This window comes from Pseudonocardia sediminis (genome assembly GCF_004217185.1).
In the GTDB taxonomy this organism is placed as follows: Bacteria; Actinomycetota; Actinomycetes; order Mycobacteriales; family Pseudonocardiaceae; genus Pseudonocardia; species Pseudonocardia sediminis.
The window spans coordinates 1,854,683-1,911,431 of sequence record NZ_SHKL01000001.1 but is presented as its reverse complement, the minus strand read 5'-3'; the positions used below and the strand labels follow the sequence as shown (position 1 = coordinate 1,911,431).

The window sequence follows — 56,749 nt, the reverse complement described above, 5'->3', positions numbered from 1 at the left end:
GCTTCCTGCGGCGCGCGGGGCGCCGCCTACTGCGGGTGGTGGGGCCGGTCCGGGGCGGTCAGGCCGGACAGGCCGCGCTGGTGACGCGCAGGAGATCCACGTGACGACGGCAGCGCCCGTGGAAGGAGGCGCGGTCGACGGACGGCACGCGCACCGCGTTTCCGTTCATCGATCCCCCCATCGGTCCCGGCGTGAGCACCCGCACCCGCGGGATGCGGGGGGTTGCTGCGGCGTCGACGAGCCAGGTCTCTCGGCCGCTCTGGATGGTGCGCACCCGTGATCGGGTACTGACACGACTCTAGGTAGCCACTCCCGTCGCCTGTCAACACTTCCGATGAAGAACGTGATGCGCGACGCCCCGGCCCCACGCACTTGACATCGGCGATCACGCGCTCGTAACTTCACCGCCAGGTCATGAGCGCCAGCGTCAAGCCCCGGCTCGCTGGCCGGCAACCCTCCTCCGCGGTGGGGTGCTCCGGGTGAGGACCGGGCCGGCGCGACACCCGCGTGCGGCAAGCGCGGACCCGTCGGCACGTCTGAGGGTCCTGATCGACCCGAGGAACCGCCATGTCCCACGCCCTTGCCACCGCCCCCGCCGCGACCGCCGTGGACCTTCCCTCCGTCGTCGGAGCCGACCTGCAGGTCCCGCTCGTCGACGGCCGCTGCGTGCGCTACGCCAACCTCGACGTCGCCGCGAGCGCGCCCGCCCTGCAGGCCGTCGCCGACGAGGTGAACGCCCTGCTTCCCTGGTACGCGAGCGTCCACCGCGGCGCCGGCTACGCCTCCCAGGTGTGCACCCGCGTGCTGGAGGCGGCCCGGACGACCGTCGCGGAGTTCGTCGGCGCCCGCCCGGGCGACGTCACGGTGTTCACCCGCCACACCACGGACTCGTTGAACCTGCTCGCCTCCTGCGTCCCCGGCCCGGTGCTGACCCTCGACGTGGAGCACCACGCGAACCTGCTGCCCTGGCAGTCCCGGCCCGGTTCGCGGGTGATCGCGGCCCGCGCCGGCGTCGACGCGACGCTCGCCGCCGTCGACGACGCGCTGGCCCGCGGCTCCTTCGCGCTGCTCGCCGTCACCGGTGCCTCCAACGTCACCGGCGAGACGCTCCCGATCGCGCAGGTCGTCGACATCGCCCACGCCTACGGCACCCGCGTCGTCGTCGACGCCGCGCAGACCGCACCGCACCGCCGCATCGACCTCGCCGCCTGGGGCGCGGACTACGTGGCCCTGTCCGGGCACAAGCTCTACGCGCCCTACGGCACGGGCGCCCTCGTCGGGCGCCGGGACTGGCTCGACGAGGCCGCGCCGCACCTGGCCGGCGGCGGTGCCGTCGCCCACGTCGGCATCCACGGGACGACCGCCGAGGCCGCGTGGGCGCCCGCTCCGCACCGGCACGAGGCCGGCACCCCGAACGTCCTCGGCGCCGCCGCGCTCGCGGCGGCCTGCCGGACCCTCGCACCCCTGCTGGACGAGGTCGCCCCCGCCCACGAACGCGCCCTGCTCACCCGCCTCACCGACGGGCTCGACGCGATCGACGGCGTCACGTCGCTGCGCATCTGGAACGACTCCCCGGACCGGGTGGCGGTCGCGAGCTTCGTCGTCGACGGCGTCCCGGCCGGGCTGGTCGCGGCGTACCTGTCGGCCGAGCACGGGATCGGGGTCCGGGACGGCCGCTTCTGCGCGCACCCGCTGCTGGCCCGGCTCGCCGACGGCGGGGACGGGGCCGGCGACGGGAACGCCGTGCGCGCCAGCCTCGGCCTGGGCAGCACCGCCGAGGACGTCGACCGTCTCCTCTCCGCCCTGACCGCGCTCGTCGCCGAGGGGCCCCGCTGGGACTACGCCGTCGTCGACGGCCGGTGGGCGCCGACCCCGGACCCGCGCGACGCCGACCCGCTCGGCCTGGCCGGTCCGGTGGGTACGCAACGCTGCGGCGCAGCGTGATCGACCCCACGAGGGTTGACTCACAGCGCTCGCCTGCACAGGATCAACGGATGCCCGGCGCCCGGAACCTGACGTGCCGTCGTCACGTCGACCTCATGAGGACCGCGGGCTACACCTGTCGTTGACGCCCGCCGTCCGGATCCTGCCGACGGCGACCCCTCCCCCGTCCGATCCCGCGGGAGTCGTGTGTCCGACCCGGGTCACGTCTGCCCGCACGTCCGAGGAGCCTCCATGTCCAGCGCCACCCTGTCCGCTTCCGGTCCGCGAACCGGCTCGCTCGACCTGGAGCCGCTCGGCCCCGGCTTCGGCGCGCTCGTGCACGGCCTCGACCTGGCCACCGCCGACGACACGGTCGTCGCCGACGTGCGTGCCGCGCTCACGGCGCACAAGGTGCTGTTCTTCCGCGGCCAGACCCTCGACCCGGACGCGCAGGTGCGCCTGGGCAACCGGCTCGGGGAGCTGACGGCGTCGCATCCGGTCGTCCCCGGCATCGACGACGCGCACACCGAGATCTACGCCCTCGACAGCGCCGACGACGGCTTCTCCGACGTCTGGCACACCGACGTCACGTTCATGAAGCGCCCGCCGCTGGGCTCGATCCTGCGCGCGGTCACGTTGCCGCCCTCGGGGGGCGACACGAACTGGGCCGACCTGGAGCTCGCCTACGCCTCGCTCTCCCCCGCCGTGCAACGCCTGGCCGACGAGCTCTCCGCCGAGCACGACGGCTTCCGCGACTTCGGCGAGCGCCTCCTGCAGCGCCAGCAGGGCCAGGGCAGCGAGTGGGAGGGCGAGACGGTCACCATGCTGGAGCCGGTCGTGCACCCCGTGGTCCGGGTGCACCCGGAGACCGGCCGCAAGTCGCTGTTCGTGAACCCGGGCTTCACCACCCGCATCGTCGGGGTGTCGGACGCGGAGAGCCGGTACCTGCTGGACCTGTTCTACGCCCACCTCACCAAGCCCGAACACATCGTCCGGCACCGGTGGGCCGAGGGCGACGTCGCGATGTGGGACAACCGCTCGACGGCGCACTACGCGAACCGCGACTACGGCGACGCGCGGCGCGTGATGCACCGCGTAACGCTGCGCGGGGACGGTCCCCTCGGCGTCGAGGTGCTGCGCACCACCGACTTCGGACAGTAGGTTCACCCGATGAAACCACCCCTCCGCACCGTGCGCCTGGTCCTCGCGCTGGTGCTGGCCGTCGCGACGCTGGCCGCGTGCGGCGCGTCCGGCGCGAACGACAGCGTCACCGTCCGGGCCGCACAGTTCCCGTGGAGCGCGGCGAAGCTGACCAACGCCATCCTCGCCGAGGTCGTCGCCGGCCACCCCGGGCTCGGAGTGGGCGAGTTCAAGACCATCCAGGTGGGCCCGGCGACGGCGTGGGCCGGGGCCCAGCGCGGCGACGTCGACCTGCTCTCCGAGGTCGCTATGCCGAACCAGAAGAAGCTCGCGGCCAAGGCCGCGGAGAAGATCGAGATGGTCCACCAGACCTACGGCGGCGCCGAGCAGGGCTGGTACGTGCCGACCTACGCGACGGCGCCGGGCCAGCCGCTGGCCGGCCTGAAGAGCGTCACCCAGCTCAACGACTACGCGGCGGCGCTGGACGGCAAGCTGATCGACTCCGACCCCAGCTTCCTGACCACCGAGCAGAACACGAAGCGTCTCGCCGGCTACAAGCTCAACCTGGAGCAGGTGTCGTCCAGCGAGGCCGCGCAGCTCGCCGAGCTGCGCCGGGCCTACGAGCGGCGCTCGCCGATCCTGGTCTACCTCTACCACCCGCACTACGTGTTCGAAGAGTTCGAGATGACCAAGCTCGACGAACCGACGCCGGCGAAGGACGGCTGCTTCGACACCGGTGACGGCGCCTGCGCCATGCCGGACTACGCGGCCTGGACCGCCGCCAGCAAGGAACTCCAGACATCGGCCCCGCGGTTCGTCTCGATGCTGCAGCGCTTCGAGCTGCCGGTGCCCGACGTCGAGCAGATGTTGAAGCGGGTCGACCTGGACAACGAGGACGTCGAGGAGGTGGCCCGCGACTACGTCGCCCGCCACCCCGAGCTCGTCCGCAAGTGGGTAGGGGCAGCGGCATGAGCACGGTCGACGAGAAGACGGCGACGAACGGGTCGTCGGGCGCCGTGAGGGCGCAGGCCCAGGGTGAGGCGCAGACCCCGATGATCCGGGTCGACCACCTGACGAAGGTGTTCGGCTCCGGGTCCGGCGCCGACGAGGCCGTCAAGCTGGCCGGTGAGGGGGTCGGCCGCAAGGAGATCCAGTCCCGCACCGGCGCGACGCTGGCCGTGAGCGACGTGTCGTTCGACATCGCGCCCGGCGAGCTGTTCGTGATCATGGGCCTCTCCGGGTCCGGCAAGTCCACGCTGGTCCGGCTGCTCAACCGGTTGATCGAGCCCACCTCGGGAACGATCGACGTGGACGGCCGCGACCTCGGCTCGCTCGGCGACGCCGACCTGCGCACGCTGCGCAACGAGCGCATGAGCATGGTGTTCCAGCACTTCGCCCTGCTCCCGCACCGCACCGTCGCGCAGAACGCCGAGTACGGGCTGCAGATCCGCGGGGTCGGCGCCGCCGAACGCCGCAGGACCGCGCAGTGGGCGCTGGAGCAGGTCGGCCTCGGTGACCGTGCCGACGCCTACCCCGGCCAGCTCTCCGGCGGCATGCAGCAGCGCGTCGGGCTGGCCCGCGCGCTGGCCAGCGACACCGACGTCCTGCTGATGGACGAGCCGTACTCCGCGCTGGACCCGTTGATCCGCCGCGACATGCAGAAGCTGCTGGTCCGGCTGCAGCGCGAGCTGCGCAAGACGATCGTGTTCATCACCCACGACCTCAACGAGGCGATGCTCCTCGGCGACCGGATCCTGCTGCTCAAGGACGGCCGCCTGGTCCAGGTCGGCACCGGCCCGGAGATCCTGGCCTCGCCCGCCGACGACTACGTCGCCGAGTTCGTCTCCGACGTCGACCGCAGCCGCGTGCTGACGGCCACCGACGTCATCCGCGAGCCGCGGATCACCGTGACGCTCGACGAGAAGCCCGCCGACGTGCTCGTCCGGCTCGGCAAGGCCGAGGCGACCGGCGCCTACGTCGTCGACGACGAGCATCGGATCCTCGGCGTGGTCCGCGACGACTGGCTGGGCCACGCGGCGAGCACCGGGGTCACGAGCATCGACCGCTCCGCGCTGGTCGAGGAGTACCGCACGACCGAGCCGGACCGTCCGCTGATCGACCTGCTGCACGCGGTCGGGCGCAACCCCGTGCCGCTCGCGGTCGTCGACGACGGTCGCCTGACCGGCGTCGTCCCGCGCGGCGCCGTCCTCGCCGCGCTGTCCACGCACTCCGACGCCAAGGACGCCCTGTCCGCGTCCACCCACGACCGGAACGGGAACGGCTGATGCCCAGGTTCGAGCTCGGAAGCTACGTCGAGGCGTTCGTCCTCTGGCTGCTGCAGGTCGCCGGTGGCCTGCTCGACGGCATCGGTGCCGTCGTCACCGTCGTCGTGGACGGCCTCACCGCCGTGTTCACCGGCCCGCCGTGGTGGGTGTGGCTGGTGATCCTGGTCGTGGTCGCGCTGCTCGTGCGCGGCGCGGGGTTCGCCGTGTTCACCCTCGTCGGGTTCGCGCTGGTCTCCTCGTTCGACCTGTGGCAGGAGACCATGGAGACCCTGGGCCTGGTGCTGGTCGCGGCGCTGATCGCGACCGCGATCGGTGTGCCGCTGGGCATCTGGGCGGCGCGGAGCAAGGCCGTCGGCACCGCGCTGCGGCCGCTGCTGGACCTGATGCAGACCACGCCGGTGTTCGTCTACCTGATCCCGGCGGTGTTCTTCTTCGGCATCGGCGTGGTCCCCGGCGTCGTCGCGACGACGATCTTCTCCATCCCGCCGGCGGTGCGCCTGACCGAGCTGGGCATCCGCGGCGTCGACCCGGAGGTGGTGGAGGCCGCGCACGCGTTCGGTGCGCACCCCCGCCAGATCCTGCGCGAGGTGCAGCTGCCTATGGCGCTGCCGTCGATCATGGCCGGCATCAACCAGGTGATCATGCTGGCGCTGTCGATGGTCGTCGTCGCCGGGCTGGCCGGGGCCGAGGGCCTCGGGTCGGTCGTGGTGAGCGCGGTGACCAACCTCGACATCGCGGGCGGGTTCGAGGGCGGCCTCGCCGTCGTCATCGTGGCGATCTTCCTCGACCGCTTCACCTCGGCCCTGGCCGACCGCCCGGACTCGAGCCTGCTCTCGAAGCTGCGCAAGCGCCGGGGTGCCGCCGCCCCGGCCGCCGCGCCCACCGAGGCTCCGGCGCGCTCCACCGACACCGCCGCGGTGCCGGTCGCGGGATGAGCACCGGCGGTCCCCTCCTCGTGCGGGGCGCCACACCCTCGCCGTCGACGAACCCCGGCCTCGACGACGGCGTCCACCCCGTCTTCGGCGAGGTCCGTGTCGAGGTGACCCCGGACGGCCCGGCCCCGGCCGAGAGGTGCCGGCAGCTCCACGCCGCGGTCGACGAGCACTGCCCGGTGCTCGACCTGTTCCGCAACACCACCCCGGTCACCACCGAGCTGGCCGTCTCCGGCTGAGCCGGACCCGGTCGGCGGCGCGCCGCCCGTTCCGCGCACGACGGGCCCGCCCCGCCCCGGTGATCAGCGGTTCGGATGCGATGGGCGACATCCCCGTCGCAGATCACGGCCGAAGCTCTGATCACCCCGGTGAGGGTCGGGCCGGTTCGGGCCCACGGTCCCGGTGATCGGCGCTCCGGCGGTGATTCACGACATCCCCGTCGCGGATCACCGCCGAGGATCTGATCACCCGGAGTTCACGCCGCCCGGGCGAGCGCGTCCCGTACGCGGGACACGGTCTCGGCCGGCTCGTCCATCACGTCGTGCCAGGTGAAGCGCAGCAGGACCCAACCCGCTGCCATGAGGTCGTTGCCCTTGCGACGGTCGGCCCGGAACCGGGCGGTGTCGGTGTGCCAGGCCCAGCCGTCGACCTCCACGGCGAGCCGGGCGTCGGGGAAGGCCAGGTCGATCTGCCGGTCGCCGAACGGGTGGCCGAGGACGAAGCCGGTGATCCCCGCCCGCCGGAGCAGGTCCGCCAACCGGCGCTCGATCGCGGAGTCCGCCCGATCGGCCGCCGCCACCAGCAGCATCCCGGCCCGGCGCATGCCGTGGGCGCCCGCCGACCGGCAGTACGCACGGTGCAGACCGTCGATGCCGACGCGCCTGCGCTGCAACGCCCGGTCGAGGAACGCCGGCCCGTCCGCGATCACCGCCGCGGTCTCCAGAACCGTCAGGTCGATGCCGGTGAGGCCGATCCCGTCGCACCGGACCCGGTCCTCGGGTGCGATGTCCCGGCGCCGTAACCGGACACCGGGCGTCGCGACCCGGGTGGCCCTCCGCGGAACGGTCAGCCCGACCCGTGGCGGCGCATGGTCGAGCAGACCGTGCCAGAACGCCGCCGCGGTCCCGCTGACCAGGGACGCCGGACCTCCCCACAACCACGCCGCCCGGACCAGGGCCCGGTCGGTCAGCGGGTGCCCGCCGGCCAGGGACACCCCGGGCAGCAGGTCCATCCACTCCCCCGCGGCCACCCGTCGCTGCAGCGTCCGCACCGACACCCCGCACTCCCGGGCCTGGGACCGGGCGATCACGCCGTCCTGACGCAGGAGCAGCTTCTCGATCGACACCGCCGGATCGTGGCCCCTGGTGTGTCCGCAGCGGGCCGGATCGGCGCGAACCGTTCGCGAACGACCACGTGATCAGCGGATCGGCGGCGATCGACGACACAGCTGTCGCGTATCGCGTCCGAGCCGCCGATCATGGCGGCGCCCACCCGTGCCCGTCCGCACGCCGGACCGGCGGGTCGGCCGTGCGGAGCACTCTGTCCGGACATCGGAGCTCCCCTCCCGACGGCTGGACGCGCCCTTGCCCGACCCGTCGTCACGTGATCGGCTGAGGTGGTGACGACGAGTCCGAGGCGGTACCTGCCGCCCGACCCGCACGGGCGGGTCACCGCGACCCCGGGGGACCGTCTGACCCGGCGTCGTCACGTCGACCTGGTCCGGATCGCCGGCTACGTCTGTCGCTGACCCGGTCCACCGCCCCCGGACGCCCGTCCGCGCGGCACCCGGGCCGGCCGCGAGTCCGCCCCGCCGTCCCACGGCACGGCTCGACCGAGCCGTCCCCGGCTGTCCGATGCAGCCGAGATCATCGGCGAACCGGACCCCTCGACCCACCCGCCCGGTTCGGAGCCACCGCGGGCCGGGTTCACCCCCGGACCCGGACGAGCGGCACACCACCCACGTGGTGACGTCCGAAGGCTCCACGTCCGGGGACCCACCCCTGTTCGTCCACCGTGACCGTCCGTCCCGAGAGGTAGATCATCATGGCCATCCGGCCCAAGGAGTCCGTCGTCCCGTTCGTCGTGCACGGCGAGGGCACCGGCGTCGCCCAGAAGCTCACCGCTGCCGGCGACGCCGGGCACGTCTTCCACGCCGACGCCTTCCCGGCGTTCGGCGGCGCGGACGCTGCACCCAGCCCGCTGTTCTACGCCCTCGGCTCGCTGACCTCGTGCAACCAGGTCACCGCCGCGCTCGTGGCGAAGGACCTCGGCATCACGCTCGGCGCCTGGACGTTCGACATCCAGGGTGACCTCGACACCGCCGTCCTCGTGGGCGGCGCCGACGGGAACGCGAACTTCGACCGCGTCGAGGTCCGCGCGACCGTCGAGACCGACGCCGACGAGGCGCAGTTCGAGCGGTTCGTCTCCGAGACCGCGCGCCGCTGCCCGGTGACGCAGCTCTTCCAGCGCAGCGGCCTGGAGTTCGTCAACGACTGGACCCGCGTCCCGCTGACGGCGGACGCCTCCGCCTGACCCGCGACCCCACGGCCGGTGGGCCGCGCCGCCCGCACGGGCGGGCGCGGTCCCCCGGCGATCCCGCGCGCAGCGCCACCTCGGGCGCGGCGGACGGGTTCGACGTGGGGACACGGTCCGAGTCGTCTCAGCGGCGGGCGCCGGACCGCCGTTCCGCCGACTTCGCCTCGTACATCCGCTGGTCGGCCTCGTGCAGAAGATCCTCGGGGTTGCCGTCGCGGGGATGCAGGTGCGCCGACGTGCTCACCCCGACCGCGGCGCTCAGCGCGATGCGGTGCCCGCCGATCTCGAACGGCTGCGACGTCGCGGTGCGCAGACGGGCCGCGACCAGCGGGCCGTGGTGCGGCTCGGTGTCCACGCACAGGACGGCGAACTCGTCGCCGCCGAGGCGGGCGGCCGTGTCGTGCGGGCGGACGACGCCGCGGATCCGGTGGGCCAGCTCCGTGAGGACCTGGTCGCCGGTCGCGTGGCCGTACCGGTCGTTGACGGCCTTGAAACCGTTGAGGTCGAGGTAGATCAGGCACATCGGCCGGGAGTGACGACCGTTGCCGCCTGCCTGCTGGAGCCGTTCGGCGAGCAGGGTGCGGTTGGCGAGCCCCGTCAGCGGGTCGTGCCGGGCCTGGTGGGTCAGCGCGGACTCCAGCGCCTTGCGCTCGTCGATGTCCTCGATGTGCATGATCAGGTGCGCGGGGTTCCCCGGCGTCGGTTCCACCCGCGAGGTCGTCACCGACACCCACACGACGCTGCCGTCGGAGCGCAGGAACCGGCACTCGTGCCGCAGGATGCGGGTCTCGCCGTGCTGCATCAGGCCGCAGTTCGCCTGCGCCTCGGCCAGGTCGTCGGGGTGGGTGACGTCGAAGAACGTGCGCCCGGTCAGGTCGTCGTGCGGCAGGCCCAGCAGGTCGCCCATGGCCGGGTTGCAGACCGTGATCACGCCGTCCGGGGCGAGGACGGCCATCCCGATCGGGGCGTTGGAGAACGCGCTGTCGAGCGCCCGCCGCAGCTCGGGCTCCGCGGCCCGCGCGGCGGGGTCCCCTCCCGGGAGGGGCGGGTGGTCAGGTCGGGACACGGAGCCGGTCCCAGGGGATGCGGGGCCGCGGCAGCCCGCGGCGGGACAGGTAGCGTCCGGCGCGGCGACGCGCGTCGAGGAACACCTTGCCGTCACCGAGGGGGCCGGACAGCCCCAGGCCCGGCAGGACGCCGCCCGGGGTGAACACGAGGCCGTCGTCGCCGGGTGCGATCGCACCGCGTGCGGCGAACGAGCGCAGCGACCACATCGTCTCGTCGTGGGAGTGCCAGAGGACCGACGCCGGACCGGCCGCCACGTCGACGCCCGCCGGACCCGGCCAGTGCAGCACCCGCGCGGCGTGGTCGACCCGCGGCGACGCGCGCAGACCGACCGGGCGGCCGTCGTCGTCGTAGGCGTTGAGCACGGCGTCCGGGAAGCGGGCCAGGTTCCGGACGAGGTCGGTCCACTCCGCGTCACCCACCGTCGCGTGCGTGGGCGCCGGGACCGGGGCGGCGGCGGGCGCCACCGGGGCGAGCTGCCGGCGCCGGGGTGCGTGGGCGGTGTCCCGGTCCGGCCACCACGTCACCGTCTCCGGGCGGACGCGGATCAGTCGTCGCATGTAGTAGAAGTCCATGAACCAGCGCGTCGGCGGCGTCGAGGAGAACAGACGGCTCATCGGCTGGACGGCGTGCACCCGCGCCCAGTGCGCGAGCAGGTCGCCGGTCGCGGTCTGCACCTCCGGCTCGACTGTCGCGCTGCCCTGCACCAGCACCACCGGCGGGGCACCGGACCCGCTGCCGGTGGGGTCGGAGAACAGCAGCGACACGCGGGCGTCGCGCTCGAGATGCGCGATCTTGGCCGGGAACCCGATCGAGGTCGTCAGCAGGAACTCGTCGCGCTCCGGGAGGTACAGCGGCACCATCGGCCAGGCGATCGGGGTGCCGTCCCGGGCGATCGTCGCGACCTCGCACGACAGGTGCGCCGAGACGACGTCGACGAGACCGTCGGGCCATGTCACGTCCGGCGGTTCCTGGGCGGTGGCCACCGCGTCATTGTGGCGTCAACCACGTTCCGTGTCACTACCGGCGACCGCCCGTGACCGGGTGGCGCGGGTCACCTTCCGTCCATAGGGGATCGCGATCGCGCCCATCAGCAGCCCGCCCACGAGCGCCGATCCGGGAAGTGCGAAGAACGCGAGGTGGGCGAGCACCGAGGACGCGTACGTCCACAGGTAGAGCACGGCCGCCGGGGTCGACCGCGATCGTCGCCCGTCCGGGCCCCCGCCGAGGGCGAGGTGCAGCGCCCCGCAGATGACGACCGCGACCAGGACCCAGCCCGCGTAGTTCGTCAGCGGTATGCCGGGGACCAGCGGCAGGCCGGGGTCCGGGTGGGTCCAGTACCAGTGCCCGGCCGCGACCATCTGCGCGTCCAGGAAGACGTCCCAGCTCGCCAGCGCCAGACCCGCCGTCAGCACGACCGGGACGGTCCGGGTGCACAACGTGCGGCCGACGACGAGCGCCGGCCACGCCATCATCGTCCAGGCCAACGGCACCACCACCGGGACGCCGAACAGCTCCGGGCCGAGCGTGCCGGTGTAGTGGTACTCGCCGAACGGGAAGCCGGTGCGCAGCCCGAGCGACTCGACGAACAGGCCTCCCCCACCGGCGACGACGGCCAGCGCGAGCGCCGAGAGGTACCCGTGCACCCGGGCGCAGTCGGCCAGCGACGCGGCCGCGAACACCACCACCGACAGCACCGTGACGGCGGTCCGCCCGGCCTCCGGGATGAGCGGGTAGACGATCTGGACGAGTACCGCGAGCGCCACGAGCGCCCAGACCGGACCGATCCGGAGGCGACCGGCAACCGTCGCCGCGACCCCGGCCGGGCGCGTCGCATGGGGTGGGGGTGCCGCCGGCACCGGGTGAACCATTCGCCTCGGTTACCCCGGGCCGGGCCCCCGAACCCTGCACACGCGCGCGAGATCGTCACAACCGGACCACCCCGGGGGTCGTGCGTGGACAACGTCTCCGGAGCCGGAGATCCGCGCACGGACGGGCGGGGGTTGGAGCGGGGCGCGGAGGGGTAGGTAGCCGGGATGGAGAGCCGTGTCGTCGTCATCGGAGCCGGTGTCGGCGGGCTGGCGGTGGCGGCCCGTCTGGCCGCGGCCGGGCACCGCGTCGAGGTGCACGAACGCTCGCCGACCCACGGCGGCAAGCTCGGCGTCCGGAGCCGGGACGGTTTCACGTTCGACACCGGACCGTCGCTTCTCACGCTGCCGCACGTGCTCGACGAGCTCTTCGCCGCCACCGGCGGCCCACCCGACGGACTGGACGTGGTGCCGGTCGACCCGGCGTGTTGCTACACCTTCGCCGACGGCACCCGGCTGGACATGCCGCACGACCCCGCGCATGTCCCGGCCGCGCTGGACGCCGCCCTCGGCGCCGGGACCGGCGCGGCGTGGCAGGCGCTGCACGAGCGCTCGCGCAAGCTCTGGGACCTCGTCGAAGACGACGTGCTCCGACGCCCGTTCGACGGGGTCGGGGACCTGCTGCGGCTGGCGCGGCGACCGAGCGAGATCGCGCTGGTCGCGCCGTGGCGGACCCTCGACGGGCTCGGCCGCGCGATGCTGCCGGACCCGCGGCTGCGCCGGTGGCTGGCCCGCTACGCCACCTACTCCGGCTCCGACCCGCGGCGGACGCCGTCCGTGCTGTCGGTGACCGCCTACATCGAGCAGCACCACGGCGCCTGGTACGTCCGCGGCGGCCTGCGCGGCATCGCCGACGCGCTGCTCGCCCGCTGCCGCGACCTCGGCGTCGAGGTGCACCTGGGCTCCGAGGTGACCCGGGTGCGGATGTCGGGGAACCGGGCCGCCGGGGTGGTCCTCGCCGACGGCGGGGAGGTCCGCGCCGACCTGGTCGTCTGCAACGCCGACGCGACCGTCCTCTACGAGAACCTCCTCGACGCCCCGGCGGCCGGCCGGGCCCGCCGGACCCTGCGCCGCGCGCCGCGGTCGATGTCCGGGTTCGCGATGCTGCTCGCCCTCGACGGTCGCGACGACGCTCCCGCGCACCGGGTCTGGTTCCCCGACGACTACGCGGCCGAGTTCGACGCCGTGCTCGGCCGCCGGCCTCGCCCGATCGAGGACCCGGCGATCTACGTGCACGCCCCGGACGACCCCGCGCTGCGCCCGGACGATGAGTCGCAGGGATGGTTCGTGCTGGTCAACGCCCCGCCGCACGATCCCGGTCGCGGCGTGGACTGGGACGAGCCGGGGCGGGCGGAGCGCTACGCCGACCACGTCCTGGCCACCCTCGCCGAGCGCGGCACCGACGTGCGGGAGCGCATCCGGTGGCGCGAGGTCCGCACCCCGGCCGACCTCGAACGCGAGACCGGAGCCCCCGGCGGCGCGATCTACGGCACCGCCTCGCACGGCGCCCGCGCCGCGCTGCTGCGGCCGTCCAACCGGTCCCCGGTGCCCGGGCTCTACCTGGTCGGCGGCTCGGCGCACCCCGGCGGCGGGCTGCCGCTGGTGCTGCTGTCCGCGGACGTCACGGCGGGGCTCATCGGCCCGCCCGCGACAGGGTCCCCCGCGACAGGGTCCCCCGCGACGGACCCCGCAGGCCGGCCAGCAACCCGCGCTGCGGGACGCCCGTGATCTCCTCCGGACCGGCACCGACCTCGGCGAGGACGTCGTTCGCGGCCAGCACCCCGGACATCGACGCCCGCTCCATCAGCCCGGCCACGTAAGGCAGGTCGACGAAGTCCCCGGCCACCCGCACGCCGCGGGCGTCGGTGCGCACCCCGGGCCGTCGCCCGGCCCCGCCGGGCGGGAACGACGGCGCCGTCGCCTCCCGGCGCTCGTGGACGTGCACCACCCGGGCCGCCGCCGTCTCCGGCCACAGCACGGCCAGCTCGGCCCGCATCCGGGCCGTCGACGTCGCGGCGTCCGGCGCACGGCACGCGTAGGAGTGCAGCTCCACGATCGACCCGCCGGTGCGCCGTGCCCAGCGCGCCGAGGGCTCCTCGAGTCGCGAGTAGACGGCCACCGAGTCCAGCTGCGCCTCCCCGCTGACGGCGCTGAACGTCGCACGGGAGGCGTCGACGTCGCGGTCGAGCCAGAGCCTGCTCACCGTGAACGGCGGCGCGACCGCCAGGTCCGAGCACTGGGTGGCGAACCGCGGCGCCGCGGCGGCCGCGGCCGGGGACGCCGCCAGGAGCGTCCGCAGTGCACCCGGGTCGAGCGCGAGCACGACGTGCCGGGTCCGGATCCGGGAGCCGCCGACGTCGAGCCGCCAGCCGTCGCCCTCCGGGGTGAGACAGCGCACCGGCGACCCGGTCTCGACGCTCGCGCCGAGCGCGGTGAGCCGGTGCCACAGCGGGTCCCAGATGCAGGTCCGGTGGTCGGTCATCGGGGCGTCGAACGCGATGCCCTCGGGGTTGCCGAGGAAGTAGTAGTGGAACATCGCCAGCAGCTCGGCCGCCGAGAGTGACTCCTCGTCGCAGAAGAACGAGCGGGCGAACGCCTCGAACAGCATCGAGTTGGCCCGTTCCGACATCCCCAGCCCGCGCAGGAACTCCCCCGCCGACATCGCGTCGAACCGCTCGGTGGTGTCGGTGCGGTCGTAGGCCAGCAGCGCCTGCCCGAGCTCGGGGTCGGTCGCCGAGACGTCGGACAGCCGCAGGCTCGCCGAGCGCGCGAACAGCGCGAACAGGTTCAGCGGCGGCGCGGCCGGCAGTGAGCCGAGGTCCTCGGGCGCCCAGCGCCGCGAGATCACCGGGTAGCCCTCGACCGGGGCGAGGAAGCCCAGCTCCGGGTCGATCCGGCGCAGGATCGACCGCCACGTGTAGTAGTGCCGGAAGAACGCGTGGAACCCGTGCTCGACGACCTGCTCGGTGCCGTCGGGCAACGTGTGCGGCCAGGCGCCGAGGCGCCCGCCGAGGGTGTCGGCGGCCTCGACGAGCCGTACCCGCACGCCCCGTTCGGCCAGCACGAGCGCAGCGCTCACGCCCGCCACCCCGGCCCCGACGACGACGGCCTCGGTGCCCTCGGGCGCGCGGTGCGGCAGGGTCGGGTCGGCGGTCACCAGGCGTCGCGGCCGCATCCGCAGCGGGGCCGCACGTCCGCGCAGCTCGTCGATCATGCGGTGGGCCGCAGTCCGCGGGAGACCGGGTCCGACGACGCCGCGGGTGTGGCCGAGCCCCGGTAGCCCGGCGCGGTGCGCAGGCGGTAGCGGCGCTGGGCGTAGGCGATGTCGTCGCGCCAGAGGCGGGTGGCGACGCGGCGCATCAGCGGGCGCACCGCGGGCGCGACCCGGTGCGCGCGGGCGAAACCGGGCCGGTCCGAGGACGCGATCACCGCCTCGACGACGGCGGTGCGGGCCAGGCCGTCCGGCCCCGGTCCGAGCGGGGTCGCGTGCGTCTCCACCACGCTGCCGACGCCCTCGCCGGACAGGATCCGCATGACGACCGTGCGCGGGCCCGGGCAGACGAACTCGGCCACCACGGGGACGCCCCAGCGCCCGGCCAGCCGGAACACGACCTCGACCAGGAACCGGTCGTCACGGTCGGGGTCCGGTGTCTCGACGACGCGGAGCCGGGCGAACGAGTACGGGTGCAGCCACGCGCCGTGCCACGGGTCGAGCCGGTTCGCGACGATGTCCTCGGGCTCGCAGACGCCGACGACGGTGGCGACGGCGTCGAGCCGGCCGGCGTGCCCGGGACGCGCCGAGCCCGGCGGCGCGACGGTCGGCTGCTCGCCGCCGACGATGTCGAGCCGCGCCCACAGCAGGACGCCGTCGTCGTGGCACGGCATCGGCGACCAGCCGGGCACCCCGCTGGTGTCCAGGCGCAGCCCGTGCCAGTGGCAGACCAGGTCGCCGCGGTCGATCCGGGCGCAGGACAGGTCGGCGCCCAGGTGCGGGCAGGCCCCCGGCCCGACGGCGGCGCGGCCGTCGCGGTCGCGCCAGACGACCAGCTCGCGCCCGGCGATGGTGCGCCCGACCGGGCGGTCGCGGCCGACGTCGCGGCTCGCGGCGATCACGTACCAGTTCCCCGACGGCCGGCGGCGTGCCCGTTCCAGGGCGCCGCCGATGACGGACGGGTCGGCCTCGGCGTAGGTCGGGGCCTGCTCGGCCCATGGTGTCCGGGCGAAGCGGTGCACCGGCGTCGTCCCGGCCCGCCGATCGCCGGAACCGGACCCTGCTGACCTCATGGGTCTCCTTCGAATCGTCGCCGGTCGAGGTGGCGCCCGGGTCCCGGGGCGCGGCCTGCACTCGGCGTCGCAGGTTGCACTCAACGGTGGCACGGCCGCGGGTGGGCGGCAACGCGACCGGCGTCGGCGCGCGCGCGGGTCCGCGGTGTGCCACCGTGGACGTTCACCGGCGCCCTGGTCCCCGGCGTGGTTCACGACACGGACGTGGCGAGGAGACATGATCATCGATCCTGCGGGCCGTTCCTCGACCCCCTGCCCCGCGGCGCATCGACGCATCGCATGAGCCTCGACCAGCAGTACGACGTCTCCTGCGGTCCCCTCGTCGGGGACCTGACCGAACGCCTGCGCGATCACGCCGTCGACCACGTGCGCCGGTGTTGCGCCGACCAGCTCGCCGGGCGCCCCGAGGCGCGTGTCGCCGCGGAGGCGCTGCCGGGGTACGTCTCCGGTGGGAAGCTCCTGCGCTCGACGTTCGCCCTGGTGGGGTGGTCCTGCGGGCGGGGCGGGAGCGACGCCGCGATGCGTGCGGTCGCCAGCCTGGAGCTGCTGCACTGCTTCGCCCTCGTCCAGGACGACGTGATGGACGGCTCGCCGCGGCGGCGCGGTCGTCCCGCCCTGCACGTCACGCTGTCCGCCTGGCACCGCGAGCAGGGTCTGTCCGGCTCGGCGGAACGGTTCGGCGCGTCGGCAGCGACGCTGTTCGGCGATCTGCTGCTGGTGTGGGCCGAGCAGATGCTGCGCGAGAGCGGGCTCGACGACGCGGACCTGGCCAGGGCGTGGCCGCTCTACGACGCGATGCGTGCCGAGCTGGTCGTCGGGCAGCTCTCCGACCTGGTCAACGACACGCGCGCCGAGCCGACCTGGGAGTCCGTGCTCGACGTCGCCCGGCGCAAGTCCGGCAACTACACGGTGCGCCGCCCGCTGGAGTTCGGCGCCGCACTCGCCGGCTGCGACCCGTCGGTGACCGCCCCGCTGAGCCGCTACGGGGCGCTCGTCGGGGAGGCGTTCCAGCTGCGCGACGACGTCCTCGGCGTGTTCGGCCACCCGTCGACCACCGGCAAGCCGGCCGGGGACGACCTACGCAACCGCACCGCGACGAGCCTGGTCGTCGTCGCCCGGGACCGGGCCGGGCCCGCCCAGCGGCGCGCCATGCGCGCGCTCGCCCACCTCGACCACGTCGACGCCGACGCCGTCGCGGCCTGGCAGGACCTGATCTGCGACACCGGGGCGCCGGAGCGGATCGAGGAGATCATCACCGCCCGGGTGGACGACGCCCTCGCCGCGATCGGGTGCGCCGACGTCCCGGAGCACGCCCGCGACGCGCTGACGTCACTGGCGCACCGCTGCACCGACCGGCGGGACTGACATCCGCCGGCACCATCGACGAGGGAGCACCTGTGCCCGTCCAGATCCCGATCGAGCTCGAGTCCCTGCGGGGCTGCCGACCCTCGGCCGGCGAACTGACCGTGTGGCCGGACGCCGAACCCGACCGGCTCGACACCGGACGGCCACCGGGGACCGTCGCGGACCCCAGGACCGCGCCCGCTACCTCGCCGGCTACCGACCCCGTGCCCCGAGCTGGTCGACCGGGGCGTGGTCGTCGGTGAGGACCTCGGCGTCGCCGGCCAGGGAGCGGGTCGCGGCCGGGTCCAGCACCGAACCCGGCTCGCCCCGCGTGGCCGCGGCCGCCGCGAGCGCCGCCGTGTCGACGGCGCGGTCGGAGACGACGACCACCGCGTTGCCCCCGCCGCCCGGCGCGAGCTGGTCGGGCCGGGCCATCAGCGCGACCGAGCCGAAGCGGTCGCCGACGGTGGCGGTGACGGCGCGCAGCAGCGCCAGCGGGTCGTGGTCGATCACGTTGAGCACGTAGAGCCCTCCGGGACGCAGCACCCGGTGCACCTCGTCGGCGAACTCGGCCGTCGCCAGGTGCCACGGCACCGAGCGGGCCCCGAACGCGTCGCCGACGACGAGGTCCGCGGAGGCGTCCGGCAGCGCGGACAGTCCCGTCCGGGCGTCGCCGACCCGCGTCGTCAGCCCGGGGATCGAGCCGACGCCGAGCTCGCGCTCCCCCAGCTCGACGACGCCGCGGTCGAGCTCGAGCACCGTCGAGGTGCTGCCCGGGCGGGTCGCGGCGAGCCAGCGCGGCATCGTGAACCCGCCGCCGCCGACGTGCACGGCCCGCAGCGGCGCCCGCGCGGGGAACGCCGTGTCGATCGCGTCGGCGAACCGCAGCGTGTAGGCGAACTCCAGGTGCGCCGGGTCGGCCAGGTCGACCGCCGAGTGCCGCAGGTCGTCCAGGACCAGGACCCGTTCGGACGGCCGGTCACCGGGGACGACGCTCGCGCAGTAGTAGGTGGTGTCGACGTCGCAGCGGCCGGGGACGACGACCAGCGCGGCGGCCAGCACGGCCGCGGCACCCCCGATCGTGCCGATCTCCCGCCGGGTTCTCGTCGTCGCGACGACGAGGGCCAGCACCAGGCACGCGGCCGCGGTGACGAACAGGATCGCGCTCACCGGCAGCAGCGCGACCAGCACGAACCCGGTGAGGAACGTGCCGGCCAGGGACCCGATCGTGCCCAGCGCGGACAGTGACCCGATGACCCCGCCGGAGCCGTCGATCCCGTCCAGGCGGGCCCGGGTGACGGCCGGGGTCACCGCGGCCAGCGCGGTGACCGAGACCAGCGTCGAGACGATGACGAGCAGGATCGCCGCGCTCGCGCCGTTGCCGAGCAGCGGTCCGATGAGACGGATCAGCGGGCGCACCGCGAGGACCCCGAGACCGCCCACGGCCAGCGCCACCGCAGCCACCCGGCGCGGGTCGGACGTGTCGGCCTGCTTCCCGCCGATCGCGGCCCCGACCGCGATCCCGGCCAGCGCGACGCCGATCACCGCCGTCGTCGACTCCAGCGTCAGCCCCACGTAGGGGGCGACGAGACGGGTCGCGAGGGTCTCGACGATCAGGATCGCCGCCCCGCTGACGAGGACGGCGACACGGGCGAGGGCGAGCTGCACCGCTACATCCTCGCCAACGCATTCCGGCACGGCTCACGCGACCGGCCGCGGACCCCCGAGGGGATCCGCGGCCGGTCCGGCAGGCGGTGGCCCGTCAGCGCGCAAGCGGGCGTACCGCAAGGCTTGCGTCGGGTCAGCGGCGGTCGTCGTCGGCGGCGTGCTTGCCCGTGGTGGTCGAGCGGCCACCGGTGGTGTCGACGCCGTCGGTGCTCTCGACGTCGATGACCTCCTTGCGGACGGTCTCGTCGACCTGCTGCTGCTCGGTGACGGTCTCGGTGCCCATCCGGACCCGCTCGACCGGGACGACGTCCTTGTCGACGACGGCGCTCTCGGCGGTCAGCGTCACCTCGTGGGTGTCCTCGGTCAGGTCCGCGCCGGAGTGCGCATCCCCGCGGTCGGCCTCGGTGATCGGCTCCCGCTGCAGGGTGACCTCGTCGTGGCTGACCGGGACCGTCGTCGACACGTTCTCGGTGACGATGTGCTTGCGCAGCCGTGCGCGGCCGGCCTCGCGCGTGGTGGTGCCGACCCGGAGCTGCTCCTCGGAGCGGGTCATCGCGTCGTCGGCGGTGGTCCCGGGGGTGGTCCCGGTGGTGCGCCCGGAGGTGTCACTGCCCTGGACACCGGTGTCGGTGAAGCGGCCGGGACGGGCCTCGTCGGTCGCGGCCTCGTTCGGCCCGCCCGGGAGCGGCTCCCGGCCCGGTCCGCGGTCGGTCGTCTCGCCCGTGCCGGCGAGACCGGTGGTCGGTGCGACGCCCTGGGCGTCGACCGGCGAGCGGCCGGCGTCGGTGCCCGCGGACGGGGTGCCGGTGGACGAGGTGCCGGTGGACGACGCGTCCGCGCCCATCCCGTAGTGCCGGTACAGGTCCTGCTCGTCGGACTCGCTGAGCGCCGAGTCGGGGTCGTGGTGCGGCGCGTTCTGCAGTGCGGCCTTGTCGAACGGCACCGTCAGTTCCTTGCCGTCCCAGTCGCCCTGCTGCAACGGGACCAGGCTCACGTGGGTGCCGAACAGACCGCTCTTCACCGCGACCCACTCGGGCTTGTCGGTGTCGTTGTCGTAGTAGACCGAGTCGACCTTGCCGAGCTTGTCCCCGCCGTTGCTGCGGACCTGTGCCCCGGTCAGTGCGCCGGGATCTTCGATGTTGGCGATCGTCATGACGTCCGTCCCTGCGGGCAGAGGCCCACGGTCGGTGATGCGGTGGCGGCCCGTGAGTTCGAGCCGGTGATCAGGCCCCGGATCCGGCGCAGCGCAGAACGGCGCGCACGGGGGGGATTCCTGAATGCGTGGACCGGAATGACGAATTCGATGCGGCGACGTCGGATCTTCATGGGCCGCATCGAGATTCGAGGACAGAAATGTCCCGTCGACATTCCGTCTCCGACGCTATTCCGGTCGTCATTGCGCCGCAACTCGATCACGCCCCGGACCGCCGTGGCGATCACGGTGCGGTGTCCGCCGGGACGTCCGCGGGTCGCCGCGTCGGCCGGCCGGCCGACGCGGCACGGTGATCGGACCCCGCCGGTCGCGGAGCCACTCCCGGCACAGCAGCACGGCGAGCGCGATCTCGACGGGTGCGCCGCCGTAGTACATCAGCTGTGCAGCCACCCCGGCCTCGTCCGCTCCGACGCCGACGGGCGGGTACGCGTAGATCATCTTGGTCAGGACGTCGTGTGCGGCGACGGCGGCCACCAGGACCGCGGCGCGCACCGCCGGCGACGGCCGGTGCGGCGCGGGGTCCGGGCCGGTGATCGACACCGTGAACAGGCATCCGGCCGCGAACACGTGGGCGTGCACCAGCACGTGGAGCACCGGGTCGTGCCGCGTCGCCGCGTACAGGCCGGTCCGGTAGAGCAGCCACAGCCCGCCGACGGCCGACGCCGCGGCGACGACCGGGTGGGTCAGCACCCGGGCCGGGAGGGAGCGCAGCACACCGGAGACACCCCGGGCGGCCCGGACCGGGAGTGCGCGCAGGCACAGCGTGACCGGGGCGGCGAGGACGAGCAGCAGCGGCGCCGCCATGCCGAGCAGCACGTGGGCGACCATGTGCAGCCGGAAGTCGTCGTGGGCCCCGTCGGCGAGTGGACCGGCGACGGCCGCCGTCGCCGCGGCGACCCCGGCCACCCAGCTCGCGGTGCGCCGCGCGGGCCAGTGCCCGCGGTCGCGTGCCGCCCACAGGCCGGCGGCGTAGCCGGCGAGGGCGAGCAGCGCGACGACGCCCACCGCGACCGTGAACCCGGGACCGGTCATCGTGGCGGCCGGTCGGCGACGGCCCGGCTCCGCGCGACCAGGACGAGGCCCGCGACCAGGAGGACCACCGCGACGCCGTTCCAGACGAGGTCATACGGCGTCAGGTCGACGCCGTAGCGGATCTCGTGCAGGCCCAGCAGCTTGTGGTGGACCAGGCCGTCGTAGAGCTGGAACAGCCCCGCCCCCACGAGCAGCCCGCCGGTCACCCACCGCGGGCGCAGCGACCCCTCCGCGCGCAAGCGGGCCAGGACCAGCAGCGACGCCACGGTGGCGAACCAGCTGAACGCGTGGAAGACGCCGTCGGAGACGAGGCCCGCGGCGCTGGTGCCGCGGTCGTAGAAGTGGTGCCAGTGCAGGATCTGGTGGAACACCGCCTCGTCGACGAACGCGACGACGCCCATGCCCAGCAGGAACCCGCAGAGCAGGTTGATCCGCAGGACCCGCTTCCCCGAGCCGACCGGCCGGGCGGCGTCGGACGGGACGGGAGGCGGGTCCGCGGGTCGGCCGGTGGGTCTGCTCATGCGCGGGCCTGTACCCGCGACGTGGCCGGCGACGCCTGTCCGTCGTCCGCGCCACCGGAAGATCATGGACGCCGATCGGGTTCGCCCGCCCCGGAACGGGTAGTCGATCACCGGCATCTGGAACACGCCGGGTGTCGTCCACCTCAGGAGTGCGTATGGCTGCCGACGACAAGATCGAGAACAAGTCCGAGGAGCTCAAGGGCAAGGCCAAGGAGACCGTCGGGAAGGCCACCGACGACAAGGACCTCCAGGCGGAGGGCCAGACCGACCAGGCCAAGGGCAACGTCAAGCAGGCCGGCGAGAAGATCAAGGACGTCTTCAAGAAGGACTGAGCCCCCTCGGGCGCCGGGGCGGCCGGCACGGCCGGCCGCCCCGGCCCGTCCTCCCCGGGCGGGACCGGGACGGGGGCCGTAGCGTCGAGACGATGTCGACACCACCGCTTCCTGCCGAGTCCGTGGCCATGCTCCGCAAGCCCAACCCCTCGGTGATCACCACGCTGCGACGCGACGGCCAGCCCGTCTCCGTGGCGACCTGGTACCTCTGGGAGGACGACGGCCGCGTACTGGTCAACATGGACGCCGGGCGGGTCCGCGTGAAGCACGTCCGCAACGACCCGCGGGTGACGCTGTCGGTCCTCGACTCCGAGGACTGGTACACCCACATCAGCCTGATCGGCCGCATCGTCGACCTGCGCGACGACGAGCGTCTGACCGATATCGACCGCCTGGCCGGGCACTACCTCGGCACGCCGTACCCGGACCGCGAGCGCGCCCGGGTCAGCGGGTGGATCGAGGTCGACCGCTGGCACGGCTGGGGTTCGCACAAGGACAACGACCAGCCGGGCTGACCTCCCGCGCCGGTCCGAGTCGCGGGCCGCTCAGCGCACCAGGTCGGCGCCGTCGTGCCCGGCCCGCACCGCCGTCCCGGCGAAGCGGTCCAGCTCGAGGTCGACGTGTTCGGCCCCGTCGGTCAGGAACTCCGCGTGCGCGGCGCCGAGCGACTGCACGACGAGCAGCCGGGAGCGTCCCGTACCCGAACGCGTCACGGCGAAGCGTCCCTCCTCCCCGGACCGGGCCCGGCCGAGCTCGGAACCGGCCGTGTCGACCACGGTCAGCACCGCACCGACGACCGGCACTCCCCCGCGCCGGACGGTCCCGGCGACGAGCGGCCGGACGGTCTCCGACGGCGCTGCGGTGGCGGCGGGCCGGGGAGCCGGCCCGGCCTGCTCCGGCCCGGCCGACGGCGCCGGCGACAGGGATGGGACGGCGGGGGCCGTCTCCTCCGGCGCCTTCCGGGGCGGGATGAACGCGGTGATCGCCAGCGCCACCAGCGCCGTCACACCACCGAGCCCCATCACCAGGACGAACGCGCTCTCCGACGGCACCGTCATCCCCGCGACCGACGTCGTGAGCTGCGCGAGCAGCACGCCGGCGACGGCGCTCGCGGTCGACGTGCCGATCGCGCGGGCCAGGTTGTTGAGGCTGTTCGCCGCGGCGGTCTGGGTGACCGGGACGGCCGCCATCACCAGCGACGGCATCGCGCCGTAGGCCAGGCCGACGCCGGAGCTGACCACGATCGAGCTGGCGACGAGATGCCAGACCTCGGAGTGGAACAGCACCCCGACCCCGTACCCGGCCGCGACGACGACGGCGCCGAGCATCAATGTCGTCCGCGGCCCGGAGGCGTTGGTGATCCGCGCCGAGACCGGCGACATCGCGATCATGCAGAGCCCGCCCGGGGCCAGCACCAGTCCCGCGACCAGGATCGACTGCCCCAGCCCGTACCCGGTCGAGGCCGGCAGCTGCAGCAGCTGCGGGAAGACCAGCGACATCGCGAACATCGAGAACCCGAACACCGCCGACGCGCAGTTCGTCAGCAGCACCTGGCGACGCCGACTCACCCGCAGGTCCACCAGCGGCTGCGGGGTCCGCAGCTCCCACGCGCCCCAGGCCCCCAGCGCGACGACACCGGCCACGAGCAGGCCGAGGGTCAGCGGGTCGCCCCAGCCCCACGAGTTGCCCTTCGACACCACGAGCAGCACGCACACCAGCGCCACCGACAGCAGCACCGCACCGAGCCCGTCGAAACGCCCGCCCGCGCGTTGCGGCGACTCCGGGACCAGCCACAGCACCAGCCCGACCACGGCCACGCCGAGCCCGGCCGAGGCCCAGAACAGGATGTGCCAGTCCAGGCTCTGCGCGATCAGCGCCGCCAGCGGCAGCCCGAGCGCGCCGCCGACGCCGAGCGAGGCGCTCATCGAGGCGGTGGCCGAGCCGAGCCGCTCGGCCGGCAGGGAGTCGCGCATCAGGCTGATGCCCAGCGGGATCACCCCGGTCGCGAGTCCCTGGATCGCGCGGCCGACCACGAGCGGGACCAACGAGGTGCTCAGCGCCCCAGTCACCGAACCGACGACCAGCATCGCCAGGCAGATCAGGAGCATCCGGCGCTTGCCGAACATGTCGGCCAGCCGCCCGACCATCGGGGTCGCGACGGCACCGGCCAGCAGGGTGGCGGTGACGATCCAGGTCGTGTCGGCGGCCGAGGCGTCCAGGAGACGGGGGAACTGCGGGATCAACGGGATCACGCTGGTCTGCTGCAGCGCGACGACGATGCCGCCGAAGGCCAGCACCGCCACCAGGGCCCGGGTCCGCGCACCGTCGACCACGGCCGGTTCGGGCGGTGCTGAGGACATGCTCACTCTCCGGAGGTCGGGTCGGTGGTGGGGCGGTCGGTGGCGCCGGCACCCAGCACGCCGTGCGTCGCCGCGTGGACGGCGGAGGACAGGCGGGCGAGACGGTCGGCGGGCTCGATCGGGCCGGTGCCGTCGACCAGGGACGCGGCGAGGTCCTCGCTGGTGATGCGCAGCGCGGCGCTGAGCGCGGCGGCCTGCACGCGCACGGCGATGTCGGACGCGGGACGGTCGAGATGGTCGGCGAGGACCTCGGCGAGGACGGGCTCGGCGCGTTCGTAGACCACCAGCCAGATCGCCCGCAGGGCGGGCTCCTCGCGCGACATCCCGATCACGGCCAGGGCCGCCTCGCTGTCCGCGGCGGCCTCGGCGTCGTCGGAGCTCCGGTGGTCGGCGACGAGGTGCTCCTCCAGCGAGAGCTCCGCCGGCCAGCGCCGCAGGGTCGCGACGAACGCGTCCACCGACACCGACAGCACCGGCTCGACGCAGCTCTCCTTGCTGCGGAAGTAGCGGAACAACGTGCGCGCCGACAGCCCGACGACCTCGGCGATCTGCTCGACGCCGGTCTCGGTGACGCCCCGGTCGCGGAAGAGCCGGATCGCGGCGCGGGAGATCATCAGCCGTTGCCGGCCCCGCCACTGGTCCGACATCGGGCGCCGGCCGCGGCCGGACGCCTTCGGCGGAGCCGTCCGGACCCGCGGGGTGGACGTCGTACTCGTCATCGCCGCCGTTCCTCCCCTGCGCACCCGACTTGTTGTCAGTGAGTGACACTAGCTCTCCGCATGCGCCGGCCGCCAGGAGACCCCGTCCCGCCGCGACATAATGTCAGCGCATGCCACCTCGACGACCGTCCCGCGTCCGCTCCGGAATCCGCGGGACCGTGCTGGTCGCGGCGGCGGTCCTGCTCCTGCTCCCGGACCTGCTGGGCCTCGACGGGCGGCTCCCGTTCGTGCTGCTGATCGCGCTCCGCCCGCTGTTCACCGCCGTGGTCGCGGTGCTCGCCGTGGTGGGGATCGTCCGGTCGCTCCGGCGGGGGCACGGCCTCGCCGCCCGGGTCGCGGTGCTCGCGGTCGCGGTCGTCTCGGCCGCCGTGCTCGCGCCGCGGGCGTTCGGCGACGGGGACGCGCCCGTCCCGGCCGGGAGCCGCCCGCTCACGCTGCTCTCGTTCAACGTCTACGACGGGGCCGCCGACGTGCCCACCCTCGCGGCACTGGTGCGCGAGCGACGTCCGGACGTCGTGGTCCTGCCGGAGGCCGCGGAGCGCTACCGGGGCCTGATCACCGGCGCCGTGCCCGAGATGGGATACCGGTCGTGGGTCGCCGCCGCGCCGGGCGTACCGGACATCGAGGGGGTCGTCGTCCTGGCCTCCCCCGGCCTCGGGAACCTGCGCGCGCGGACGGTCACCGGGAGCCTGGACCCCTGGCTGGAGATCACCGGCGGCACGCTCGGACCGGTGCGGCTGCTCGGCGTGCACACGGCGGCACCGACGCCGGACAAGATCGCGTCCTGGCCGCGGGAGCTGGCGTCACTGGCGCGGTGGTGTTCGTCCGGGGGCCCGGCGATCGTGGCCGGGGACTTCAACGCCACGCTCGACCACTCGGCGTTCCGCGACGGGACCCGGGGCTGCCGCGACACCGGCGCCGCGACCGGGTCGGGGCTTGTCGGCACCTGGGACGCGCGCACACCGCGCGTCACCGGTGCGCAGATCGACCATGTCCTGACCGCGGGCGGGCCGACGGCGCGCGACCTCGAGATCATCGACGTCCCCGGCAGCGACCACCGCGCACTCCTGACGACGGTCGACCTTCCCTGACCCGTCGTGACGAATTCGAAGAAAAGGACACGAGAATGCCCCGGAACCGTGCGGTTCCGGGGCATTCCCGCGGATCTCGAACCGATCTGATCAGGTCAGATCAGTTCACTCGCCGATGCTGTCGCCCGCACCGGCGGTCTGGCCGCAGTTGTCGGACTGGTCGGAGACCGAGTCGCCGCTCTTGGCGGCACCCTCGCCCGCGATCCCGGCCGCACCGGTGAGGCCGTTGCCCGCGGCAGCGTCCTCGACGGGGACCTGGACGCCGAGCACGTTGACCGGCACGTTGTTGTTGCAGGCCTGGACCGGCAGCTGGGCGTTGTTGCCGTTCAGCCCGGAGACGATGCCCTTCGAGTCCTTGTCGATGACGTTGCCGCTGTCGGCGAACGCGAGGGGGCTCAGGGCGAGCAGGGACGCAGCGGAGGCCGCCACGACGATTCCAGCCTTCTTCAGCACAGTTCTTCTCCAGATGAGTTTCGAGATCCGCCGTAGCCGAGCTCGTACCTGCCGGCACGTTGACAAAAGCGGGGGAGCCCGTACCGGCTGAAAGAACAATATCCAGCCGCAATCGGTCGAATCAAACCCACGACACGATCGGTGGACGGAATTACTTTCCGTTCGGATATTCGCTGGATCGGTGGAATCCGCACGGCCCCCGTCCGGGACACGGCACATGTCCCGACCACCCTGGGTCGACGCCGTGACCCCATCGTGATCCCCCGTCCGAACCGTGCACACGCAACCGTCGCCGGAGGCCGTCCGGCCGCTTGCCGAGCCGACCCCGCCTAGAGTCGCCGGGCATGAGCGACAGCGCCGGAACGCGGCCCATCGAGGACGGCATCGTGCGCGACTTCACCGAGCGCGGGGGCCGGGTCAACCTCTCCTACGGCGCCTACCTCCACCTCGACGAGCTGCTCTCGGCGCAGCACCCGGTGAGCCGGCCCGAGCACCACGACGAGCTGCTGTTCATCGTCCAGCACCAGACGTCGGAACTGTGGCTCAAGCTGGTCCTGCACGAGCTGCGCGCCGTGCAGGCCCACCTGGCCGCCGACGAGCTGCGGCCCGCGCTCAAGGGACTCGCCCGCGTCAAGCACATCCAGCGCACGCTCACCGACCAGTGGTCGGTGCTGGCGACGCTGACGCCGTCGGAGTACTCGGAGTTCCGCAGCTTCCTGGGGACGTCGTCGGGGTTCCAGTCCGACCAGTACCGGGCCGTGGAGTTCGCCCTGGGCAACAAGGACGCGGCGATGCTGGAGGTGTTCGACCACGACCCCCGCGCCCGCGCCCAGCTCGTCGAGCTGCTGGAGGCACCGAGCGTCTACGACGAGTTCCTGCGCTACCTGGCCCGTCACGGCCACCCGGTCCCGGACGCGCTGCTGCGCCGCGACGTCACGACCGCGCACGTCTTCTCCCCCGACCTGGTGCCGGTGTTCCGCGAGATCTACTCCGACGCCGCCGGCAACTGGGAGGCCTACGAGGCGTGCGAGGAGCTCGTCGACCTGGAGGAGAACTTCCAGCTCTGGCGCTTCCGCCACCTCAAGACGGTGGAACGGATGATCGGGTTCAAGGCCGGGACCGGCGGGTCCAGCGGGGTGGGATTCCTGCGCAAGGCCCTCGAGCTGACGTTCTTCCCCGAGCTCTACGCCGTGCGGACCGAGATCGGGACCTGAGGCCGCGTCGGCACGCGGGTGCCCGGCGGGAAACCGGATGCCCCTGCCCGCACCATGTGTCAGGGTAACCCTGACACGGGAGGGGACGACGATGAACAGCATGATCGAACGCCTGGGCGCGGCCGACGTCGCCGGGCACGCGGACGCCGTGCGGCTGGCGGCGGTGCAGGAGGTGCAGACCCAGGCCGACGCGCTGGTGACCGCGTTGCGGCTCGGCGACGGCGACGGCGACGGCGACGGCGACGGCGACGGCGAGGACACCGACCCCCAGCGGCCGTGGGCCCTGGCCTGCTTGCGGATCGCCCTGGCCGCCGGCATGGACGGCGTCGAGGACGTGGTCCTGCTCCGGCGGTCGGGGGCGACCTGGGCCGAGATCGGGGCGGCCGCCGGGATCACCCGTCAGTCGGCGCACGAGCGCTGGAACGCCCGGGTCGTGGCGGTCCTGGACCGCTACGGTCTCGGCGAGCCGGGCGGGCCCGTCGCGGACGACGCCCCGTGACCGGGTGACGGCGCGAGGGAGGACGCATGGAGATCGACCTGTTCGCCGGTGTCGCGGTGAGCGACCTCCCCCGCGCCGTCGCCTGGTTCGACCGGTTCCTCGGCGACGTCGAGTCGTTCGAGCCGAACGACGTCGAGCGCGTCTGGACGCTGTCGGAGCACCGGCACGTCTACGTCGAGCTGCAGCCCGAGCACGCCGGGCACGCCACGGTCACCCTGTTCGTCGGTGACTACGACGGCTTCGTCGCCGCGGTGTCCCGGCGCGGGATCGAGCCGGAGCTGACCGAGACCTACGACAACGGCGTCCGCAAGGCGCTCTACCGCGACCCGGACGGCAACGAGATCGGCGTGGGCGGGGCACCGGCCGGCTCCTCCTGACCCTAGGCCCTACCCGAAGTTGGGGAACTTCTCCCCCTGACGGGCACCCGCGCGTGGACCCGGCGCACGGTCGGCGGCTCCACGCGCCGGCGAGGACGGGAGCACGCCATGACAGGGACCGCGGAGACGACCGGGGCGACGGGCCCGGCGACGGCCGAGGCGGTGGCCGAGCGCGTCGTCGCGGCCACCCTCGGAGCGTTCGACGTGCTGACCATCTACCTGGGTGACCGGTTGGGCTGGTACCGGACGCTGGCCGCGGCCGGCCCGCTCTCACCGGACGAGCTCGCCGCCCGCAGTGGCTGCGATCCCCGCTACGCCCGGGAATGGCTGGAGCAGCAGGCGGCCTCCGGCCTGCTGGGCGTGGTCGGCCGGTGTCCCCGACCTGCACCGGCACCTCGACCGCCCCGGAGCGGTGATCGCGGACCTCGGTTGCGGCGAGGGGTGGTCGACGATCGCGCCGGCCCGCGCCTACCCCGGCGCCGCGTTGCACGGCGTCGACCCGGACGTCCCGTCCACCACCGCCGCCGCGGCCCACACCGCCGACGCCGGGCTGGGCGAGCGGATCACGTTCACGACCGGCGACGCCGCCCTGAGCCTGCCGCCCGCCACGTTCGACGCCGTCTTCGCGTTCGAGTGCCTGCACGACCTGCCGCACCCCGTGGAGTTCCTGGACGCGGCCCGCCGCGCCCTGCGCCCGGACGGTGTCGTGGTCGTCATGGACGAGGCGGCCGGGGACTAGCTTCTGGGTTTCTCCAGGTTACGGCCCTGACCGGCGCAGCGATGAGTTCCCGGATCCGTCGCGGTCTGCCCTGAAGACGCACGGCCACGATCCGAACCGCAGGAAGTGATCTCATGACCAGCAACGCCCTGCCGCCCGTCGTCGACGCCGACACCTGGCGCGGTGAGCTCGACAAGCTCCGCGCCCGGGAGAAGGCCGCGACCCGCGAGCTCGACGCGATCGCCGCGCAGCGCCGCCGCCTGCCGATGGTCGAGATGGACGACTACGTCCTCGAGGGCGAGGACGGGCCGGTCCGGCTCGTCGACGTCTTCGGCGACCGGCCCCAGCTGATCGTCTACAACCACATGTGGTCGCCGGGGCAGACCTGGCAGTGCGGTGGCTGCACCGGGTTCACCACCCAGTTCAACCGCCTGGAGATCCTGGACAACTTCGACGCCCGGTTCGTCATCGTCACCCCGGGACCGATCGACGAGGCGCTGGCCTACAAGGGGCGGGTCGGCAACACCATGACCTGGTACTCCACCGCGAACAGCTCCTTCGGCGCGGACGTCGACGCTCCGCTCGACGGCGGGTTCGGCGTGAACGTGTTCCTCCGCGACGGCGACACCGTCTACCGGACCTGGCACACGAACGGCCGGGGCACCGAGCAGCTCGGCTTCGTGTTCGGGCTCGTCGACGTCCTGCCCTACGGCCGCCAGGAGGTCTGGCAGGACTCCCCGGAGGGGTGGCCGCAGTCGCCGACCTACAGCCGCTGGGCCGGTTCCGAGGACATCGCCGCGGCCTACGGCAGCGTCGTCTGAACGATCCGGTCGACGCCGTGCGCACGGTCGTCGTCGGGGGCGGGGCCGCCCGGGGTGTCGTCGAGCGAGCGGAACGTCGGCACGAGGACGGCCGCGATCGCCGTGACGCCGGCGAGGACGGCGATCACGGCCCCCGCCGCGGGCAGTCCCGCGGTGGCCGCGACGGCGGCGAGCGGGGCGCTGGTCACCGCGGGCGCGGCGAGCATGACGGTGTTCTGCGCACCGAGCACCCGCCCGCGCATCGCGTCCGGGGTCGCCTCGACGGTCAGCACCCCGAGGACGGCCGCGGCCGGGGCGTTGGTCAGCCCGACCAGCGCCGCGCCGCCGAGCACCAGCCACGGCGAGGCCATGCTGCCGACCGCGGCGAAGCCCAGCAGCGTGCCGGTCATCCCGACGACGAACCAGGTGCGGCGCCGGATCCGCCCGGCCGAAGCGGCGTAGAGCGCCGACCCGACGATGCTGCCGGCGGCGATCGCGCTCAGCGTCAGACCGGTGAGCCCGGGCAGGTCCTCGGCGGTGAAGTAGGCCGGCATCAGGGTGCTCTGCAGCGAGCCGAGGACGGCGACCAGCACGGAGCTGATCAGGGTGGCGCCGAGCACGAGCCGGTTGCGTCCCAGGAAGGTCCAGCCGACGAGCAGGTCGGACACCGCACGGCGCACCGCGTTGCCGCCGCGGACCGTGTCCGGCCGCGGGATCCGGCCCGACCGCGGGTCCAGCACCAGCGTCAACAGGGCGGCGAGCAGGCTCGTCGCCGCGGTCACGAGCATCAGGACCGGGGTCGGCCCGAGCAGCCCGACGAGCAACCCGCCCAGGCCGGGCCCGGCCAGCAGCAGCACGTTGCCGACCGTCTCCCGGGTGGCGATCAGCCGGTCGAGCCGCCCCGGCCCGGTGCGCCCGAGCCGCGCGAGGACGGGCAGCAGCGTCTCCTGCGCCGTCATCCCCGGCACGCGGATCACCGCCCCGACGACGGCCAGGGCCAGGAACCAGGCCATGTCCAGTCCCCACAGCGCGTCGACGACGGGGAGCGCCACCAGCGACGCCGCCGCGAGCAGGTCGGACACGACCGACACCACGCGGCGGTCGATCCGGTCGACCAGCAGCCCGGACACGAGCCCGGTCGCCGCCGACGCCGCCGTCGCGACGGTGGCGAGCACGCCCGCCGCGAGCGCGTCGCCGGTGCGGTCGAGCACGAGCAGCGGCAGCACCACGCTCGCGATCCCCTTGCCGAGCAGGGACAGTCCGTAGGAGGCGAACCAGACCGAGGCGCTGCTGCGCACCCCGGGCCTCGTCGCGTGCGGTGCCATGGTGTCCCTCTCCGTCGGTGGTGTCGGGACCGACGGGACACCCGGCCGTCGCGGCACGCTCAACCCGAATCGGTGGTGATCCGGATCACCCCGGTGCGGGAGACTTGACCATGCCGCTACGGCACGGTCTGCAATGGCGTCAGAAGTCGAGACGAGGGGGACGGTCATGGCCTGGAGCACGCGCGAGATCGCCGATCTCGCCGGCACGAGCCTGCGGGCGGTGCGGCACTACCACGAGGTCGGACTCCTGGAGGAGCCCGAGCGGCGTGCCAACGGCTACAAGCAGTACGGCGTGTCGCACCTGGTCCGGGTGCTGCGGATCAAGCGCCTGACCGACCTCGGGTTCTCGCTGTCCCAGATCGCCGCCATGGGCGACGCCGACGACCACCCGGAGGAAGCGTTGCGCACCCTCGACGCCGAGCTCGGCGCCACGATCGAACGCCTGCAACGCATCCGCGTCGAGCTCGGCCTGATCCTGAAGCAGTCGGTGCCCACCGACCTTCCGCCCGAGTTCGCCCCGGCCGCCGCCGACACCCACCTGACCGACGCCGACCGCTCCCTCGTCGTCGTCATGACCCGGGTGCTGGGGCCGGAAGGCATGAAGACCTATGCCGACATGCTGCAGAACGTCCCGCACGACCCCGTGTCCGCAGAGTTCGACAGCCTGCCGACCGACGCGGACGAGGAGACCCGTCAGCGGGTCGCCGAGCAGATGGCGCCCTACACGCGCGATCTCCAGGAGAAGTACCCGGGACTGCTGACCGTCAACGCCGACGCCCCCGGCGGCGAACACTTCGCCCGGCAGACCGTCGGCAAGGCGATGCGGGACCTCTACAACGAGGCCCAGATCGACGTCATGATCCGCATGCAGTCCCTGCTCGCCGAGCCGCGGCCCACCGACCCCGCCTGACCGGAGCGGCCCGTCCCGGTACCGGGCTCCGGCACCGGGCGGCGATCTCCCGGCGAGACATCGCCATCCGGCCCGGCTCCCCACCTAGGATCTCGGGTATGACCGAGGTGAGCCAGGTACGGACCGGACGCACGGGCCGCCCACCCCTGACCGACCGCGTGGCCCTCCTCGCCGCCGCGCGGCGCGTCGGCTTCACCGGGCTGACCGTCGGCACCGTCACCGCCGAGGTGGGGGTCAAGTACTCCACCTTCTACCGGCACTTCGCGAGCTTCGAGCACCTGCAGTCGGCGATGGTCGACGCCGTGCTGTCCGAGGCCGAGTTCCCCGCGCCCGAGGGACCGTGGCGGAGCTACCTCGCGCGCACCTCGGCCCGCATGGTCGACCTGCTCACCGAGCACCCCGGTCTCGCCCAGGTGATCATCACGCTGCCCGAGCGCCCGGACCGGCTGGTGGAGCTGTTCGGCCAGGCGACCCAGGTCCTGCTCGGCGCCGGTTTCGACGCCCACGACGCCGTCCTCGGTGCGGCCGCCGCCTTCGACCTGGCCGTGACGACGTGGGCCGACAGCCCCGGTGCGTCGTCGGGCGGACCGTCCCGGGGCGAGCAGGCCCGCACCACACCGCACGAGCTCGACGCCGGGATCCGGGCCGCCCTGGTCGAGATGGTCGACGACCCGCCGGCGCGGTGGGTCGCGGTCCGCACGGACCTGGTGCTCGACGGGCTCGAGGCCCGGCTGGCCCGTCAGCGGTAGCGACGCCGGCCCGGTCCCGCCCGGTCACCCGGGCCGCACACGGGACCGGTAGCGCAGCGGCGACTCCCCCACCTCGCGCTTGAACGCGGTACTGAACGCGCTCTCCGACGCGTACCCCAGCTCGGAGGCCAGCGCACCGATCCGCACGTCGCCGCCGCGCAGCGCTCGCCGGGCCAGCAGCATCCGCCAGCGCTGCAGGTAGGCCAGCGGCGTCACACCCGCCACCGTCCGGAAGCGTTCGGCGAACGACGTCCGCGACATCGACGCGGAGCGGGCCAGCTCGTCGAGCCGCCAGGGCCGTCCGGGTTCGGCGTGCAGCAGGGCCAGGGCCGGGCGCAGCCTCGCGTCGGTCAGCCCCCGTAGCCATCCGGCGGGCAGGTCCGCCCGGTCGAGGTAGGCGCGCAGCACGTCGAGCATCAGGATCTGGGCGTACTGGCGGATCGCGAACGCCGCGCCCGCCCGGCCACGCGTCGCCTCGTCGAGGAGCCGGTCGAGGCTGTGGCGCAGGTCCGTCGCGACGTGGGCGCGCACGACCGCCACCGGCGGGAGGGCCTGCAACAACAGTGCCCGGCCCGCCGGGTTCAGATCGACATGGCCGCCGATCACGACGTCGGACCCGTTGTCACCGGCCCGCTCGTCGAGGCGGAGCGAGGGGTCGGCGACCGGGGCCTCGACCTCGGCACGCGGCCCGTCCCCGGAACCGCCGGTGAGCTCCAGCCACGAGCGGTCGCGCAGGATCGCGACGTCGCCCGGCCCGAGCTCGACCGGGCCGTCGACACCGTCGGTCGTCAGCCGGGCCCGGCCGCGCACCATCGCGAACAGCTTGAGCGGGTCCTCGATCGCCGACCGCGACACCCACGGCCCCCGCACCGCGAACCCGCCCGACAGCATCCCCCGGACCTCGACGAGGTCGAACACGTCCGACAGGACGTCACCCGTGTTTCCCGTACTGTCGAGCAGGAAATCCGCACTCACAGCTATTCAGAGTACGGCGTCGCCGCAGCAGGCTGATCATCATGATCCGACACCACACCCCACAGCACCCCCTCGGAACCGGATTCACCGCCGCGTCGACGGCCGACGACGTGCTGCGGGGCCTCGACCTCACCGGCCTGAACGCCGTCGTCACCGGCGGGCACGCCGGGCTCGGCCTGGAGACGACCCGCGCGCTGAGCCGGGCCGGCGCCGGTCACCGTCGGCGCCCGCGATCCCCGTCGCGCCGCCCGTGCGGTGGCCGACATCGAGCGCGTCGACGTCGCCGCACTCGACCTGATGGACCCGGCGTCGATCGACGCGTTCGCGGCCGCCCACCTCGACGCCGCCCGTCCGCTGCACGTCCTGGTGGCCAACGCCGGGATCATGAGCCAGGACCTGGTGCGCGACGCCCGCGGCTACGAGTCGCTGTTCGCGACCAACCACCTCGGTCACTTCCAGCTCACGAACGCCCTGCTGCCGGCGCTGCGGGCCGCGGACGGCGCCCGGGTCGTCTCGGTGTCCTCCGGGGGCCACCGCCTCTCCGACATCCGGTGGGACGACCCGCACTTCGAGACCGGCTACGACGGCATGCTCGCCTACGGCCAGTCCAAGACGGCCAACATCCTGTTCGCCGTCGAGCTGGACCGCCGGTGGGCCGCCGACGGCATCCGTGGCTACGCCCTGCACCCGGGACAGATCGTCACCACGAACCTGGCGCCCTGGCTGGGCGACGCGCGCCGGGAGATCGGTCTCATCGACGACGCCGGGGCGCCCGTCATCGACCCGAGCCGGGACCAGAAGACCCCGCAGCAGGGTGCGAGCACCAGCGTCTTCGCCGCGGCCGGCCCGATGCTCGACGGGATCGGCGGGGTCTTCCTGATGGACAACGACATCGCGCCGCTGGACGACCCCGCCGCGGTCGTGCACCAGGGCATCGGGCCCACGACCGGCGTGATGCCGCACGCCGTCGACCCCGTCTCGGCCCGGCGCCTCTGGGACCTGAGCGAGCGCCTGCTCGCGGGGTGACCCGGCCGCGGGGCGCCTGCGGCCTCAGGAGACGCGGACCGGCAGCTCCGTCAGACGCTCGAACCCCAGGGTCGACGGCTCGGGGCTCGACGGCTCGGCGTCCCCGTCGGCGAGGCTCAGGTCCTCGAACCGGGTGAACAGCGCCCGGAGCGCGACCTCGGTCTCCTGCCGGGCGAGGGCCGCGCCCAGGCAGTAGTGCGCGCCCTGCCCGAACCCGAGATGCCCCTCGCCGCGGCCGGTGTCGCGCCGGACGTCGAGCTCGTCGGGGTCGTCGTAGGTCCGGGGGTCGAAGTTCGCGGGCAGGAGACCGGCCATCACCGCCGACCCCCCGGCGACGGTGACACCCCCCAGCTCGACGTCGGAGACGGCGTAGCGGGGCAGGCTCGTCGGGACGGGGCCGCAGGTCCGCACCAGCTCGTGGACCGCCTGCGGCCACAGCCCCGGGTCCGACCGCAGGGCGGCGACCTGCTCCGGGCGGGTCAGCAGTGCCTGCGTCGCCTTGGACAGGATGTGCGCGGTCGTCTCGAAACCGGCCGTGACGATGTCGAAGACCATCGTGATCATCTCGCGCTCGGTGAGCCGGTCGCCGTCGTCGTCGTGGACCTGGATCAGCCCGGAGACCAGGTCGTCGGCGGGGGCGGCGCGCCGCTGCTCGATCAGCTCCGAGATCTGGGCGACGACCGTGCGGGCGGCGGCGGGCATGCGCTCCGGGTCCGGGGCGACCATCAGCCGGCCCAGGCTCCCCCACGCCGCGCGCCGGTCCTCCGGCACGCCGACCAGCTCGCAGATGACGGCGATCGGCAGCGGGTAGGCGAACGTCGCCACCAGGTCGACCGTCGCACCGCCCGCCCCGGCCGCGGCGACGTCGTCGAGCAGTCCCTCGGTGATCGCCTCGACCCGGGGTCGCAGCTCGTTCACCCGCCGGACGGTGAACGCGCGGGAGACGAGCTTGCGCAGCCGGGCGTGGTCCGCGCCGTCGCGGGTGAGCAGGCCGCGGCCCAGGAAGTCGAGGTCGGCCGGGATGCCGATCAGCTCGAAGATCCCCGCCATCGCGTTCTGCGCTCCGTCGACGGTCTCGGCGTCGCAGCGGAACCGCGGGTCGGTCAGCACCGCGCGGACGTCGTCGTGCCGGGTGACCATCGACGTCGGGCCGCCGCCGAGCCCGGGCATGTCCACGACCGGGGCCTGCTCGCGGAGCCGCCCGAACCGGGCGACCGGGCAGCCGGTGGTGGTGCTCTCGGGGTCTGTCGTCGTGCTCATGTTCTCCTCCTCGATCCGTGGTGTCGCGGGTCAGGCCTGGCGCACGAGCCGCTTGGTGCTGCGGCGGAAGGCCCAGATGACGACCAGTGCGGCCAGCACGGTCAGCGGAGTGCCCGTCGCGACCTTGGCGACCGCGAGCCCGCCGGTGCTGTCGGCGAGGTAGAGCCACTGCTGGATCCCGAAGCGGGCACCGAGTACGAGCGCCGCGGCACCCGTCGCGACGTCGTGGGCACGCAGGGTGGGCCGGTCGGCGCGCCAGGCGTGCTTGCCCCCGTGCACCAGGTTCCAGACGACGCCGGTCAGCGGACGGCGCGCCAGCAGCGACCCGGCCGTGGCGAGGAAGCCGGCGAGCGACACCCAGATGCCGATGACGAAGAAGTCCTTCGCCGACCCGGTCCAGGCGACGAGCCCGGCCGCGACGACGACGCCGGCCAGCCCGCCGACCGCCGTGCCGAAGCGCTCCCCCTGCAGCAGCCGGAACCCGGTCAGGCCCAGGGCGACGGCGATCGAGACCCCGATCGTCATCGGCAGCGACAGGAACGCGTTGGCCGCCACGAAGACGACGACCGGGATGGTCGAGTAGACGAACCCCATCGGGCCGCCCATCTGGTCGAGGATCGACGGCGGCGGCTCGACCTCCGTCACCGGTCCGGTCGGGGTCTCGTCGGCGCCCGTCGTGCCGGGCTTCGTGTTCCGGTTCGTGTCCGTCATCGTCATTCCGTCCTCCGCAGGTGGTGTTCTCGTCTGCGTTCAGGAAAGGCCGTGCCGCAGCGGCACACTCAACCCGATGTGACGCGGACCACGTTCCTGGCCGCCACGGACTCGCCCCGGACCGCGCGAGAGGACAGGATCGTCCTCGTGGCCGAGTACACGGTGAACCCCGACGCGGTGGAGCACGCCCGCCACCTGATCGACAAGAAGCAGTACGTCCTCAGGAGCCGCTGGAACGAGGTGTCCCCGGCCGCCGACGCCGAGAACGGGTACCTCGAACGGCACTCGTGGGCGGAGTACGGGGCGTGGCACCCCGGACTCACCGTCGGCGCGAACGACGAGACCAAGGCCCGCCACGGCTTCGTCTACGGCGACTTCCGCAGGCTGCACCGGATGGGCCTGATCGCCTGCGTCTACCGAGCCTCCGAGTGGGGTCACAAGGACGTCGAGCTGGCCGCCCACGACCTGCTGCAGTACCTCGACGGCCGGTGACCCACCCGGTCCCGGCCCGGGCAGCGCGTGCTCGGCGCCGTGGTCATGCCGACACCCTCCCGCCCAGGTGACGGCCGAGGAAGCGCTCGACGGCGTGCTGGAACGCGATCTGGTTCTCCGGGTTGACGAACCCGTGTCCCTCGTCGTCGAAGACCCGGTACTCGACGGGGACGTCGCGGGCCCGCAGGTACTCCACGACGTTGTCGGACTCGGCTCGCACGACGCGGACGTCGTTGGCGCCCTGCGCGATCAGCAGCGGGGCTCGGACGGCGTCGAGGCGGCTGACCGGTGAGCGGGCCAGCATGTCGGCCTCCTGCTCCGGGTCGGCCGGGTCGCCGACGTAGGCGAACCAGTTGCTCGCCAGCACCGGCCCGGCGAACGGCGGCAGGGACCGCATGAAGTTCGCCAGGTCGGAGACGCCGACGAGGTCGACCACCGCGGCGAAGCGGTCCGGGGTGAAGGTGGCGCCGACCAGCGCGGCGTACCCGCCGTAGGAGCCGCCCATGATCGCGACCCGGTCCGGGTCGGCGTAGCCCTGCGCGACCGCCCAGTCGACGGCGTCGATCAGGTCGTCGTGCATCGCCCCGGCGAACTCCCCCACCGCGGCCGTCATGTGGGCCTTGCCGTGGCCGACGGAGCCGCGGAAGTCGACCTGCAGCACGGCGTAGCCGCGGTTGGCCAGCAGCTGCACGCTCGCCGCGAACCCCCAGCTCTCGCGGTACCACGGTCCGCCGTGGACGAGCAGCACCAGCGGCAGCCCCGCTGGCTCCACGCCGACCGGCAGCGTCAGGTACGACGGCAGGTCCAGCCCGTCGCGTGCCGGGATCGTCACCGGCGTCATCGGGGCCAGTGCGCCCGGGTCGAGGTGCGGGTAGGGCCGGAACAGCAGGCGGGACTCGCCGGTGGCGTGGTCGTAGAGCCAGGTGGCCCCCGGGTCGCGGTCGTGGGTGAACGAGACGACCCAGCGACGGCCGTCGTCGTCGGAGGAGATCGGGCCGAGGTCGCCGTCGGAGAGCCGCTCCAGGTTCGCGAGGACGTCGGCGAAACCGGGTGTCATCGCGTGGATCACCTGCCGTTCCCCGAGGTAGCGGACGCCGAGCAGCTCTCCGGTGGCCCGGTGGCGGATCAGCGGGGAGTCGATCTGCATGACGGCGCGGCGGACCGCGTCGAGCTCGAGCGTCGGGTGGCCGTCGACGTCGGTCTCCTCGCCGGTCGACAGATCGACCTGGACGAGCCGGATCCGGTCCTGTCCCCGGTTGGTCCCGACCCACAGGCCGGTGCCGTCCGGTGTCGGCTGCATCGGTGACACACCCAGCGGGTGGTCGGCACCCTCGTAGGTCTGCAGGAGCCGCAGCTCGCCCGTCGCGGGGTCCCGGCGGTGGATCTCGATGTCGCCGTCGGCGCTGGTCGCGGTCGCGAACAGCTCGCCGTCAGGGCCGGGGAACCACGACATCCCCGGGCCGGGGCTCTGCGCCAGCAGCGTGGACTCCCCGGTAGCGACATCGATCTCGTGGAGGTCGAACTCGGCGGCGTCGCGGGCGTTGTGGTTCACCGAGAGCCGTCCCGGGCGGCCCGGCGAGGGTTCGACGCTCATGACCCGCGCCCCGGGGAACGGGGTCAGGTCGACCGCCGGAGCGTCGGGGGTGTCGAGGTCGACGCGGAACACGTGCCAGTTCTCGTCGCCGCCACTGTCCTGCTCGTAGAGCAGCCACCGCGGGTCGTCGGACCAGAAGTGACGCTGGACGCTGCGGGTCTCGTCGGCGGTGACGCAGCGCGGCTCGTCGTCGGAGTCGAGGTCCTGGACCCAGACGTTGAGCCGGTTCTTCCAGGGGGCGAGGTAGGCGATCCGGCTGCCGTCGGGCGAGATCGACGCGCCGGCCTTCTCGGGCGGGCCGAACAGGTCGTCGACAGAGATCAGGTCGGGCAGTGCCATGGGTGCCTCCGTGCTCGGGTGTGGTGACACCGACGAGACACCCGGACGCGGCGGCACACTCAAGCCGCAGTTCCGGTGATCCAGGTCACCCGACCGCCGACGTGCCCGGACCTGGCAGAGTCCTGACCCGTGACGAACGACCTGCCCCTTCTCGGGTTCGGCCTGCCGGTGGCGGGGAGCTGGGCTACTCCGGACACCATGCGCCACATCGCCCGCCGCGCCGAGGATCTCGGGTACGCGTCGCTGTGGACGTTCCAGCGCGTGCTGAACCCGACCGACGTCGAGCTCGACCCGGCGCACGACTCGGTGCTCGACTCCGTGGTGGCGCTGTCCTACGTCGCCGGGCACACCGAGCGGATCGGGCTCGGGACGGCGACCCTCTGCGCCCCGTTCACGCCGCCCGCCCTGATGGCGAAGACGATGGCGTCGCTGGACGTCGTGACCGCCGGCCGGCTCACCGTCGGCGTCGGGATCGGGTGGATGCGGCAGGAGTACGCGACCGCCGGCGTGCCGTTCGAGCGCCGCGGCGCGCGGATGGAGGAGTACCTGCGCTGCCTGCAGGCGCTGTGGACGCAGGACCCGGTGGAGTTCTCCGGCGAGTTCTACGAGGTTCCGCGTTCGCGCGTGAGCCCGTCACCCGTGCAGCGACCGCACCCGCCGATCCTGCTCGGCGGCGCGGCCGCGCCCGCGCTGCGCCGTGCCGGGCGCCTCGCCCAGGGGTGGATCGGCAGCAGCCGCCACGACCCCGCCACGATCGCCACCTGCGCCGAGACGGTGCGTGCCGGAGCACGTGACGCCGGACGCGACCCGGACGCCGTGCGGATCCTCGTGCGCGGGCTCGTCGACCTCGTCGACGACGACCCCGGGTCTGGTCGTCAGCCGTTGCACGGGACGCGCGAGCAGATCCTCGACGACCTCGCGGCCCTCCGTGCGCACGGCGTCACCGAGGTCTTCTTCGACCTCAACCTCTCACCGCGGGTCGGCTATCCGGGCGTCGACGCCGGTGCGGCGCTCGCCTACGCCGAGCACGTCCTGGACGCGTTCGCGCCCAAGCCCGGATGACCTGCGGAACCCTTCCGAGCGACCCCGACGCCGGCTACTGCCGGCCTCCGGTCCCCTCCCACTCGGTCGTCCAGCCCGTCGACTCCGAGCGCCCCAGCTGCGGATGCCCCCGGTCAGGGGTGTCCCGCATGCCGGAGCGGCGCAGGGCGAAGGCCGCCAGCGCGACCAGCGCCAGGGCGATCGGTGAGGCGAGCCCGACCCCTGCGACCAGGGCGATCACGGCGAACAGCAAGTGCATGCCCGCGACCGTCCCGAGCAGGGCGCGTTCGTGATCACGCATCCGTCTCCTCCAGGTCTGATGCAACATGTGTTTCGCCCAAGAGTAGCCATTCCGGACACCGATGTCGTCGGCCGAAAGGCGGCAGCCCGCCCGGAACGGCCTCCCGGTCGTCACGACGGGCCGCCTCACCGGTTCACCTCACAGCCGGGCGGCGACGGCTTCGACCTCGAACAGGATGTCCGGCAAGGCCAGGGCGGCGACCCCGAGGACGGTCTGGGCGGGCGGCTCGTCCCCCCATCCGCCGCGCACGGCCTCGGTGATCGCTCCGAGCTTCGCGAAGTCGTGGTCCACGACGTAGGTCCGGAGCTGGACGACGTGCCCGAGGCCGAGACCGTGGGCCGCGACGGCGAGCCCGACGTTGTGGAACGCGCGCCGCACCTGGTCGCCGAAGTCGGCCGACACCACCGCGCCGTCCGGACCCGATCCGTACTGGCCCGAGACGAACACCAGCTCCGCGCCGGCCGGGACGGACGCGGTGTGGCGGTAGCCGAACGGGACCGGATCGTGCAGACCGTCGGGGTGGACGATGGCGTGGGACATGCGGGTCACCTCTCGGTCAGGGCGCTCTCGCACCCCGGTTGCCGGCCGTGCCGGCGCCCACCGGACCGTGGGCCGGCTGCATGGTGGACCACGAAACCTGACAGTTGATGTCAGTGTTCGCGCCTAGGATTCCGGTGTGCGTGCGGTCCGGCTGGTCGAGCTTCTGGTGCGGCTCCAGCTGCGGGGTGCGACGTCGGCGACCGAGCTGGCGTCCGCGCTCGACGTCTCGGCGCGCACCGTCTACCGCGACGTCGAGGCGCTGAGCGCCGCCGGGGTGCCGGTCTACACCGAGGTCGGGCGCAACGGCGGCATCCGCATCGATCCGGCCTACCGCGTCGCCGGCCTCCCGCGGCTCGACACCCCCGAGGCGCGGGGCGTGCTGTTCGCCGTCGTCCCGGCGATCGCGGCCCAGCTCGGGCTCGACGCGGCCGCCGTCGACCGGACGCTCCTGCCCGCGATGGAGGCCTCGACCGAGACCGCGGCCCGCACGGTGCGGGACCGGCTGCTGGTGGAGCCGACCCACTGGTTCGTACCGCAGGACGACACCCCGGCACTGGCCGACGTCGCGACGGCGGTGTGGGAGTCCCGGGAGGTCCGGCTCACCTACCGCGGCACCGACGTCGTCGTCCGTCCGCTCGGCCTGATCCTCAAGGGCGACAAGTGGTACCTGCTCGGACACGCGCAACGCGGCGTCGACCGCCTCTTCCGGCTCTCCCGCATCGACGCCGTCGAGCTCCGGGACCTCCGCTTCCACCGACCGCCGGACTTCGACCTCGCCGAAGCCTGGACGGCACTGCGGCAGGCGTTCCTGGACTCGATTCCCGAGTACGTCGTGACCGTGCGCGTCGCTCCGGCGGCCGAGCCACTCCTGGCGATGCTGGAGGAGGGGCGGCCCGAACTACCACTGCCGGACGACGTCGAGCGCGACGAGCACGGCTGGGCTCGGTTGGACCTGCGGTTCGAACGACCCGACCGGGCCGCTCGGCACCTCCTGCGTCTCGGGGCCGAGGTCGAGGTCCTCGCGCCGCCCGAGATGCGGGAGCGGATGAGGGACGCCGTGCTCGGGCTCGCCGCTCTGTACCTCGACGACCGATGATGCCGATGTCCCTCGCCGAGACCTGTGCCACCCGCCGGCCACGACCGATCAGAGGTCCACCGCCACCGATTCCGTGGCGTCGCCGTCACAGCTCACAACCAGATGCGGGTGGTCCGGCAGATCAGAGGGAGGCCAGGACGTCGTAGCTCGACCCGTCCGCGACCGCCATGTAGATCGGCTGATCGACGTGACGCCCGGCCACGGCGATCTCTCCACGGGGACCGTGGTACCGCGTCCCGTCCGCGATCTCGCAGATCCGGCCGACGTCGGCCGACCCGGCCCGCCGAACGAGCCCCGCCAGAAGCTGCATACCTTCGTAACACGATTCGCCGGGGCTGTTCAGGACCGGGGCGTCGGGCCCGAACCGCTCGACGTATCGGGCCCCGAACGCGAGGCTGTCCTCGTTCGAGAGCGTCTCGAAGAAGCCGGCCGTACTGAACACGTCACGGCTGTCGTCGATCCCGGTCTCCAACAGCATCGTCTCGTCCATCAGCGGTGTCAGACGGGCGCACTGCGCATCCAACCCGTGGGCGGCGAAGCGCCTGTTGAACTCGACGCCGTCGCGACCGACGAGCAACATCAGGACGCCGTCGCAGGTGCTCTGCTCGATCCGGCGGGAGATCCCGGCGAAGTCGGTGGTGCCGAGGTCGACGTAGATCTCGTCCTCGATACTGACTCCGGGATGGCTACGGGCGAAACGGCGAACCGCCGTGGTGGTCTCCCGTGGCCACCTGTAGTCGTTGCCGACGACGAACCAGCGACGGACACTGACCTCGCGCGCCATCCATGCCAGGGCCGGGTACAACTGGCGGCCCGGCGTCTCACCGGTGCAGAACACTCCCGGCGTGGACTCACCGCCCTCGTAGAGCGCGGTGAACACGTACGGGATCCGTCCGGCGACGCGGCGGGCGAGAACCGTCCGCAGCGCGGAGAGATGCCATCCGACGACAGCGTCGACGCGATCCGCGGTGATCAGCCGATCCACCTCGTCGGCGACGGCGTACGGGGCCCCCGCGCTGTCGACGATGTGCAGCCGCACCTCCCGGCCCAGCAGACCACCATCACTGTTGATCTCGTCGGCGGCCAGCCGCGCGGACAACGTGCACGACGGCCCGTACATCTGCTCGGATCCGTGCAACGGCACCACGAGCGCCACCGTGATGGGTCGGTCCGGCCGCCCGCTCATTGCCACGCTCCGGTCTGAACGCTCACGAGGATGTCCTCCCGAACAGCGCCTCCGTCGCGGCCACTATTCCGGTGGGCGCGGCAGGGCTCGAACCTGCGACCGCTCGGGTGTGAAGAGCGCCGACAACCACCCCGACCACCGTCGCCGGGGGCCGCTGCGCTCGCCGCACACCTCTGAGGCCGCGGTCGCTCGAGGGTCTTGAGTTTCGCGACGGAACTCAGACGCTACTGTGTGCTCCATGATCGAACCCGGACCGCCGTGCTCACCCTCGTCGACCCCGATCGCCCGCCTCGGAAGGCGCACGTCATGACCGGGCGCGCGCACGTCGTCGCCCACGAGGTGCAGCGACTCGAGATCCCCGTCGATCTGAGCTACGACGAGTTCCGGGACCGTTACGAACAGGCGGTCCCCGCCTTCGACCTGCAGCGCTTCGCCGACCTGGACCCGAGCCGGATCGACTGGGCCACGGTGCAGGCGACCACCGACACCGCCGCCCCGCACGGCTTCCTCCTGTACCTGCGCGCCGAGGTCGACCTGATCATGCGCATCGCCGGGCACCCCGAGCGGTGCACGTCCTATCTCATGGGCAACCACACCATCGCCGAGCGCATGTACCGCCACGACCACGCGGTCATGCTGTACGCGCCGCTTCGGACCCAGATCCACGAGGACCGCGAGGGCGCCGTGTGGTTCACCATCGACCGCCCCAGCACCCGGTTCGCCAGTTTCGACGACCCCCGCATCACCGAGGTCGGCGTGGAACTCGACCACAAGGTCGCCGACCTGCTCGGCGCGCTCGGCGTCGACGCCTCCGCGGTGCTGCGATCCTGAGACCCCGGGTCACACCGGTGCGACGGAGACGACGTACGGGACGGTCAGTCAGCGGGCGATGTCTCGGTCACCAGCCGAACGGGTCGTCCCTCCTGCCCGCGATGGGGGCCTCGAGCAAGACCGCGGTCCGCACGGTGCGGGACCTACGCTTCCACCGACCGCCCGACTTCGACCTCGCCGAAGCGTGGACGGCACTGCGACAAGCGTTACTCGGCCCGATCCCCGAGTACGTCGTGACGGTGCGCGTCGCTCCGGCGGCGGAGCCACTCCTGGCGATGCTGGAGGAGGGGCGGCTGGAACTACCACTGCAGGACGACGTCGAGCGGGACGAGCATGGCTGGGCGCGGCTGGATCTGCGGTTCGAACGTCCCGACCGCGCGGCTCGGCATCTCGTGCGTCTCGGGGCCGACGTGGAAGTGCTCGCGCCGCCCGAGATGCGTGATCGGATGAGGAACCAGCGCTTGAGCTGACCGCCCTCTAGTCCAATCACAGCTGATGCCGCACGCATACAGCAAGTCTTGGTCCGCACCTTGTTACCGCCAGACTTAGTCCCGGGCCATGAACACCTTCCGCGCCTCGGCCCGGTCGGGAGTCGACACGTAGGCCTGCCCCACGGACAGGTTCTCCAGGGCGACGGCTAGGTCCTGGCCCGCCCTTCCCCGCATGAAGCCCGCGACCGTGCGGCTCTCCGGATAGTTGCAGCGGAACGCCACCTTCGTACCGGCGTTCGCGAGGACGTCCTTGTGGAAGTCGGCCACACCCTGGCTCGCCACTACGACCGCAACCCCGTACTTGCGCCCCTCCTTCATTATCTTCGGGAGCGTGACGTCCTTAGCGAGCCGATGTGCTTCGTCGAGGACCACGGCGAGCCGTAGCTGACTCGACTGTCCCCATTGGAACATCTCGCGATACACCTTGCGGAGCACGAACGCGCCTGCGGCGACCTGCACCTGCTCCATCAGCCCGTGCACGTCGAGCACGACCCCACGTTGCAGCAGGGCGGCGAACGACTGCTCGGCACCGTCGGTGAAGAGGCCGAAGTCACTCAGGGGTCGCATCCGGGCGACGACGTTTCGGCCCCGTCCGGCGCTCTCGACAGCCGCGACCGCCTCCGACAACTCTTCCATCGTCGGCAGCCGGTCCGGGCCCGCGGCCGAGCCGAAACCCCGATTCTTGTAGACCTCACGCAAGCCCTCGTAGGCGGCGTTGCGCTGGATCTCGCCAAGGCCGCAGACGTAGCCGATCACCTCGGACAGCTCCCAGGCCGCCTGCTGGTACCGGCTGTGGTCGTCTCCCCGGAGCTCGAACGGGGAGAACGGCAGCCCCTCGGTCGCGTCCAGCACCGCGGAATGTCCCGGCGGCTCGGCTGCCATGTCTCCGTGGAAGTCGAGCACGAGCGAGGGCAGTCCCTGGCTTGCGAAGGAGTTGAGGATGCGGCGGGTCGTCACCGACTTACCCTGCCCGGGGATACCGAGCACGAACAGATGTGGACTGCCGGCCGTGCTGATACGCCAGCGTGCCTGTCCGGCATGGGCGTCGTCCCCGAGGTGCACCTCGGCCGACGCGGGGAAGGCCGTCGAGGCAGGGGTGCCCGGCGTCGGGTCCTGACCGCCCGTGTCCGGCCCGTTGGCAGCTGTCCCGGGACGCCTACCCGACGGCGCGACCGGACGGAGAGGAACCGTCGACTCGACGCCGGTGGGTCCGGGGTCGGACGGCCTGGGCGGAGTTCGTTGCCCCGGTGATGGCGGGCGCGGTGACGTGGGCAGTTGCGCCGGACCGTCGGGGGACGGAACAGAACGGGTCGGCCCCGGAGGGGCCGCGGATGCGACCGGACGCGTCGCGTCCGGCCGGTGGGCGTGCAGCGGCGCGCCAAGACCGAGTTCCGTGCGTGGACGCGGCGACGGCCGCACTGGGGGTCTTGCAGCCGCCGGCAGTTCCGGCGGTCTGGCGGTCGGCAGCTCCGGTTCACCACTGCTGACTCGTGCCGAGAACCCGACCTCGCCCAGATCGGCGGCGGTCAGCACATCAATGCGGACGCCCCGGTGGGTCGCCGGGAATCCCTCCGGGCCGGCGAGGCTGACGACATAACCACGACGCCCGATCTCCGGAACCAGAGTGCCGTCCTCCACCTTCTCGAACAGCCGCTCGATTTCCGACCGCCGGCCGGCGTCGAGAAGCCTCATCGCGAGTGCGCGGTCCGCGTGGTGGCGGAGGATGCCGCTGAGCCGTGCTCGCTGCAGTTCGGCGTCGATACGTGGCGGGTCGGTGCGGAAGAAGGTGTCCTGCAGCATCGAAACAGTCGAATCCAGCTGCTCGACGATGTCGTCGACCAGCGCGGTGGGCAGCGCGGCCGCCTTGCGCGACTTCACTTCGACACACTCGAAGCGCAGCGTTCGGGCGGTCGACCGGACGAGGACGACGTCGCAGCGCCGCGCCCCGGCCTCCGCGCCGGACTCACCGAAGACGTCCATATGCGCGTCGACCGGTATGACGACCGTGCCATCGAGGTCGCCGCGACGACGTAGGTGTGCCATGAGCGCGGCGAGGCTGACGGCCTCGGTCGCCAGGTTCGACCGGCCGATCAGGCGCATCGCAAGCCGACCCGACACCACCTGCAGGTGGCTGAGGATCTCACGGACGGACTGGTCGACGGTGGCGAGGTCGAGCTCGATCATCGCGTCCGCGAGCAGCCTTTCCACCTCCCCGCGGTGGGTCGTGGTGACCGTCAACCGTGGGCCGAGGCCCTCTAAGAAGTCGGGGGCGTAGTCGAGGATGTAGGGCCTGTCCGGGTCGGGACGTCCTGCGGGGCCAGTGAACAGGTCGACCCCGAGGTTGCGGTCCAGGGTGAGAACCCAGTCGGCGCGGTCGTGCGCGGCCCGCAAGGTTTCCTGCTGCTCGGGTCCGAGCCGAGCAGCGAGAGCGACCGAGCTAGCCGAGTAGCCGAGCTCCGAAGCTAGCGCCGCCTGGTAGGAGCGGTGTGCGTCGACCGCGTCAGAGGCACCGTCACGGGTGCGGGCCCGCAGCGCGGGCGCAGTCCTCCATACGACGGCGCCGTCGACGGCGGCACGCTGGTTGGACGCGGGGGTCAGCAGATTCCGGAACGACGCGGCAGGGTCGCGCACCGCGACGTCGGTGGCCTCGGCCGCCGCGTCGGCCTGCACGTGGGCGAGGTCGGACACCACCCCGAGGTGGGCAGCGGCGTCGTCGGAGGCGAGCAGCCGGTGCGGGCGCACGCTGACCCCGAGCGGCGGGGTCAGGTATGACGTCGTACCCCGCACCTGACGTGCCGCAACCCGCCCCTGCAGGTCGGTCAGGGCTGGCAGCGGGTCGGTCAGGGACAGCCGAGAGCTGTAGGCAGTGACTTCGATGCGTGCGGGGGCGGCGGCCAGCTCGTCGTCACCGCCAGGCTCGAGGACCGAGCTGGACAACGCCCGGGCCAGCAGGTCGCCGGACCCCGGGTTGTAGGCGAGCAACCGCATCGCGCTCTGCCCCGGGTTCACCGTCCGGTAGGCCTCCACCCGTTCGGCGAGGACCGACGCCGGAACCTCGGGAGTCACGTCGCGCCGGTCGAGACCCAGGACGTCGAAGACGGACTGGATCGCGGCGCCCGGCTCCGCTTCACCCGGGTCCAGGTAAAGACCCGTGCCGAGGGTGGCCTCGCGGACATAGACGAACGGCGACCCGTCCGCCCCGAACACCGCGAAGGGCAGGTTGGCCGGGACGACCCGGGCGACCAGGCGGGTGTCGACGGCCTGCTTACGCCTGACCTTCGACTTCCCCAGGTCGGCGAGCTCCCGAGCCCAGCGGCCGAGAGTGGCGGTGTGCTCGGCCGCCCAGGCCAGGCGCATCGGGTGCAGCGGGAGGACGACGACCGATGCGATGGGCGCATGTCCGGCGGTGGCCACGCTGAGCATCAACGTGTCCATCGTCAGGAGAGCGCGCCGCGTCGTGGGGTCGCTCGCAGCATCGAGAGCCCGTTTATAGGTCTGGCAGTAGGTGTCAACTTCTGCGCGCAGATCGTCCGTCCACTCGAGCGCCTCGACGACGTCGTGCGGATGCTGGGCATCGAGGCGGTCGAACAGCTTGCGGCGGCGCTCGGCCAGCGCTTGCGGCAGGTCCTCCCGGATCGGCTCGATCGCGCCGCTGTCGAGGTTCTCCCCGAGTCGGCCCTGCGCCTCCCAGGCAGTGGTGACGCCACGGTCGGCGAACGTACGGCGCTGCAGCTCTGTCAGAGCCGGGCTCAGCGACAGACGTACGGTCCGCCGTCCGCCCAGGCGTACCGAGAACGTGCCCCCGTCCCAGGCCGGGGCGTCCGCACCGAGGTCGTCCTGACCGTCCAGTGCAGCATCCAGACGAGCCTGGGCCATGGACGCAGCCGAGGCGCGACGCCCGCCGGTCGGGGTGGCCGCCTCGGCTTCCCAGCGGACGGCGAACTGCTGGCTCTCCTCGACCGCGTCGATACCGCCGGTGAGGACGACCGGCTGCCCGGTCTCGTCGAGAGCGGTCAGCCTGATCACCAGCAGAGCGGCAGCTGCGAGATCCTCCTCGGCGAGGTCGATCCGGACCGTGCCACGCCGCTTGTCGCCCTTGACCGTCTGCTTCGCGAACGCCTCGGTGTCCGCATCGCGCAGGTCCTCCGGAGGAATGGCCTCCAGCAGCCAGCGGTCGATCGCCATCGTCGTCGCCGGGACGGTCTTCCACATGAGGGTGACCGATGCGGGGCTGTCCTCCCCCAGCTCGAGATAGGGCAGCTCCCCGGGGCTGTCCTGCAGCAGACGGGTCCCCGCACGCAACGCCCCGTCCTCCTTAAGGAAGGGCGTGACCTGCAATGACGAGACAGGAACCTGCATCGCCTGCCCGTGCGGCCAGCGCTCGAACGTGAGCTCGCCTGCCCACTCCGAGCCTGTGAGTGCACTGGCCCAGGCGACGGCGTCGGAGAGGTCGACGGCCGGCGCGGTGAGGTACTGCGTGATGCGGTCGCGGACCTCCCCCTCGGGTATTCCGGCTCCGCTGAGGCGGTCGGGAACGGACGCGACGGCCCGGAGCGGCCGTGAGATCGCCTTGACACATCGAGCGTTGCGCGACAACCGCTCGACCAGTCCGTCGCCGCCGAGGTCCGGGATGAGCCCGACCATCCACAACGCTTTGCCGAGGGTCTCCCAGCAGGGATCGTCGAGGACTGTCGCGACGTAGCGGGCCCACGCCTCGACGGGACGTTCGCGGCCGAGCTCGCGGCCGACGCGGCGGACCGCGTCCTGCAGTTCGGCGTCGCCGATGTCGGCGACGAGGTTCTCTCCGGTCTCGTTAAGAAGGGATGCGACATCGATCCGGGCGAAGCTGTTGTCTAACGAGCTGGCGCTGCTGCCACTACCGATGGGGACCATCAGGATGAGCGGGCGTTCCTTGCGGTTGCGCAGCTCGACGGCGCGCTCGGCGAACACCGCGAGATCGCCGTCGGCGTCCTGGGTCTCCCCCGCCAGTACGTGGACGTCGGCATCACCGGGGGCGGAGAGTTTGCTCCGTACCGTGTGAACCAGCGCCGCGGCATCGGCCTGCCGGATGCTGTCGATGCGCACGCAGTGCCCGGAGCCGTGGCCCTCGATCGCGTCGACGATCTGCGCGGCGAGGGTGTCGACGATCAGCTCGGGCAGCCCGGTCGGGGCAGGTGCGGTGGGTACCGCGGTCATCAGGTATCTCCGAGGGGGTGGCGGACTGTCTGCACGGAGAAGTCGTCGGACAAGCTGTCGAAGCATCCGAGCAGCTGCAGCCGGCGCTTGAACGCCTCGAGGTTTGCGGTTGCCGCGGCCCGTGCCTCGGCACCGTCGAGGAACGCCGGCGGCCGGTCGATCAACAGACCGTAGCGGTTGCGTAGTCCGGCGAGAACATCCTGAAGTGGCATGGTGCGTCGGTAAGAGGTGCCGTCCGGGGTGAGGAACAGGGCCATGAGTAGAGCGGTTAGTTGTTCGTCGCTCGGGGCATAGCGCCAGGAGCGGCGGTTGGTGGAGACCCCGTCGAGTAGTCCGTATGGCTTGGTCAGACCGCCCACGCTGCTTAGCCACGCGACCGAGTTCTTCAGCGCCTTGTTCTCGTTGACAAACTGCATAATGTCAAGAAGCTTGTCGAGCTCAGGTTCGTCGCGCCCCTGGATCTCGCGTAGAAATTCAAGTTCGGTCTCGGTTACCGCGTCGCCATCCTCAACATCGGCGACCAGGTCGTCGATACGGCCCTCACAATAGGACTCGACACGACGGTGACCACGCAGCGAGGCGAGCAGTGCGAGCTGGTCAGGTCGCTTGAGCTCGTCAAAGCGCACCCGCTCCGCCGGGATGCGGCTGAGGGCCTGCTCGATGACGACAAACGTCATGCGGTCGCGGAACGCGAGACGGGTGCGGTCGAGGTCCCGCTCGACGCAGCGCCGAGCGAGCCGGTCGGACATCGACCCGAGGTCGCCAGTGAGATCGCAGTAGATTTCCAGCTGGGACGGAGGCGCGGCGACGCCATGCTCGTGGCCTGCCATGTCGGGAACCACATCACCGCCGAGACGTAGGAGCTCCCGGCCGACTGAGTTTGCCCGGAGGGTGAACGTGTACACCCCTGTCGCGAGCAGCGCGGCAAAACTCGCCATAAGTGACTGGGTGGGGACGATCGGGCCGTAGGCGCGCAGATGGCCGAGGAGGTCGGCGCCTACTTGTGCTGCGACTGCGGGCAATGGGCTCTCCGCCGATCTGCCGTCGATAACGCGAGCATCCGCTATCTCGAAACCCTCGAGGAACCGAAACTCCAGTAATGCCCCGATGTCTAGCTTGGAGGGATCATCGAGATGTGGCTCCCAGCGCGGTTGCGGTCCGATGGATAAACCACGGCCAACAGTCCGGATTACCAGCTCGCGCAGATCGGCCACCGGGTTCTCCGACCCAGTACGAGCGATACCGTCGACGAGAACTTGATAGGCGAAGTCGTCGATGCCGCGGTGCCGGGATCTGTCCTTCGGTAGTCCTGCCCGGTACGACGCCAACGTCAGTGGCGCGACCGCGAGCATCTGCTCACCCGAGCGCTCACGCCCGAAAGCACCCATGTCAACGACACATGTCCGCAGCCAGCCATCCACAAGGGATTGCCATTGTTCCGTATATCCGACGACTGACCCGCTACGCAGCAATGTCGTTCGATAACCAAGGAAGTCACCGGCGTCAGTCCGCGACCGACTCGATCGACCGCCCTTCACGCACATCTCGAACAGTTGAGGCAGCACGCGGTCGGTATCGGTGTCGAGCAGAGAGAAGACCGTCAGCGGTCGGTACTGGTAGGTCCGCAGCGGCTTGGGCAGAGTAATCGTCACGTGCCGTCCTCCAGGGCGATGCGCCCGCCGTCGATCACGGTGGCGCGAACGGCGCGGCCGGAGCCGTCGACTACTCGCACCGACCGTGCCGGCTGCAGCCGCAGCCGGTTCCCGAAGCCCTCGATTTCTTGACGCAAGGCTGCGGACGCGGTGTCGGCGACGATCTCACCATCTGCCGCGCGAAGGAGCAGTTCGGCTAGGTCGACCGTCACTCGCAGTCGTGCGTTCGAAGCGGGGTGGAGCAGGACGAGCTGGTCGGTGAACGACTCGACATAGGGCGACGGCGAGGTCGCCGGCTCGAGCCGGAACTCGTCCGCCCGCAGTTCCTTGACCACGACGATGGCGCGCACCGAGGGGTCGTCGTAGGCGCGGTCGCGAAGAGCGAGGTGCCCGCCGTCGTACCCGGGGTACGCCAGGATGCGCGAGACTCCGAGAAGCACACGTGCCAGCGCAGGTTCCGGCGTACCAAGGGCATCGAGGTACTGATCGAAGTAGCGATAGCCGCGTACCTCACGGTGCGCCGCGCGCGGGGCCGACCACGCGCCGAAGAACAGCGAGCGCTTCAGCGATCCCATCACATCCCGCTCGACCGCCGACAAGTCCGGCAGCAGCCGCCGGTCTGCGCGGGCGGCGCGACCGACACCAGGCGCGGCGAGCCCGGCCGGGTCGAGCTCGGACCACTCCTCGACGAGGTAGTCGCCGGTGTCCGGGGTGAAGGCGAGGTCAGGGGCCAGCCGGGCCGGTCCGGCGCCGGGATCCTGTCCGCGGGCGTACTCGGCGTGCACCGTGGCGCAGGACAAATCTCCGGTGATCACCCAGCCGAAGGCGGACCGCACATCGCGCACGGTTGCTCGGCGGCGGCGCCGAAGATGACTGGTCAGCAAGAGCTCCGAGAGGGCATCTCGGGCAGCGTCGTCGCGAAGAAGTTCAGCGTTGCGCCGCATGGGGCACACATCATGGGCGATACAGCCCGAGCACATCTCCCAACGTCCGGGTGCAGTCAATGAGTCGAGGATTCCGAGGCCGAGCCCGGTGCGGCCGACACCGGTCGGCAGAGCAAGGGCGCGGCGCTTGAGGTCCACGAGTACGACTCGCGCGCCTGGAGCGGGACCGCTAGAGCGCTGACGATCCAGCGCTGCGATGACCTCCGGGTAGCGCTCGGCGTGCTCGCCGAAGAACTGCGCAACCCGGCCGTCGTTAGCCGCGAGCAGGACGGTTCGTCGCGTGGGGTCGTCGCCGTCGCCCGGGTCGAGCGCTGAGCGCATGAGGTCGTCCGCGGTCAGGTCGCCGTGCGACTCGGAGGCGTCGTAGACGGCCGTGAAGGTGCGCCCGTCGAGCCTCTTCCGCCAGCCTGCCGCGTCAGCGGCAAGTGTCTCCGCACCGCGGCCGTCGAGGGCCTGACCGACCTGGACCAGGAAGGACGTCTTCCCGTCTCCCGGGTTGCCGCTGAGCACGACGACATCGAGCTCGCCACCGATCACGGCGGGCAGGAGTTCCTCGTCGAGCCGGGTGAGAACGTAGGTGTCGTGGGCGAACGCGTCATCCATGCCACGGTTGCCCGCATTGCCGATGCCGCTGCCCCGGTAGAGGCCGCGTAGCGCATCGACGGTTGGGTTGACCAACGAACGACGCGTCGGATCCGGCGGCGGCGTGTCGCGCGCCCGCGCAAGCTGATCGGCGAACGCGCGGGCGGTCTGCGGACGGTCGTTCTCGTCGAATGCGACCGCCCGGAACAGCGTGTCGAGCAGAGCACCCCCGTAACGGCGGCGCTGGGCGTCCGACGGCGGCAGCAGCATGCGTCGCTCGTCGAGTGCCAGGCCCGCGTACGGGTAGCGGCCCAGGACTGCGTGGAGGACCGAAACCGCCGCGCTGTAGATATCGGCTGCGGGGCTCCAGTGCCGACGGGTGATCACCTCTGGTGCGGTGTAGGGCGGTGAGCCGACCGCGGACTTGGCGTCGCTCACCCGCATCGAGAGCCCGAAGTCGATCAGGGCAGCGCTACCGTCCTCACGGACGATGATGTTGTTCGGGCTGACGTCGCGGTGGTAGAGCAGCTGCTCGTGGGCGTCCGCCAAGCCGCGGAGGACGTCGACGGCGATCCGCCGCACCTGCTCTTCATCGGTAATGCGCCCATTCTGAGCGGCGTCATGCAGGCTCTGTCCGGGCACGTACTCCTGCACCAGGACACCGGGCTCGGGCCGCGCCAGGACGTCGTAGACCCGGGCGCAGTAGCGGCTGGCCAGCGCGTCGGCGTTCATGTACTCGGCGCGGACGTGCTCGAACTGCGACCGGTGCGGATGGAGATGCTTGAGGGTGCGCTGCAGCTCCAGTCGCTCGTCCCAGGCGAGCCAGGTGACCGCCCAGGCCCCTTCACCAAGACGGTTCAGCAGACGGTAGCGGCCGGCGAGCAGCCCGTTCGGCTCCATTCGCTCGTCATCGACCGAGGCCGGCGGTCCGGGCTTCGGGACTGGCTGCGGGTCGGGCTCCGGCGGTGCGGGGCTGGTGAGTGCCGCGGCCGCGGACGCTGTCGGGCGCGCGGTGATGTCCGGGTCGAGGCAGCGCTCCAGTACGTCACCGAAGACCGGATGACCGGCTGCACGGGACCGGGCGAGGTTGTGATCGGGTACCTCGCCGGCGTCCCCGTGAAGCCATTGCACGAGACACAGGGCGAGCGCGTAGACGTCGTCGCCTGGCTGGAAGAACTCCGGGGTCGTCCCTGGTGGTTGGAACGCCGCAGACGGATGGTCTTCGCCGAGGACGGGCGCGATCGTCTGGGTCGACGGCAGGTGGGCCCGGCTGAGATCACGGAACCGGACGCGGTTCTGCGGGGGCGGTGTCACCTCGATGCTGCGCAACTGAAGGGCGCGGTGGGTGATGTCGTGGCTGTGGACATCGGCGAGCGCGACGAACGCGTCGTGGACGACCGCTCGGCCGACCTCCACATCGACAGGCCCGTCCGCGTCGTGCGCGAGCTTGCCCAGGCTGGTCCCGTCCATCGCCACGACGATCGGGGTGACGAGGAAACCCTCCCAGTCAAACCATCCCTGGACGCGCCAGGTGCGTTCCTGAGCAGCGAGCGATTGCAACGCATCGTGCTCACGGGTGGCGAGCCGCCGCGCCGCATCCGGATCCTTAGCACCCGTGACCGGCACGCAGTACAGACCGACGTTCTCCCCCGCCGGGTTCTGTGTCGGGAAGACCCGCGCGTTGCCCTGTGTCATGGGCCGGCCGAGCACGCGGTACTGCATGATCTTTCGCGGTAGGTGGTCCTCGGCGCGCTGCCCGAGGCCTAGCAGATAACTCATGAGCTTCGGGCGGAGCGGGGCGAGCGCGCCCGGGAACTCGACGTCACGCTCCACGAGCTGCGCGGCAGCATCGGCGAGGCGAAGCACAATCCCCGGACCGAGCTCGTCGGCGCCGCGCAGAACGAGTGTGTCGTGCGACAGCACCACATGCCCGGACACCGGACGCGCGCCCCGCGGAAGCGCTCCGAGGGCGGCAGCCCATCCACTGACCTTGGTCTTCAGCCGACCCGCCAGCACCCGGGACGCGTGGGCGACCTGGTTCGCGGGGTTGTGGCGCCGGTCCCCGTCGACGTACCAGGCAACCTCGCCGACCTGGATCTCGCGTCCCCAGGCCTTCTCCTCGCACACGAAGATCGCGTGGTCACCGACAACGACCAAATCAAGATCGACGGTGCTCATCGAGTCCGGGATCTGCCTCCCGGCGATTACGTCCCAGCTTTGCGGGAGCTCATCGGCGAGCCGCCGCGCGGTCTTCTCCTCGCCGGGCCCGTGCCAATCACCCAGGATGTGTAGGCGGGCCATCAGCTGGGCCCAATAGCTGGGAAGAGATCAAGGAGCATGTGGCCGCCGTTCCCCTCGTCGTGCCGCCGACTGATCGTCCGGTCGACGTGAACGACCCTAGTTGCCCACGACACAGAGTTTGCACTTGGTGCCCGCCTGTCACCTCGTGGAGTGAACTAATCGCTCTCGACCAGCGACGATGTCTACTATCAGCACTGAAACCTCACTGACGGAATCACGTGAGTCCGGCCCATCGAGGTCCCGCTGCGTGTCTCCATGAAGAAGGCCGGTCGCCGAGCGGCGTCGCCCCACCGAGGCACCGTGTCGACAGCCCGGTCCGATCCACCTGAGTCATGAACCGAGTTGACGTGAGATGCAGTCCGTCAATGTGCGACTCGCCGTTCTTGGCGACGAGATCAAGCCCGTGACGATGCCGTCAGTACCCGCCGAGGGACAGATGGACTCCGGCTGACGTCACGTCGGCTGCGGTCGCAGTGACCTCGCCCCGCCGCCCGACCTCGACCGTGTAGAAGTCAGATAGTGGCACGTCCTCGAGCATGAAGGGGAATGTGCACGATCCGTAACCGCCAACAGTCGCCGGCGCGAGTTGCCCCACCGCGACGATGGCCCCGGAAGAATCACGAACGGTAACGGCGGTTCCTGCTCGGACATCGAAAAATCCACGCCACGTCGTACAGACGCCTACTGCGGTCGGACCCTTCTGCGGGATGGTGCTCCCGTTGACCGTCATCGATCCGCGCATCACGACAGAGCCACCTGCGTTCGCCCATGCCGTGACTCCGATGAGGACGAGCAGCACGACACTGCCAACCAGGACAGCGGTACGTGACTTCA

At 72.5% G+C, this 56,749-nt stretch carries 49 protein-coding genes, 1 pseudogene and 2 riboswitches; of the genes and pseudogenes, 26 read left to right on the top strand and 24 right to left on the bottom strand.

The features are described 5' to 3' along the window. Positions 1–174: 174 nt before the first annotated feature. Positions 175–270, bottom strand: a riboswitch (SAM riboswitch). Positions 271–410: 140 nt separating this feature from the next. Beyond that, positions 411–525: riboswitch (SAM riboswitch) on the top strand. 42 nt (positions 526–567) lie between these two features. The 6 genes from EV383_RS09030 (at position 568) to EV383_RS09005 (ending at position 6,519) form a co-directional block, all read left to right on the top strand. After that, a complete protein-coding gene (locus tag EV383_RS09030; protein ID WP_130289502.1) occupies positions 568–1,944 on the top strand; it encodes an aminotransferase class V-fold PLP-dependent enzyme in 1,377 nt (458 codons plus the stop codon). 231 nt (positions 1,945–2,175) lie between these two features. After that, positions 2,176–3,084 (top strand): TauD/TfdA dioxygenase family protein, encoded by a 909-nt coding sequence (locus tag EV383_RS09025; RefSeq protein ID WP_130289501.1) that lies wholly within the window; start codon positions 2,176–2,178, stop codon positions 3,082–3,084. 9 nt (positions 3,085–3,093) lie between these two features. Continuing rightward, on the top strand, positions 3,094–4,035 hold the full coding sequence (locus EV383_RS09020) for a glycine betaine ABC transporter substrate-binding protein (protein WP_130289500.1): 942 nt from the start codon (positions 3,094–3,096) through the stop codon (positions 4,033–4,035). Beyond that, entirely contained in the window at positions 4,032–5,348 is a 1,317-nt protein-coding gene (locus tag EV383_RS09015; RefSeq protein WP_278044820.1) for a quaternary amine ABC transporter ATP-binding protein, read from the top strand. The genes EV383_RS09020 and EV383_RS09015 overlap by 4 nt, the downstream gene beginning before the upstream one ends. Beyond that, positions 5,348–6,283 (top strand): ABC transporter permease, encoded by a 936-nt coding sequence (locus EV383_RS09010; protein ID WP_130289499.1) that lies wholly within the window; start codon positions 5,348–5,350, stop codon positions 6,281–6,283. Before EV383_RS09015 ends, EV383_RS09010 begins: the two co-directional genes overlap by 1 nt. Further along, complete coding sequence (locus tag EV383_RS09005) at positions 6,280–6,519, top strand: OsmC family protein (protein WP_130289498.1); 240 nt, start codon at positions 6,280–6,282, stop codon at positions 6,517–6,519. Before EV383_RS09010 ends, EV383_RS09005 begins: the two co-directional genes overlap by 4 nt. 236 nt (positions 6,520–6,755) lie before the next feature. Here the strand turns inward: EV383_RS09005 and EV383_RS09000 are convergent, their stop codons facing one another. After that, on the bottom strand, positions 6,756–7,625 hold the full coding sequence (locus EV383_RS09000; RefSeq protein ID WP_130289497.1) for a DUF559 domain-containing protein: 870 nt from the start codon (positions 7,623–7,625) through the stop codon (positions 6,756–6,758). Between the two features lie 273 nt (positions 7,626–7,898). On the opposite strand from EV383_RS09000, the gene EV383_RS32590 reads away from it, so the two are divergent. Both EV383_RS32590 and EV383_RS08995 read left to right on the top strand, forming a co-directional pair. Then, positions 7,899–8,027, top strand: a complete 129-nt coding sequence (locus EV383_RS32590) for a hypothetical protein (RefSeq protein ID WP_278044819.1) — start codon at positions 7,899–7,901, stop codon at positions 8,025–8,027. Positions 8,028–8,323: 296 nt separating this feature from the next. Beyond that, positions 8,324–8,812: an OsmC family protein gene (locus EV383_RS08995; RefSeq protein WP_130289496.1), complete on the top strand. Its 489-nt coding sequence runs from the start codon at positions 8,324–8,326 to the stop codon at positions 8,810–8,812. Positions 8,813–8,939: 127 nt separating this feature from the next. On the opposite strand, the gene EV383_RS08990 is transcribed toward EV383_RS08995, so the two are convergent. From EV383_RS08990 to EV383_RS08980, 3 genes are read right to left on the bottom strand one after another with little or no spacing between them, the layout of a single operon-like run. Further along, positions 8,940–9,881: a diguanylate cyclase domain-containing protein gene (locus tag EV383_RS08990; RefSeq protein ID WP_130289495.1), complete on the bottom strand. Its 942-nt coding sequence runs from the start codon at positions 9,879–9,881 to the stop codon at positions 8,940–8,942. Beyond that, positions 9,868–10,866 carry a pyridoxamine 5'-phosphate oxidase family protein gene (locus EV383_RS08985; protein WP_130289494.1) on the bottom strand — a complete coding sequence of 333 codons (999 nt, stop codon included), beginning with the start codon at positions 10,864–10,866 and terminating at the stop codon, positions 9,868–9,870. The genes EV383_RS08990 and EV383_RS08985 overlap by 14 nt, the downstream gene beginning before the upstream one ends. Positions 10,867–10,881: 15 nt before the next feature. Next, complete coding sequence (locus EV383_RS08980) at positions 10,882–11,739, bottom strand: carotenoid biosynthesis protein (protein WP_242622977.1); 858 nt, start codon at positions 11,737–11,739, stop codon at positions 10,882–10,884. Positions 11,740–11,916: 177 nt separating this feature from the next. Here EV383_RS08980 and EV383_RS08975 point away from each other — a divergent pair, with 177 nt between their 5' ends. After that, entirely contained in the window at positions 11,917–13,476 is a 1,560-nt protein-coding gene (locus EV383_RS08975) for a phytoene desaturase family protein (protein ID WP_130289492.1), read from the top strand. On the opposite strand, the gene EV383_RS08970 is transcribed toward EV383_RS08975, so the two are convergent. Further along, positions 13,382–14,962 (bottom strand): FAD-dependent oxidoreductase, encoded by a 1,581-nt coding sequence (locus tag EV383_RS08970; protein ID WP_130289491.1) that lies wholly within the window; start codon positions 14,960–14,962, stop codon positions 13,382–13,384. The two genes, EV383_RS08975 and EV383_RS08970, sit on opposite strands and share 95 nt — an antisense overlap. Continuing rightward, on the bottom strand, positions 14,959–16,032 hold the full coding sequence (locus EV383_RS08965; protein ID WP_130289490.1) for a DUF5914 domain-containing protein: 1,074 nt from the start codon (positions 16,030–16,032) through the stop codon (positions 14,959–14,961). Before EV383_RS08965 ends, EV383_RS08970 begins: the two co-directional genes overlap by 4 nt. Before the next feature lie 279 nt (positions 16,033–16,311). Here EV383_RS08965 and EV383_RS08960 point away from each other — a divergent pair, with 279 nt between their 5' ends. Next, positions 16,312–17,397 carry a polyprenyl synthetase family protein gene (locus EV383_RS08960; protein ID WP_130289489.1) on the top strand — a complete coding sequence of 362 codons (1,086 nt, stop codon included), beginning with the start codon at positions 16,312–16,314 and terminating at the stop codon, positions 17,395–17,397. 192 nt (positions 17,398–17,589) lie between these two features. Here the strand turns inward: EV383_RS08960 and EV383_RS08955 are convergent, their stop codons facing one another. The 4 genes from EV383_RS08955 to EV383_RS08940 all read right to left on the bottom strand — a co-directional run bounded on the left by EV383_RS08955 (position 17,590) and on the right by EV383_RS08940 (position 21,810). After that, positions 17,590–19,044 carry a fused MFS/spermidine synthase gene (locus tag EV383_RS08955; RefSeq protein ID WP_130289488.1) on the bottom strand — a complete coding sequence of 485 codons (1,455 nt, stop codon included), beginning with the start codon at positions 19,042–19,044 and terminating at the stop codon, positions 17,590–17,592. Between the two features lie 133 nt (positions 19,045–19,177). Beyond that, entirely contained in the window at positions 19,178–20,197 is a 1,020-nt protein-coding gene (locus EV383_RS08950) for a DUF2382 domain-containing protein (RefSeq protein WP_130289487.1), read from the bottom strand. Positions 20,198–20,437: 240 nt separating this feature from the next. After that, a complete protein-coding gene (locus tag EV383_RS08945) occupies positions 20,438–21,289 on the bottom strand; it encodes a cytochrome c oxidase assembly protein (RefSeq protein WP_130289486.1) in 852 nt (283 codons plus the stop codon). Then, positions 21,286–21,810 carry a DUF2243 domain-containing protein gene (locus EV383_RS08940; RefSeq protein WP_130289485.1) on the bottom strand — a complete coding sequence of 175 codons (525 nt, stop codon included), beginning with the start codon at positions 21,808–21,810 and terminating at the stop codon, positions 21,286–21,288. Before EV383_RS08940 ends, EV383_RS08945 begins: the two co-directional genes overlap by 4 nt. Positions 21,811–21,965: 155 nt before the next feature. On the opposite strand from EV383_RS08940, the gene EV383_RS08935 reads away from it, so the two are divergent. Both EV383_RS08935 and EV383_RS08930 read left to right on the top strand, forming a co-directional pair. Continuing rightward, entirely contained in the window at positions 21,966–22,142 is a 177-nt protein-coding gene (locus EV383_RS08935) for a CsbD family protein (RefSeq protein ID WP_130289484.1), read from the top strand. Positions 22,143–22,234: 92 nt separating this feature from the next. Further along, the gene (locus EV383_RS08930) at positions 22,235–22,657 is read left to right on the top strand and encodes a PPOX class F420-dependent oxidoreductase (protein WP_130289483.1); all 423 of its coding nucleotides are present in this window, start codon (positions 22,235–22,237) and stop codon (positions 22,655–22,657) included. Between the two features lie 384 nt (positions 22,658–23,041). On the opposite strand, the pseudogene EV383_RS08925 reads toward EV383_RS08930, so the two are convergent. Next, a pseudogene (locus tag EV383_RS08925) lies at positions 23,042–24,502 on the bottom strand (MFS transporter); the annotation flags it as partial. Positions 24,503–24,504: 2 nt separating this feature from the next. Further along, entirely contained in the window at positions 24,505–25,221 is a 717-nt protein-coding gene (locus tag EV383_RS08920) for a TetR/AcrR family transcriptional regulator (RefSeq protein WP_242622976.1), read from the bottom strand. Between the two features lie 110 nt (positions 25,222–25,331). Between EV383_RS08920 and EV383_RS08915 the strand changes: the two genes are divergently transcribed. Further along, a complete protein-coding gene (locus EV383_RS08915; protein ID WP_130289481.1) occupies positions 25,332–26,312 on the top strand; it encodes an endonuclease/exonuclease/phosphatase family protein in 981 nt (326 codons plus the stop codon). A gap of 105 nt (positions 26,313–26,417) precedes the next feature. Here the strand turns inward: EV383_RS08915 and EV383_RS08910 are convergent, their stop codons facing one another. Then, positions 26,418–26,765, bottom strand: a complete 348-nt coding sequence (locus EV383_RS08910) for a hypothetical protein (protein WP_130289480.1) — start codon at positions 26,763–26,765, stop codon at positions 26,418–26,420. Positions 26,766–27,109: 344 nt separating this feature from the next. Here EV383_RS08910 and EV383_RS08905 point away from each other — a divergent pair, with 344 nt between their 5' ends. The 5 genes from EV383_RS08905 (at position 27,110) to EV383_RS08885 (ending at position 30,394) form a co-directional block, all read left to right on the top strand. Next, a complete protein-coding gene (locus EV383_RS08905) occupies positions 27,110–27,979 on the top strand; it encodes a tryptophan 2,3-dioxygenase (RefSeq protein ID WP_130289479.1) in 870 nt (289 codons plus the stop codon). Positions 27,980–28,070: 91 nt separating this feature from the next. Continuing rightward, entirely contained in the window at positions 28,071–28,478 is a 408-nt protein-coding gene (locus tag EV383_RS08900) for a hypothetical protein (RefSeq protein WP_130289478.1), read from the top strand. A 26-nt stretch (positions 28,479–28,504) separates the two neighbouring features. After that, positions 28,505–28,855, top strand: coding sequence for a VOC family protein (locus EV383_RS08895; protein WP_130289477.1), 351 nt, complete (start codon positions 28,505–28,507; stop codon positions 28,853–28,855). Between the two features lie 223 nt (positions 28,856–29,078). Continuing rightward, positions 29,079–29,594, top strand: coding sequence for a class I SAM-dependent methyltransferase (locus tag EV383_RS31640; protein ID WP_341273713.1), 516 nt, complete (start codon positions 29,079–29,081; stop codon positions 29,592–29,594). 113 nt (positions 29,595–29,707) lie between these two features. Continuing rightward, entirely contained in the window at positions 29,708–30,394 is a 687-nt protein-coding gene (locus EV383_RS08885) for a DUF899 domain-containing protein (protein ID WP_130289476.1), read from the top strand. Here the strand turns inward: EV383_RS08885 and EV383_RS08880 are convergent. After that, positions 30,376–31,698: an MFS transporter gene (locus tag EV383_RS08880; protein ID WP_130289475.1), complete on the bottom strand. Its 1,323-nt coding sequence runs from the start codon at positions 31,696–31,698 to the stop codon at positions 30,376–30,378. The two genes, EV383_RS08885 and EV383_RS08880, sit on opposite strands and share 19 nt — an antisense overlap. Before the next feature lie 166 nt (positions 31,699–31,864). Here EV383_RS08880 and EV383_RS08875 point away from each other — a divergent pair, with 166 nt between their 5' ends. Both EV383_RS08875 and EV383_RS08870 read left to right on the top strand, forming a co-directional pair. Next, positions 31,865–32,608 (top strand): MerR family transcriptional regulator, encoded by a 744-nt coding sequence (locus EV383_RS08875; protein ID WP_130289474.1) that lies wholly within the window; start codon positions 31,865–31,867, stop codon positions 32,606–32,608. 98 nt (positions 32,609–32,706) lie between these two features. Beyond that, positions 32,707–33,357, top strand: coding sequence for a TetR/AcrR family transcriptional regulator (locus EV383_RS08870; RefSeq protein ID WP_130289473.1), 651 nt, complete (start codon positions 32,707–32,709; stop codon positions 33,355–33,357). Between the two features lie 24 nt (positions 33,358–33,381). Here EV383_RS08870 and EV383_RS08865 read toward each other — a convergent pair whose 3' ends face one another. Then, positions 33,382–34,332 (bottom strand): AraC family transcriptional regulator, encoded by a 951-nt coding sequence (locus EV383_RS08865; RefSeq protein ID WP_207223469.1) that lies wholly within the window; start codon positions 34,330–34,332, stop codon positions 33,382–33,384. 255 nt (positions 34,333–34,587) lie between these two features. Between EV383_RS08865 and EV383_RS08860 the strand changes: the two genes are divergently transcribed. Then, on the top strand, positions 34,588–35,358 hold the full coding sequence (locus EV383_RS08860; RefSeq protein ID WP_341273712.1) for an SDR family NAD(P)-dependent oxidoreductase: 771 nt from the start codon (positions 34,588–34,590) through the stop codon (positions 35,356–35,358). A 24-nt stretch (positions 35,359–35,382) separates the two neighbouring features. Here EV383_RS08860 and EV383_RS08855 read toward each other — a convergent pair whose 3' ends face one another. Beyond that, on the bottom strand, positions 35,383–36,618 hold the full coding sequence (locus EV383_RS08855) for a cytochrome P450 family protein (protein WP_130289471.1): 1,236 nt from the start codon (positions 36,616–36,618) through the stop codon (positions 35,383–35,385). A 30-nt stretch (positions 36,619–36,648) separates the two neighbouring features. Continuing rightward, positions 36,649–37,329, bottom strand: coding sequence for a DUF3159 domain-containing protein (locus tag EV383_RS08850; protein ID WP_130289470.1), 681 nt, complete (start codon positions 37,327–37,329; stop codon positions 36,649–36,651). Positions 37,330–37,476: 147 nt separating this feature from the next. Between EV383_RS08850 and EV383_RS08845 the strand changes: the two genes are divergently transcribed. Beyond that, positions 37,477–37,821, top strand: a complete 345-nt coding sequence (locus tag EV383_RS08845; RefSeq protein ID WP_130289469.1) for a hypothetical protein — start codon at positions 37,477–37,479, stop codon at positions 37,819–37,821. Between the two features lie 43 nt (positions 37,822–37,864). Here EV383_RS08845 and EV383_RS08840 read toward each other — a convergent pair whose 3' ends face one another. Continuing rightward, the gene (locus EV383_RS08840) at positions 37,865–39,754 is read right to left on the bottom strand and encodes a S9 family peptidase (RefSeq protein WP_130289468.1); all 1,890 of its coding nucleotides are present in this window, start codon (positions 39,752–39,754) and stop codon (positions 37,865–37,867) included. 129 nt (positions 39,755–39,883) lie between these two features. Between EV383_RS08840 and EV383_RS08835 the strand changes: the two genes are divergently transcribed. Continuing rightward, positions 39,884–40,816: a TIGR03619 family F420-dependent LLM class oxidoreductase gene (locus tag EV383_RS08835; protein WP_130289467.1), complete on the top strand. Its 933-nt coding sequence runs from the start codon at positions 39,884–39,886 to the stop codon at positions 40,814–40,816. Positions 40,817–40,850: 34 nt separating this feature from the next. Here the strand turns inward: EV383_RS08835 and EV383_RS08830 are convergent, their stop codons facing one another. Together EV383_RS08830 and EV383_RS08825 are read right to left on the bottom strand one after the other, a co-directional pair. Beyond that, positions 40,851–41,096 carry a hypothetical protein gene (locus tag EV383_RS08830; RefSeq protein ID WP_130289466.1) on the bottom strand — a complete coding sequence of 82 codons (246 nt, stop codon included), beginning with the start codon at positions 41,094–41,096 and terminating at the stop codon, positions 40,851–40,853. A 138-nt stretch (positions 41,097–41,234) separates the two neighbouring features. Beyond that, positions 41,235–41,636 (bottom strand): RidA family protein, encoded by a 402-nt coding sequence (locus EV383_RS08825; protein WP_130289465.1) that lies wholly within the window; start codon positions 41,634–41,636, stop codon positions 41,235–41,237. 136 nt (positions 41,637–41,772) lie between these two features. Between EV383_RS08825 and EV383_RS08820 the strand changes: the two genes are divergently transcribed. Beyond that, a complete protein-coding gene (locus EV383_RS08820) occupies positions 41,773–42,732 on the top strand; it encodes a helix-turn-helix transcriptional regulator (RefSeq protein ID WP_130289464.1) in 960 nt (319 codons plus the stop codon). A gap of 121 nt (positions 42,733–42,853) precedes the next feature. Here the strand turns inward: EV383_RS08820 and EV383_RS08815 are convergent, their stop codons facing one another. Further along, positions 42,854–43,918 (bottom strand): substrate-binding domain-containing protein, encoded by a 1,065-nt coding sequence (locus EV383_RS08815; protein WP_130289463.1) that lies wholly within the window; start codon positions 43,916–43,918, stop codon positions 42,854–42,856. Positions 43,919–44,224: 306 nt separating this feature from the next. Here EV383_RS08815 and EV383_RS08810 point away from each other — a divergent pair, with 306 nt between their 5' ends. Both EV383_RS08810 and EV383_RS08805 read left to right on the top strand, forming a co-directional pair. Next, the gene (locus EV383_RS08810; protein ID WP_130289462.1) at positions 44,225–44,749 is read left to right on the top strand and encodes a DUF302 domain-containing protein; all 525 of its coding nucleotides are present in this window, start codon (positions 44,225–44,227) and stop codon (positions 44,747–44,749) included. Between the two features lie 101 nt (positions 44,750–44,850). After that, positions 44,851–45,219: a WYL domain-containing protein gene (locus EV383_RS08805; protein WP_130289461.1), complete on the top strand. Its 369-nt coding sequence runs from the start codon at positions 44,851–44,853 to the stop codon at positions 45,217–45,219. Between the two features lie 75 nt (positions 45,220–45,294). Here EV383_RS08805 and EV383_RS08800 read toward each other — a convergent pair whose 3' ends face one another. Genes EV383_RS08800 through EV383_RS08790 form a run of 3 tightly spaced genes read right to left on the bottom strand, consistent with a single transcriptional unit; the run spans position 45,295 to position 55,915 of the window. After that, positions 45,295–50,436 (bottom strand): helicase HerA domain-containing protein, encoded by a 5,142-nt coding sequence (locus tag EV383_RS08800; RefSeq protein ID WP_130289460.1) that lies wholly within the window; start codon positions 50,434–50,436, stop codon positions 45,295–45,297. Then, entirely contained in the window at positions 50,436–52,088 is a 1,653-nt protein-coding gene (gene mads7, locus EV383_RS08795) for a methylation-associated defense system protein MAD7 (RefSeq protein WP_130289459.1), read from the bottom strand. The genes EV383_RS08800 and mads7 overlap by 1 nt, the downstream gene beginning before the upstream one ends. Next, positions 52,085–55,915, bottom strand: coding sequence for a protein kinase domain-containing protein (locus tag EV383_RS08790; RefSeq protein WP_130289458.1), 3,831 nt, complete (start codon positions 55,913–55,915; stop codon positions 52,085–52,087). The genes mads7 and EV383_RS08790 overlap by 4 nt, the downstream gene beginning before the upstream one ends. Between the last annotated feature and the right edge of the window lie 834 nt (positions 55,916–56,749).

Excerpts from the sequence above, each read along its gene's own strand:
- EV383_RS08790 (WP_130289458.1), bottom strand. The coding sequence starts at position 55,915 with ATGGCCCGCCTACACATCCTGGGTGATTGGCACGGGCCCGGCGAGGAG.
- EV383_RS08855 (WP_130289471.1), bottom strand. The coding sequence starts at position 36,618 with ATGAGCACGACGACAGACCCCGAGAGCACCACCACCGGCTGCCCGGTC.
- EV383_RS08935 (WP_130289484.1), top strand. The coding sequence starts at position 21,966 with ATGGCTGCCGACGACAAGATCGAGAACAAGTCCGAGGAGCTCAAGGGC.
- EV383_RS08920 (WP_242622976.1), bottom strand. The coding sequence starts at position 25,221 with ATGACGAGTACGACGTCCACCCCGCGGGTCCGGACGGCTCCGCCGAAG.
- EV383_RS08805 (WP_130289461.1), top strand. The coding sequence starts at position 44,851 with ATGGGGGCCTCGAGCAAGACCGCGGTCCGCACGGTGCGGGACCTACGC.
- EV383_RS08800 (WP_130289460.1), bottom strand. The coding sequence starts at position 50,436 with ATGACCGCGGTACCCACCGCACCTGCCCCGACCGGGCTGCCCGAGCTG.
- EV383_RS08870 (WP_130289473.1), top strand. The coding sequence starts at position 32,707 with ATGACCGAGGTGAGCCAGGTACGGACCGGACGCACGGGCCGCCCACCC.
- EV383_RS09010 (WP_130289499.1), top strand. The coding sequence starts at position 5,348 with ATGCCCAGGTTCGAGCTCGGAAGCTACGTCGAGGCGTTCGTCCTCTGG.
- EV383_RS08905 (WP_130289479.1), top strand. The coding sequence starts at position 27,110 with ATGAGCGACAGCGCCGGAACGCGGCCCATCGAGGACGGCATCGTGCGC.
- EV383_RS08945 (WP_130289486.1), bottom strand. The coding sequence starts at position 21,289 with ATGACCGGTCCCGGGTTCACGGTCGCGGTGGGCGTCGTCGCGCTGCTC.
- EV383_RS08915 (WP_130289481.1), top strand. The coding sequence starts at position 25,332 with ATGCCACCTCGACGACCGTCCCGCGTCCGCTCCGGAATCCGCGGGACC.
- EV383_RS08895 (WP_130289477.1), top strand. The coding sequence starts at position 28,505 with ATGGAGATCGACCTGTTCGCCGGTGTCGCGGTGAGCGACCTCCCCCGC.
- EV383_RS08965 (WP_130289490.1), bottom strand. The coding sequence starts at position 16,032 with ATGAGGTCAGCAGGGTCCGGTTCCGGCGATCGGCGGGCCGGGACGACG.
- EV383_RS08815 (WP_130289463.1), bottom strand. The coding sequence starts at position 43,918 with ATGAGCGGGCGGCCGGACCGACCCATCACGGTGGCGCTCGTGGTGCCG.
- EV383_RS08810 (WP_130289462.1), top strand. The coding sequence starts at position 44,225 with ATGACCGGGCGCGCGCACGTCGTCGCCCACGAGGTGCAGCGACTCGAG.
- EV383_RS08875 (WP_130289474.1), top strand. The coding sequence starts at position 31,865 with ATGGCCTGGAGCACGCGCGAGATCGCCGATCTCGCCGGCACGAGCCTG.
- EV383_RS08840 (WP_130289468.1), bottom strand. The coding sequence starts at position 39,754 with ATGGCACTGCCCGACCTGATCTCTGTCGACGACCTGTTCGGCCCGCCC.
- EV383_RS09025 (WP_130289501.1), top strand. The coding sequence starts at position 2,176 with ATGTCCAGCGCCACCCTGTCCGCTTCCGGTCCGCGAACCGGCTCGCTC.
- EV383_RS09015 (WP_278044820.1), top strand. The coding sequence starts at position 4,032 with ATGAGCACGGTCGACGAGAAGACGGCGACGAACGGGTCGTCGGGCGCC.
- EV383_RS09020 (WP_130289500.1), top strand. The coding sequence starts at position 3,094 with ATGAAACCACCCCTCCGCACCGTGCGCCTGGTCCTCGCGCTGGTGCTG.
- EV383_RS09030 (WP_130289502.1), top strand. The coding sequence starts at position 568 with ATGTCCCACGCCCTTGCCACCGCCCCCGCCGCGACCGCCGTGGACCTT.
- EV383_RS08850 (WP_130289470.1), bottom strand. The coding sequence starts at position 37,329 with ATGACGGACACGAACCGGAACACGAAGCCCGGCACGACGGGCGCCGAC.
- EV383_RS08930 (WP_130289483.1), top strand. The coding sequence starts at position 22,235 with ATGTCGACACCACCGCTTCCTGCCGAGTCCGTGGCCATGCTCCGCAAG.
- EV383_RS08950 (WP_130289487.1), bottom strand. The coding sequence starts at position 20,197 with ATGACGATCGCCAACATCGAAGATCCCGGCGCACTGACCGGGGCACAG.
- EV383_RS08960 (WP_130289489.1), top strand. The coding sequence starts at position 16,312 with ATGAGCCTCGACCAGCAGTACGACGTCTCCTGCGGTCCCCTCGTCGGG.
- EV383_RS08880 (WP_130289475.1), bottom strand. The coding sequence starts at position 31,698 with ATGGCACCGCACGCGACGAGGCCCGGGGTGCGCAGCAGCGCCTCGGTC.
- EV383_RS08830 (WP_130289466.1), bottom strand. The coding sequence starts at position 41,096 with ATGCGTGATCACGAACGCGCCCTGCTCGGGACGGTCGCGGGCATGCAC.
- EV383_RS08995 (WP_130289496.1), top strand. The coding sequence starts at position 8,324 with ATGGCCATCCGGCCCAAGGAGTCCGTCGTCCCGTTCGTCGTGCACGGC.
- EV383_RS08940 (WP_130289485.1), bottom strand. The coding sequence starts at position 21,810 with ATGAGCAGACCCACCGGCCGACCCGCGGACCCGCCTCCCGTCCCGTCC.
- EV383_RS08975 (WP_130289492.1), top strand. The coding sequence starts at position 11,917 with ATGGAGAGCCGTGTCGTCGTCATCGGAGCCGGTGTCGGCGGGCTGGCG.
- EV383_RS08970 (WP_130289491.1), bottom strand. The coding sequence starts at position 14,962 with ATGATCGACGAGCTGCGCGGACGTGCGGCCCCGCTGCGGATGCGGCCG.
- EV383_RS08900 (WP_130289478.1), top strand. The coding sequence starts at position 28,071 with ATGAACAGCATGATCGAACGCCTGGGCGCGGCCGACGTCGCCGGGCAC.
- EV383_RS08885 (WP_130289476.1), top strand. The coding sequence starts at position 29,708 with ATGACCAGCAACGCCCTGCCGCCCGTCGTCGACGCCGACACCTGGCGC.
- EV383_RS09005 (WP_130289498.1), top strand. The coding sequence starts at position 6,280 with ATGAGCACCGGCGGTCCCCTCCTCGTGCGGGGCGCCACACCCTCGCCG.
- EV383_RS08825 (WP_130289465.1), bottom strand. The coding sequence starts at position 41,636 with ATGTCCCACGCCATCGTCCACCCCGACGGTCTGCACGATCCGGTCCCG.